This is a genomic window from Amycolatopsis mediterranei (assembly GCF_026017845.1).
Lineage (GTDB): Bacteria > Actinomycetota > Actinomycetes > Mycobacteriales > Pseudonocardiaceae > Amycolatopsis > Amycolatopsis mediterranei.
In genome coordinates this window covers 7799982-7857277 of record NZ_CP100416.1, presented here as the reverse complement: position 1 = coordinate 7857277, position 57296 = coordinate 7799982, and the positions used below count along the sequence as shown (strand labels likewise).

Below are 57296 nucleotides of genomic sequence, written 5' to 3'. Positions count from 1 at the left end.
GCCGATCGGCGACGTCCGCGACACGGCCGCCCAGCTGGCGGCGGTGCTGACGGCCCCGGGGCCGGTGGGGCCCGCGTACTTCGGGCCCGGCCACTTCGTGACCACCCGCGATTACCTGGACCTGGTCCGCACGGCGACCGGCCGCCGGCTGCCCGCGGTGTTCCTCCCGCCGGCGCTCCTGACCCCGGTCGGGCGCCTGGGCGGCCTGCTGCAGCGGGTGTGGCCGTGGCACATCCCGGCGGAGCACGGCGCGATCCACGTCTGCGCCGTCGCCCAGCCGGTCGCCGCCACGGCCCCGGACGCGGGGGTTCCGGCCCGCCCGGCGGCCGCGACGGTGACCGACACCGTTCGCTGGCTGCACGACGCCGGCTTGCTGACCGCCCGGCAGGCGGGCCGCGCGAGCTCCCGCGAGTCCGTCGCAGCGCCTGCCACCGGGCGTTCCCGCTGATTTGCCCGCCGCTCCCGGGAAGGCCGGGGGCGCCTCGACCGGAGGAGGTCTCGATATGACTGCCAGCGACGCCACCGCTGCCACCGACCACGTGCGGTGGGTGCCCGAGCCCGCCGAGGCTCCGGTGCGGCCGATGCCCCGGCTCGGGCGCGGCATCGTGTGGTCCGACATCGTCGCCGAGATCGAGCGGGACGACCTCGCGCGGGCCCGGGATGCCGCGTGAGCGGATCGCACGACAACGCCGCCCGGCAGCCGGACGACGACGCCGAGGTGGTGCCGGTTCCCAACGGGAGCCGGCGGTCCCGGCCGGTGCGCACCGGCGAGCCGGGCGAGGCGCGGGTCATCTCGCTGACCCGGCCCGCGGGCGCGGAACCGCCCACGGCGCCGGACATGCCGCTGCTGCGGCAGCGGCGCGAGGAACTGCGCGCGCACATCGCCGAGGGGCGGCTCGACGCCGTCCGCCGTCAGCACTCACTGGGCAAGCTGACCGCTCGCGAGCGGCTCGCCCTGCTCCTCGACGACGACTCCTTCCTGGAGCTGGAGCCCTACCGGCGGCACCAGGCGGCCGGACCCGGTCTGTCCGGGAACCGCCCGCACACCGACGGCGTGATCGCCGGCTCCGGCACCATCGACGGCCGGCGCGTGTTCGTCTACGCCCAGGACTTCACCGTGTTCGGCGGTTCGCTCGGCGAAGCGCACGCGGCGAAGATCCACAAGGTGCTCGACCTCGCGATCGCCAACGGCGCCCCGGTGATCGCGCTCAACGACAGCGGCGGTGCGCGGATCCAGGAGGGCGTGCTCGCGCTCAACGGGTACGGCGGGATCTTCCGCCGCCAGGTCGAGGCGTCCGGCGTGGTGCCGCAGATCAGCGTCGTCCTCGGCCCGTGCGCCGGCGGTGCGGCGTACTCGCCCGCGCTGGCCGACTTCACGTTCATGGTCCGCGACACCTCGCGGATGTACCTGACCGGCCCGGACGTGGTCGCGGCGGTCAGCGGGCACCTGGTGTCGCACGAGGAACTCGGCGGTGCCGACGTCCACGGGTCGTACTCCGGTGTCGCGACGGTGGTGCACGACGACGAGCAGAGCTGCCTCGCCGACGTCCGGTACCTCGTTTCGCTGCTGCCGGCCAACTACCTGGAGCCGGCGCCGGAAACCGCCGAGATCGGCGCCCGCGACGACTACCGGCCGCGGCTCGCGGAGATCGTGCCTGCCGAGCCGAACCGGCCCTACGACATGCGCGAGGTGTTCGCCGAGCTCGCCGACGACGGCGAGTTCTTCGAGCTGCACGAGAGCTGGGCCCGCAACGTGCTCTGCGCGCTGACCCGGATCGACGGCCGGGTCGTGGGGTTCGTCGGCAACCAGCCGTCGGTCTTCGCGGGCGTGCTGGACGGCCCGGCGTCGCAGAAGGCGGCCCGGTTCGTGCGGTTCTGCGACGCCTTCGGCATCCCGCTGGTCAGCCTGGTGGACGTGCCGGGCTTCCTGCCGGGTGTCGAGCAGGAACGCGGCGGCATCATCCGCCAGGGCGCGCAGCTGCTGCACGCCTACTGCGAGGCGACGGTCCCGCGCATCCAGGTGATCCTGCGCAAGGCGTACGGCGGCGCGTACATCGTGATGGACTCCCGGTCGATCGGCACCGACCTGTCACTGGCGTGGCCGACCAACCAGATCGCGGTGATGGGCGCGGAGGGTGCGGTGAACGTCCTGCACCGCCGCGACCTCGCGACGGCAGCCGACCCGGCGGCGTTGCGAGCGCAGCTGGTCGGCGAGTACACCCAGGAGTACCTGAACCCCCAGTACGCGGCGGAACGCGGCCTGGTGGACGACATCATCGACCCGGCGGAGACCCGCGCGGCACTGGCCAGGGGCCTGGCGATGCTCCGCGACAAGCGAAAGCCGCCCCCGGCCCGCAAGCACGGCAACCAGCCGATCTGACGGACCGCGGGAGGCCCCGGTGACAGAGGACGACGCAACCCGGATCGTGGTGCGAGGCCACCCGCAGGACGCGGAACTCGCGGCGTTGCTGGTGGCACTGGCGGCGGTGACCCGCGGTCGGGGTTCGCAGCCGGTGACGCCGCTGAGCCCTTGGGCGGACCCGTCCCGATCCCACGCGGGCCCACCACGGCGGGGCCCCGGCGCGTGGCGGTTGTCGGGCCTGCCGCGCTGAGGGAGCTGCGGCCGCGTCGCGCTCACCCGGGCCCGCGGCCGGCGTTGCTCCGGCGAGGGCGGTGGCGGGCGCCGGTTCGGCGGCGCTGACCGGGCTGCTCGATGCGGCCGCGGTACGCCGATCGGGTGGTGACTTCCCCGGGCCACCAAGCGGCCGTTGTGCAGACGGGGTCCAGCACGTGCTCCGCCGGATGGCGGAGCACGTTGTGTTGTCCGGGCATCGGTCCGCCCGCGAAATCCCGCTTCGACCATCCACTGTGGATTGTCGAATCCGGCGGAGTGTGCCCGTGGTCCGGTCGTCCGAGCGGCCGGACCGCGGGCGCGAGGCGGGTCAGGCCGCCTCGGCGGTGCGCATCCGGCGCAGCTTGCCCGCGATCGTGCTCTCGCGGGCCGCCGGGTGGGTGCTGCAGCCCTCGTGGACCGCCGCGTAGTGGACTTCGCCGTCCAGGAACGCCTCCAGGCCCGTGCGGCCGCCCGGCTCGAAGGGGCGGCCGCACGCTGCGCACGTTCGCTGCCTCTCGGCCGCGCTGAGGTGGTGGTCCGGGGGGTGGGGGGAGGTCGTCACAGTGCTCCTTCCGGGTCGTCGATGCTTCCAGTGCACTCCCGGGGGCCGTCGTGCGGCCACTTGTGCGCTGCGCACCTGGGGTGCATGACCGATTCACGGCTGTTCCTCGATCACGGAGGCGGATGCTCTACGTCACACACCGAGGGAACCGACGGAATGGAGGAGCCATGGAGACCACGACGCCCGCCGAGCGGGCCGCCGGCCCGGAAGCTCGGGGCGGCCGGCACCTGGAGACGGCCCCCGAGGCGGAAAGCGTGCTTCCCCGGGAACGCGAATACCTGCGGGAACACATCGTCCTCGGCTACAACTGAACCGGTCGCATTATCGAAGATGACCTCCGGCCTCCGGCCGCGCGATACTCGAACGGTCCGGGCCGGGGTGTCACCGGCGCCGCCGGCGGACGGGCGTGCCCGGAGCCGGTCGGACACTCGGTTGGGAGGCCGGCGGATGGCGGTGCGCCTCCAGCTCGCTGCTGGCGTCGAGGTGCTCGAACGGTGGGCCGAGTCGGCGCCGCAGGCGGAGCGGAACATTGTTTACGAAGCATTGTTCGCCGTGGGTGACGGATCTGCTTTCCTGGTATACGACATTTTCGGCGACCCCCGCGATCCGGGTAATTTCCTGGTTATGGTGAAACCGGGTCTCGTGCTGAAGATCATGGTTCAGCGTGCCCAGTCCGCGTTCGAGATCCGCTACGTCGGTGCGATCGACGACGACCTCGGCGTCCGCGCGTCGCAGCCCGAAGGTGCCGAGCCGGAGTGACCGGAGCGGCCGTGGTCACGCTGTGCGACCCGGCTGGGCCGAACGGGCTAGAAATCATCGGTCCGATCGGACATGAAATGCGTCGCGCGACCGTGCATTCCTCATCTTGACAGCGTCTTCGGCGGTGTGAAAACCTGCCATGGGGTCGCAGGTCAGACCGTTATTTCCGGGGGCTTGAATAACGAGGAGGCTGTATCGTGTCGTCACCTGAATTGCCCGGCCTTGACGTATCGAGTCGCGTGCGGGCGCGCGACATCCAGATGGTGGGAACGGCCGATCTGGCCCGGCGGGTGCTCATGGTCACCGGCGCCATCGACACGACCGACCACGACGTCTCGGTGAGCATCAGCTTGCCGGAAGCCGGCCGGTGGCAGGTGATCAAGGCCGAGACCAACCTGACCGACCAGACCTGGGTCGCGATGCAGGCCGTGATGGACGAGGAGTCGACCTTCGTCGACGACGCCATGCTCATGTCGCCGCAGTTCGCGAAGAGCTTCATGACCCCCGACCAGCGGCGCCTCACGTTCTTCGACGGCGAGGTCCGCCCCGGGGAAACGGTGCTGAAGACCTACTCGATGGAGACCGGCGGCCGCAAGCCGACCTACTTCTATTCGCGCTACAGCCCGATCGCCACCGACAGCGCCGAGAAGTCGCGCCAGACGCTCGACGAGCTGGTCGCGGACGGCATGCGGCAGCGGCCGGTGATCGAGCTCATCGTGCCGGTGACCGTGATCGGCTGAGCGCGGCCAGGACGGAACGGACCGGTGATCAAGTTCATCCCCGAGCCCCGGCTGCTCGAGTCGCCGCGCGGCCGGCACTGGCCCCGGCCGCCGGCCCCGGCGCAGCCGCCACGGGACCCGGTCCCGCCCACCACAGCGGACGTCGTCATCGTCGGCGCGGGTCCCGCCGGGCTGGCGGTGGCGTCCGCGCTCTGGCACCACGGCGTCACCGACCTGGTCGTGCTGGACCGGGAAGGCCGCTCGTGCGGCCGGTTCTTCGACCGCATCGACCGGCTGGACCAGCGGGTGCTGCGGTCGCCGTACGAACACCACCCCGGCGTCGAGGGCTTCCGCGACTGCGAGCTGCTCGACTTCGCCCGGCTGCACTGGGGCCGGCTCACCCCGGTCGAGCGCCGGGAAATCCGGATGGCGCAGGCCGGGCACCGGTCCGTCGTGCCGGTCGACGTCTTCCACGCCTACACCGACCACCTCGCGGTCACCCACCACGTCCGGGACAAGCTGTGGGGCGCCTCGGTGACCGGGGTGCGCCCGGACGGTGACGGGGTGGCCGTGCACACCACCCGCTCGACCGTCCGCGCCCGGCACGTCGTGCTGTGCCTCGGGGAGGAACGCCGGACCGCCCCCGAGCGGTGGTGGGGCGGTGGCCCCCCGCCCGCCGCCGTGTCGTACTGGGACGAGCCGCCGCCCGGCCCCGTCGAGCGGCAGATCGTGGTCGGCGCCGGGCTCACCGCGGCCCACCTCCTCGCCGCGGCGCTCGACGGCGGCCGCGAGGTCCACTGGGTGCTGCGCGAAGCCCGGGAGCACTACCAGTGCGCCGACGTGAACTCCACCTTCTTCCGGCCCGAGGGCCGGAAGCGGTTCGACGGCGTCGGCTGGTCCGAGCGCCTCGACCTCACCGCCGAGTTCCGCCGCGCCTCCGTCATGTTCGAGTTCCGGCCGCTGCTCGAACGGGCCGAGGCCGAAGGCCGCTTGGTCGTGCACCGCGGGGAAGCCGTCAAGGAAGTCTCCACCGGCATCACCGGGACGGCCGTGGTGCAGCTGGAGAGCGGCCGCCGCGTCGACGCCGACCACGCCGTGCTGGCGCTCGGCACGATCCCCTCGATCGGGACCGGACTGCTGCCCGCCGGGCTCGTCGGGGCCCGGGACGGCTGGCCGGACCTGGACGAGGCGACGCTGTCCTACCGGCAGGCGCCCGCGGTGTCGGTCGTCGGGGCCGCGGCGGGGATGGTGCTCGGCCCGGCCGCCCGCAACATCGACGGGCACCGGGTGGCGACCACGCGGGTCGCCGCGGCGGTGGCCGCCCGGCTGCGGGGCGCCGCACTCGACCTGCGGGTGACGGCCGATGTCTGACCGCGGTGACCTGCGGTTCGTGCTGCCCGACGTCGAGGCGCCCGCCGCGGTCGAAGCCGGCGTCATCCTGCTCGGCCTGGACGCCGACCGGCTGCTGGCCGGCCTGGGGCTCGCCCGGCTGGCGGACGACGCCGCGCTCGTGACCCAGGTGGTCGACCAGGCGCGCCACGAAGCGGGCGGGTTCGGGTTCGCCGCGCTGGTCGCCTCGGGCGCCGGGTGCTGGCGGGAGCTGCGTGCCTTCGCCGGTGACGGGCGCTCGACGGCTTCTCCCGGCGCGTTGCGCCGGGAGTGGGAAGTGGCCCACGCGCTGGCCACGGCGGCCGTGCCGGGCGCCGGCGCGGCCACGATCGCTCATCTGACCGCGTGCTCGCTGCGCCGGGCGGACGTGGACCCGCTCGCCGACCGGTACGCCGACGGAACGGAAGGCACCTGATGTCGTACCTGAAGTCCCTGCCGGAGGAAACCACGCTGCTGCAGGTGTTCCAGGCGCACCCGGGCCCGGCGCGGCACCTGCTGGCCTTCCACGAACTGGTGCTGCGCGGCGAATCGCCGTTCACCGAGGGTGAACGCGAGCTGATCGCGGCCTACGTGTCCGGGCTGAACGACTGCGGCTACTGCCACGGCATCCACACGGTGACCGCCGAGGCGTTCGGCGTGCCCGCCGGACTGCTCGCCGCGGCGCTCGAGGACCTCACGACGGCGCCGGTCGGCGACAAGCTCCGGCCCGTGCTGGCCTACGTCGGCAAGTTGACCCGGACGCCGTCCCGGATGACCGACGCCGACGCCGAAGCCGTGTTCGCCGCCGGCTGGGACGAGCGGGCGCTGCACGACGCGGTGCTGGTGTGCGCGCTGTTCAACTTCATGAACCGCATGGTGGAGGGGCTGGGGATCCGTGCGGATGCGGCGTACGCGACGACGTCCGGACTGCGGCTGAAGGAAGCCGGATATGAAGGCCTGGCGGGGATGCTGGCCCCGTAGGTCCGTACGGCGGCGCCCCGTTGATCTCTTGTGGACAGTGCTGAACCACGCATTCGAAGAGATGCCCGGGGTCTCCTCGGCGCGCACGATAAGGGCAAGCACCCGGTCGAGGCGCGGAGGAAAACAATGTCACAGACACCGACGAGGGACGAACTCGTACAGAGCGCGTCCAAGCTGGTGCCGCTGCTGCGGTCGCGGGCGCTCTGGATCGACGAGCACCGCAGGCTGCCTGACGACGTCGTCGAGGCCATCGAGCTCTCCGGCATCCTCAAGATGCAGGCGCCGAAGCAGTACGGTGGCTACGAAAGCGACGCGCACAGCCTCATCGACGTCCACGCGGAACTCGCGCGCGGCAACAGTTCCGCGGCCTTCTGCGTTTCGGTCTACGCGCTGCTGAACTGGATGGCCGGGCTCTGGCCCGACGAGGTGCTCGACGAGGTCTTCGCCACGGAGAACGTGCGCGTCTGCGGCACACTCGCCACCACCGGCACCGCGACGAAGGTCGACGGCGGGTACCGGATCTCGGGCACCTGGCGGTTCAACAGCGGGATCCTGCACGCGCAGTGGAAGGTCACCGCGGCGGTACCGGACGGCCCCGAAGCCGCCGAGGGCCCGATCACCACGCTGATCCCGGTTTCCGACCTGGAGATCGTCGACGATTGGTACACCCACGGCCTGCCCGGTTCCGGCAGCGTCACGGTGACCGCGCACGACGTGTTCGTCCCCTCGTCCCGGATCGTGAAGACCTACGATTTCTTCACGGACCAGTGCAAATCCGTCGTCAATTCCACGAAGCCCAATTATTACCTCACCCCGATGCTGGTGACGTCGACCGCCGCGACGGCAGGCCAGCTCATCGGCGCGGCGAAGTACGCGTTGGAGAGCTTCCTCGACCGGCTGCCCGGCCGCGGCATTTCCTACACGCACTACCCGAGCCAGGCCGAAGCGCCGATCACGCACATCCGCGTCGGCGAGGCCGGCCTGTTGATCGAGGAAGCCGAGGCCAGGGCGCACCGGTTCGCCGACCTCATCGAGGAAAAGCTCGTCAAGGGTGAGGTGTGGACGGTCACCGAGCGGGCGTCCTCGCGGGTGCAGCTCGGCCGCGTCGCGCAGCTGTGCAAGCAGGCCGTCGACCTCATCGCCACCATCAGTGGCGGGTCCTCGATCTTCCACGACGTGCCGATCACCCGGATCCAGCGCGACGTGAACGCGGTCGCCATTCACGCGCTGACCAACCCGGACACGAGCCTGGAACTGTACGGCCGGCTGCTGTGTGGTCTCGAACCGAACACTGACTACCTCTGAGTGGTGCTTTTTCCCCGCCTTCGGGCGTAGAGCATTTTCGAAGATGAAATCCGACATCTTGCCCGCGATCCTAAGACCGGTGGTCTGGCTCCGCGGGCAGGGGCCGCCACCCCGTGATTGGAGCGCCAACGAAATGGAACCTTTCCGCGTGCAAATCCCGCAGGCCCAGCTGGACGACCTGGCCAGGCGGCTGGCCGAGACCCGCTGGCCGGTCGGGCTGCCCGAAGCGGGGTGGGACCGCGGTGTGCCCGTCGGCTACCTCAAGGACCTCGCCGAGTACTGGCGCACCGAATTCGACTGGCGGAAGGTCGAGGAGCGGCTCAACGCGTTCCCGCAGTTCACCACCACGATCGACGGGGCGAACGTGCACTTCCTGCACGTGCGCTCGCCGGAGCCCGACGCCACGCCGATGATCATCACGCACGGCTGGCCCGGTTCGGTGGTCGAGTTCCTCGACGTGATCGGCCCGCTGACCGACCCGCGCGCCCACGGGGGCGACCCCGGTGACGCGTTCCACCTGGTCATCCCGTCCATGCCCGGCTTCGGCTTCTCCGGCCCGGCACCGGACGGCGGCTGGAACACCCAGCGCGTCGCCGGCGCCTGGGCGCAGCTGATGGCGGAGCTGGACTACGAGCGCTACATCGCCCAGGGCGTCGACTTCGGCTCGGGGGTGGCGCTGGTGCTCGGGCTGCAGGACGCCGAGCACGTGCTCGCCGTGCACCTCAACACCCTGGTCACCGCGCCCGGCGACGACCCGGCCGACCTGGAGGACCTCAGCGAGGCCGACCAGCACTCCTGGGGCAAGTCCGACACGTTCGCGAAAATCCTGTCCGGCTCGATGAAGCTGCAGGCGACCCGCCCGCACACGGTCGCCTACGGGCTCTCCGATTCGCCGGTCGGCCAGCTCGCCTGGGTGATCGAGAAGTACCGCGACTGGGCCGACACTCGCGGCGGGCTGCCGGAGGACGCGATCGAGCGCGACAAGGTGCTGGCCATCCCGGCCATCTACTGGTTGACCCAGACCGCCGGCTCGTCCGGGCAGTTCTACTACGAGAGCGTCGACTTCCTGCCGATCTCGCCGGGCGCGGGCCGCTACTTCGAGCTGACCGTGCCGCTCGGGGTGGCGGTGTTCCCCCACGCCCCGTTCAAGCCGGTCCGGCGCTGGGCGGAACGCGAGTTCTCCACGATCCAGCACTGGAACGAGTACGACCGCGGCGGCAACTTCCCCGCCATGGAGGTGCCCGATCTCTACGTCGCCGAACTGCAGGAGTTCGGGCGGCTGGTGAAGGAACGGTAGAACCACGCCGGCGCACCGGGTGCCGGGGGGAACGCGACGAATGGAGATTGTGATGACGGTGAGTCTTCGGGACCGGGCCACGAGGAGGTGCCGCCGTGAGTGCTGTTAGCGGGACCGAACGTCCCCTGCGGCCGGGCTGGGCGTTGGCGCTGGTGTCCGTCTGCGCGTTCCTGACCTCTTTGGACGTCATGGTCGTGGTCACCGCCATACCCACGATCAAGGTCGATCTGGGCGCGGGTCTCGCCGACCTGGAGTGGACGATCAACGCCTACAACCTGGCGTTCGCCTGCCTGATGCTCACCGGCGCCGCGCTCGGCGACCGGTTCGGGCGGCGGCGGATGTACGTGATCGGCCTGGCCGCGTTCACCATCGCGTCGATCATGGCCGCGTCCGCGGGCAGCATCGACATCCTGATCATCGCCCGGGTCATCCAGGGCGTGGCCGCCGGGGTGTCCATCCCGGTCAGCCTCGCGCTGCTGGCCGACGCCACACCGCCGGAGAAGCGTGGCGCCGCCATGGGCATCTGGGGCAGCGTCGCGGGCATCGCGATCGCGGCGGGCCCCGTCATCGGCGGCATCATCACCCAGGGCATCTCGTGGCACTGGATCTTCTGGCTGAACGTGCCGTTCGGGATCGCCGCCACCGTCGGTTCCGCGCTGCTGCTGCGCGAGAGCAAGGGCCCGCGTCCGAAGATCGACGTGCCCGGTCTGCTGCTCGCCTCGACCGGCCTGTTCGGGCTGGTCTGGGCCGCGGTCCGGGCGCCGTCCATCGGCTGGGGCTCGTTCGAGGCCTACGGCTCGGTGGTCGGCGGGGTGGTGCTGCTGGCGCTGTTCGTGGCGTGGGAGTTCAAGGCGAAGTACCCGATGCTCCCGATGGAGTACTTCCGCCACCGCGGGTTCACCGTGGCGAACATCTCCGCGTTCCTCCAGCACTTCGCCCTGATCGGTGCGCTGTTCGTGCTGGCGCAGCTGTTCCAGTTCGGGCTGGGCAGCAACGCCATGGTCAGCGGCCTGCAGTTGCTGGCGTGGACGGCGATGCCGCTGGTGGTGGCGCCGTTCGCGGGCAAGCTGGCCGACAAGCACGGCAGCAAGCCGTTCATGGTCGCCGGCCTGGCGCTGCTGGGCATCGGCCTGCTCTGGATCGGCCTGGTCACCTCGGCCGGCGTGGGTTACGGCAGCTTGGTCGTCCCGCTGATCTTCGGCGGCGCGGGGATCGCGATGTGCCTGCCGACCACGATCAACCTGGTGTTCGCGTCGGTCCCGCCGGAAGACGCCGGCGTGGCGTCGGGCGTGAACAGCGCGCTGCGCGAGCTGGGCGGCGTGTTCGGCGTCGTGGCGCTGGGTGCGGCCTTCGCGGCCAACGGCAGCTTCGAGTCGGCCGAAGCGTCGCTGTCCGGCTTCCAGGCGGCGCTGGTGCTCGGCGGCATCGTCGCGCTGGTCGGCACGGCCGTGGCGCTGTTCGCGCCCGGCAAGCCCAAGCCGGCCGGGCCGGTCGTCGACGTGCGGCCGCCTGCCGAAGAAGTGATCGAGACGCCGATCAACTGAGCCGGCGCTCGCGAGCCCCGGCGGACCCCCGTGGTCCGCCGGGGCCTTTCCCCGGGATGGAGAAGGTCCCATGAGTTACGACTACCTCGCCCTGTACGTCGACGGCGAATGGCGCAGACCCGGTCGCGGCACGGTCGCGGCGATCTCGCCCGCCGACGGGGAGCGCAACGGCAGCACGCCGCTCGCCTCGGAGTCCGATGTGGACGCCGCGGTCGCCGCGGCGCGCCGTGCGTTCGGCACCCCGTCGTGGACCGGCCTCCCGGTCGAGGAGCGAGCGGAACTGCTGGAGCGCTTCGCGATCCAGCTGGAGAAGAACGTCCCGGAGCGGGCCACGGCCACGTCCGTCCAAAATGGAACGCCGATCTCGATCGCGCTGCCCAGCGAGGGCGGCGCGCCGATCGGGCTGCTCCGCTACCACGCGGGGCTGGCCCGGCGGACCGTCGTGGAGGACCGGCGCGAACGGTTCGACGGGATGGGCGAGACCATCGTCCGGCGCGAGCCGGTCGGGGTGGTCGCGGTGGTCGTGCCGTGGAACTTCCCCCAGCCCATCACCATGTTCACCGTCGCGCCCGCGCTCGCCGCGGGGTGCACGGTGGTCCTCAAGCCCGCGCCGGAGACGGTGTTCGGCGCGCTGGAACTGGCCGCCGCGGCCGATCGGGCGGGTCTGCCGCCGGGTGTGCTGAACGTCGTCACCGGTGGCGCGGAGATCGGCGAGCACCTGGTGTCGCACCCGGGCGTCGACCGCGTCGCGTTCACCGGCTCGACCGCGGCCGGGCGCAAGGTCGGCGAGATCTGCGGCAGGCTGCTGCGGCCGGTGACCCTGGAGCTGGGCGGGAAATCGGCCGCCATCGTGCTCGACGACGCCGACCTCGTCGCCACCACGCAGGGGCTGGCATCGTGCGCGTTGCTCAACAGCGGGCAGGCCTGCTACCTCTCGACGCGGATCCTGGCGCCGCGGTCCCGCTACGACGAGGTGGTCGACGCGGTCGCCGGGTTGGCGAAGGCCTTGAAGATCGGCGACCCGCTCGACCGCACGACGCAAATCGGCCCGATGGTCAGCTCGCGGCACCGCGAGCGCGTCGAGTCCTACGTCCGGCTCGGGCAGCGCAGCGGCGCGCGGCTGGTGGCCGGCGGCGTTCCGGCGGAGCAGGAGCGGGGCTGGTACGTCCGGCCGACCGTCTTCGCCGACGTGGACAACAGCGACCCCATTGCGCGTGAAGAGATCTTCGGGCCGGTGCTCGCGGTGATCCCGTACCGTGATGTCGATGAGGCCGTCGCGATCGCCAACGACTCCGAATACGGCCTGGGCGGCACGATCTGGACGTCCGATGTGGACGAAGGGATCGCCGTGGCCAGGCGGGTGCGCTCGGGCAGCGTCGGGGTGAACTACTACGACCTCGACCTGGGCGCGCCGTTCGGCGGTGTCAAGGCCAGCGGGCTCGGCCGCGAGCTGGGACCCGAGGGCTTCGACACGTTCTTCCACTACAAATCGATCTACCTGCACAAGGCAACCTGAATTGCCTCGAGGAGAGGACAAATGAGCCTTCCCAAGATCGTGTCACCGCAAGAGTGGCAGATCGCTCACGAAAAGCTGCTGGCGCGCGAAAAGGAGGTCACGCGCATCCTCGACGCGCTGGCCGCCGAGCGCCGCCGTCAGCCGATGGTCGCCTTCGAAAAGGACTACGTGTTCGTCACGGCCGCCGGCGAGAAGGTCGGGCTGGCCGACCTGTTCGACGGGCAGCGCCAGCTGATCGTCTACCACTTCATGATGGAGGCCGGGTCGGACCACCGGTGCCCCGGCTGTTCCGCGGTGGCGGACAACCTGCCGCACCTGGAGCACCTGGAGCAGCGCGACACCCGGCTGGTGCTGGTCTCGCCCGCGCCGCAGGCGCAGCTGCAGGAGTACCGGGAGCGCATGGGCTGGCCGCTGAAGTGGCTGTCGTGCGATCAGGAGTTCAACGACGACTGCGGTGCCGGCGCCGGCTCGACGCTGAGCGTGTTCCTGCGCGACGGCGAGAAGGTGTACCGGACGTACTTCACCGGTGCTCGCGGCCTGGACAAGCTGCGGCTGGACCTCAACCTGCTGGACCTGACCCCGTACGGGCGCCAGGAGTTCTGGGAGGACTCGCCGGAGGGCTGGCCGCAGAGCGCGCCGTACCAGTGGTGGCGTCCGCGCGACGAATACTGACGTTTCTTCGCGAGGGGCCGGGACGTTTTCGTCCCGGCCCCTTTAGTTCGCAATGGAAAGGAATCTTCGTACGCCCCGGTGCGGGACAGTGATAACTGGTAACAGAAAAGGAGATCACTATGTCGGTGAGTGCTGAGGACAGGTTGTCCGACTACTACGGCCCGTTCACCAGTGAGCGGGAGAAGGAAGTCCTGGGTGTTCCGCTGCGCCTGGTCGGGGCGTGGGCGGAGAACTCGGCCGATGGTGTGGCCGAGGTGTTCACCGAGGACGGGATCCTGATCCTGCCGGGTGATGTGTACAAGGTCGGCCGGGATGAGATCCGGGCGTTCATGAAGGCCGCTTACGCGGGCCCGTTCAAGGGTTCCGGGGTGACCGGTCAGCCGGTCGACGTGCGGTTCGCGTCGGACTCGGTGGCTTTGCTGCGCACCCACGGCGGGATCCTCGCCGCCGGTGAGACGGAGATCGACCCGGAACTGGCGGTCCGGTCGACCTGGGTGTGCGTGAAGAAGGACGGCGAGTGGTTCCTCGCCGGCTACCAGAACAGCCCCCGTGGCGCCGGCGCCACCCTTCGTTGGTAAAGGAGACGATCACCATGGCTTCAGCGTGGGGCGACGCGTCGGCGATCTTGGCCGCCGCGGGCATCGAAGAGGACACCTCGTACTACCGCGAGTTCACCGGCGACGACGAGAAGGCCGTGCTGACCGTCGCGATGCGCATCCAGGAGGGCTGGGAGCGCAACGACGCCGACTTCTTCGCCGACACCTTCACCGACAACGGCAGCCTGCTGATGAAGGACGAGCAGCTCACCAGCCGCGAGCAGATCCGCGAGTACATGAAGGCGGGCTTCGAAGGCCCCTTCCGCGGCGCGCGCGTCCGCGGCTGGCCGCTGGCCGTCCGGTTCCTCGACGACACCACCGCGATGATCATCAGCCAGGGCGGCATCCTGCTGGACGGCGAGACCGAGACGGCTCCCGAGCGTCAGGTCCGCGTCACCTGGATCGTGGTGCAGACCGGCGACGGGCTCCGGCTGCTCTCGCACCAGACCAGCCCGCTCAAGGGATGAGGGAGGCTTCTCATGGCGATCGAAACCGGTTCGGCGGCGCCGGACTTCACGCTCCCCGACACCGGCCGGACCCCGGTCACGCTCAGCGAGCTGTGGCGCACCCGGCCGGTGCTGCTGGTCTTCTACCCGTTCGCGTTCAGCCACATCTGCGAGGGTGAGATCTGCCAGGTCCGCGACGAACTGGCGGGCTACACCGACGAGAACGTCCAGGTCGTCGGTGTCTCGGTGGACACGCCGTTCACCCTCAAGGCGTGGGCGGACCGGCAGGGCCTCACGTTCCCCCTCCTGTCGGACTTCTGGCCGCACGGAGCCGTCGCGCAGTCCTACGGCGTCTTCAACGACCAGGGCGGGATGGCCAACCGCGGCACCTTCCTCATCGACGGGACCGGAACCGTCCGCTTCGCCGAAGTGGTGTCCCCCCGCGAGGCCCGCGACCAAACCCGGTGGAAGAAGGCGGTCGCCGCCCTCGCCGGCTGACCCGCTTTCCTCGCTGCCGAGCGACCCCCTCGCGCTCGGCTGATTCCCGAGGTCGTCGCAACAGAAGTGATCAACTGGCTTCGGCTAGGAGTTCCGTCAAGCGCTCGGCTGGGTTGTCCCGGCCGAGCGTTTTGCGTGGGCGGCGATCGAGCCGAGCGGCCCCGGCCGGCGGCGTGCGGCGGCTCGGGCTCGGGTGGGCGCGCCGAGGCCCCCTGCTCGGGGAGCAGGGGGCCTCGGGTGGGGCGGTGGGTCAGCCGGCGACGGGGCTGGTCTGGTGGGAGAGGAGCTTCCAGTCCCCGCCGTCCTTGACGATGACCCAGGTGGCGCGGACCTCGCGCTCCGGGGCCACTTCGGTTTCGCCCGCGAGGACGATCCCGCCCTTGGTGACGGCGAAGGCGACGGTCTCGGAGAGCTTCCGGATGACGACCGGAGTCTCCACGAGACGCGAACCCGCGTAGGCGCCTTCGAAGGCCTTCTTCATGTACTCGCGGACCTCGGCCGGGGACTTGAGCTGCTCGTCGCCGACGAGCATGCTGCCGTTGTCCGTGAAGACCTCGGCGAGCAGCTCGGGGTCGTTGCGGTCCCAGGCGCCGCGGACGCGCAGGGGAATCGTGAGGATCGCGCCCTCCTCGCCGTTGGGGAAGTCGCCGTAGTTGGCGGCCCACTTCTTGGCGCCTGCCACCAGTTCGGATGCCTTGCCTGGCATGGGTTTCTCCTTAGAGTGAGGTGACTACCAACGAAGGGTGGCGCCGGCGCCACGGGGGCTGTTCTGGTAGCCGGCGAGGAACCACTCGCCGTCCTTCTTCACGCACACCCAGGTCGACCGGACCGCCAGTTCCGGGTCGATCTCCGTCTCACCGGCGGCGAGGATCCCGCCGTGGGTGCGCAGCAAAGCCACCGAGTCCGACGCGAACCGCACGTCGACCGGCTGACCGGTCACCCCGGAACCCTTGAACGGGCCCGCGTAAGCGGCCTTCATGAACGCCCGGATCTCATCCCGGCCGACCTTGTACACATCACCCGGCAGGATCAGGATCCCGTCCTCGGTGAACACCTCGGCCACACCATCGGCCGAGTTCTCCGCCCACGCACCGACCAGGCGCAGCGGAACACCCAGGACTTCCTTCTCCCGCTCACTGGTGAACGGGCCGTAGTAGTCGGACAACCTGTCCTCAGCACTCACCGACATAGTGATCTCCTAATCCGAGAGCCTTCCCACGATAATTGTCGGCGCGGCGGAATCGTCCTTTTCTCGATTCGTGCTTGCTCAAATGTGCTTGATCAGGTCGGCCGCTTTCTCGCCGATCGCGATGGCCGCCGCGTTCGGCTGGCCGCGGCCGACCTTCGGCATCACCGAGGCGTCGGCGACCCGCAGGCCGTCGACGCCGTGCACGCGCAGGGAAGCGTCGACGACGGTGCCGATGGCGCAGCTGCCCGAAGCGTGGAAGATCGAATGCGTCCAGCGGCGGACGTACGCGCGCAGGTCCTGGTCCGACTCCGATTCCGGAGCGCGGAAGAGTTCCTCCGTGTACGGCCGCATCGCGGGCTGCCGGGCGATGTGCAGGCCCATCCGCAGCGCCTCGACCGCGGTCACCATGTCCGCTTCTTCGAGCAGGTAGTTGTGCACGATCCGCGGTTTCGCCGTCGGGTCCGCCGAAGCGAGCGTCACGCTGCCCCGGCTTTCCGGGGTCAGCAGCGCCGGTCCGCAGGAGATCGCGTGCGCGGTCGGGAACGCCAGGCCGCTGTCGACGAACATGATCGGTGCCGCGAAGAACTCCACGTCCGGGGCCGGGATGCCGGACCGGGTGCGCGCGAACCCGCCCGCTTCCGGGCCGTTCGACGCGGTCGGGCCGGTGCCCTCCTCGACGAACCGCCGGATGTTCTGCGGTTCCATCGCGGTCAGCAGGCTGACCGGCTGCGAGTGCGTGAAGGTCAGCGGCACCAGCGCGTGGTCCTGCAGGTTCTGCCCGACCTCCGGCAGGTCCGCCACCACCGGGATGCCGAGCATCCCCAGCTGCGCGGCCGGCCCGACGCCGGACAGCATCAGCAGCTGCGGCGAGTTGTACGCGCCCGCCGAGAGGATGACCTCCCGGTCCGCGCGGATCGTCAGCTCTTCGTCGAGCCGCTGCCCGGCGACGCCCACCGCGCGGCCGTTCTCGATCAGCACCCGGTGCGCCTGGAAGTTCGTCTCGACGGTCAGGTTCGGCCGCCCCAGCACGGGGTGCAGGAACGCCACCGCCGTGCTGCACCGGCGCCCGTCGCGCGTGGTCACCTGGAAGAACCCGAAGCCGTCCTGGTTCTTCCCGTTGAAGTCGTCGTTGGCCGGCAGCCCCGCTTCGACGGCGGCGTCCACGAAGGCCTGGGCGCTCGGGTTGTTCGACCGTCCATTGGAGACGGTCAGTGGCCCGCCGGCCCCGTGGAACTCGTCGGCGCCGCGCTCGTTGTCTTCGGACCGCTTGAAGTACGGCAGGATTTCGTCGTACGTCCAGCCCGGCGTCTCCCATTCGTCGAAGTCGAGCCGGTTGCCGCGCGCGTAGATCATCGCGTTGAGCGAACTCGTCCCGCCGAGCACGCGCCCGCGCGGCAGGAACACCCGCCGTCCGTTCAGCGCGGGCTCGTCGTGGCTGTCGTAGTCCCAGTCGTAGCGGGTGCGGAACAGCGTGGCGAACGCCGACGGCACGTGGATGTTCTCGGCGTTGTCGGCCGGGCCCGCTTCCAGCAGGCAGACCTTGACGTCCGGATCTTCGGACAGGCGCGCGGCGAGCACGCAGCCCGCTGATCCCGCACCGACGATGACGTAGTCGTACATGGGTTTCTCCCGGCGCGGATCAGATGTAGAGCGTGTTCGGTTCGAGGCCCGCGAGCACCCGCCCGTACAGCTCGAACGCGGTGGGCGGGTACATCAGCGCGTGCAGGTTGGCGGTGGTGACGTTGCGCGCGATGCGCTGGATGGCCACCGACTCGTAGATCGACGAACCGCCGCTGGCCCCGAAGAGGAGGTCGACGGCCTCCTTGGCGAGCTGGCACACGACGCCGACCTCGGCGCGGGCGCGGGCGCGCTCCTCGATCTTCCACGGCTCGCCGGCCGCGGACTTGGCGTCGAGCAGGTCGGCGACCCGGTAGCTGTGGAACTCGGCCTGGTCGATCTTCAGCGATGCCTCGGCCAGCTGCAGGTGCGTGATCGGCGCCTCGCGCTGGTCGTCGTAGCTGGTGTAGGTGATCTTCCGGCCCGGCAGGCGCTCCATGAACGCCTCCATCGCGCCGCGCGCCATGCCGAGCACGGTGCCGACGGTGGTGGCCGCGGCGACCGCGAGCAGCGGCGCCTTGTACATCGGCAGGTCCGCGTTGAGCGCCGACGCGTACTGCTCCTGCAGGATCGCGGGCAGCGGGAGGGTCCGCTCGGCGGGGACGAACAGGTCCTTCGCGATGGTGGTGACGCTGCCGGAGCCGCGCACGCCCATGGTGTGCCAGTCGTCGACGATCTCGACGTCGGAGATCGGGACCAGGCCCATGACCGGCATCATCTGGCCGTCCGGCAACGGGGTGACCGCGATGATCTCCTGCCAGTGGCTGTGCAGCGCGCCGCTGATGAAGCCCCACTTGCCGTTGACCAGGTACCCGCCGTCGACCGGCGTCGCCATCGCGGTCGGGCTGAGCGTGCCGCAGACGCGCACGTCCGGCGTCCGGTACACCTCGTCCTGCACGGAGTCGGGGAACAGGCCGACCATCCAGCCGGGGATCCACCACACCTGCTGCGTCCAGCCGACGGCGCCGTCGCCGCGGCCGAGCTCGGCGGCGACCTCGACGACCGTGCGCGCGCTCGCCTCGTAACCGCCGTAGCGGCGCGGGACGCGCATCTTGAAGAACCCGGCCGCGCCGAGCCCTTCGATGACCTCTTCGTGCAACCGCCGGTTCTCTTCCGACCACTGGGCGTGCTTCCTGAGCAGCGGCACCAGATCGGTCGCCCTGCTGACGAGTTCTTCGTGGCTCGGCACGTCGGTCACTGGGGTCCTCCTCGGTCGATGGCCGTCCCCCAACGTTGCACCTGCCTCCGCGCGTGGGCGTCTCCAGCGTTGCGCCACGGGCGCAACCCGGAAGACGCTGCCCGCACTTGCGCGGTGTGAGGATTCCTTGAGCCCCGAGAGAGGACGCCCATGAGCAGTCATGTCGGAGACCGCGCGATCGTGCTCGGCGGCAGCATGGCGGGAATGTTCGTCGCCAGGGTGCTGTCGGACGTCTTCACCGAGGTGCTGGTCGTCGACCGCGACGCACTCGCCGGCGTGCGGGAAGGCCGCCGCGGTGTGCCGCAGGGCCGGCACGCGCACGGCCTGCTGGCGCGCGGCCAGGAGATCCTGGAGGACTTCTTCCCCGGCTTCACCGCCGAGCTGATCGCCGCGGACATCCCGGTCGGCGACCTCGGCGGGCAGGTCCGCTGGTACTTCGACGGGCACCGCATCCGCCCGTCCGACACCGGCCTGCGCCTGGTCGGTGTCGCCCGTCCGGTGTTGGAGGACCACGTGCGCGGGCGCGTCCGTGCGATCCGCAATGTGACCTTCGTGGACAACACCGACGTGATCGGCCCGGTCGCGACGGCCGGCTCGGACCGCGTCACCGGCGTCCGCGTGCAGGGCCGCGGCCCCGGCGGCGTCGAAGAGGTGCTCGACGCGGACCTCGTCGTCGACGCCACCGGCAAGGGCTCGCGCGCCCCCGGCTGGCTCGCCTCCCTCGGCTACGGGAACGTCGAAGAGGACCGCGTCAAGGTCGGGCTCGCCTACACCAGCCGCCGGTATCGCTTCGACGTCGACCCGTTCCGGGGCGACATGTCGATCAACCCCGTCGCCACCCCCGCGAACCCGCGCGGCGCGTTCCTGCACACCCTGGGCGGCGGCCTCGGGATGCTGTCGCTGACCGGCATCCTCGGCGACCACCCGCCCACCGACGAGGCGGGCTTCCTCGCCTTCGCGAAGTCGCTGCCGGTGCCCGATGTCCACGACGCCATCGTGGCTGCCGAGCCGATCGGTGCCCCGGTCACCTTCAAGTACCCGGCCAGCCAGCGCCGCCGCTTCGAGAAGCTGACCCGGCTTCCCCGGGGGTTCCTGGTCGCGGGCGACGCGGTGTGCTCGTTCAACCCGGTCTACGGCCAGGGCATGGCGTCGGCGGCGTTGCAGGCGCTGACCCTGCGCGAGCACCTCCAGGCCGGCATCCCCGACCCGCGCGCCTTCTTCAAGGACATCGCGAAGGTGGTGGACGTGCCGTGGGAGATCTCCGCCGGCGGCGATCTCGCGTTCCCGGAGGTCGAAGGCAAGCGCACGCTGAAAGTCCGGATGGCCAATGCCTTCATGGCGCGCCTGCAGACCGCCGCCACCCACGACGCCGGGCTCGGCGAGGCGTTCCTGCGCGTGGCCGGGCTGATCGACCCGCCGCAGAGCCTGATGCGCCCGAGCATGGTGCTTCGCACCCTTCGCACCCCGCGCACCCCCGCCGGGGACAGCCGGCCGGAGCCCGGCCCCCGGCTCCGCCGCGCAGCCTGATACTGGAGTTGACCATGAGCAAGGAAAAGACGCCCGGTCTGCGCGGTGTGCTGACCACGCCGAAGATCGTGCTGCTGGTGGTGGCGGCCGCCGCGCCGCTGGCCGCGGTGGTCGGCACGGTGCCGCTCGCCTTCACCCTGGGCAACGGCGCGGGCGTACCCGCGGTGTTCGTCTTCGCCGGGATCGTGCTGCTCTGCTTCTCGGTGGGGTACGCGGCGATGAGCCGCCGGGTGGTCAACGCGGGCGGCTTCTACACGTACTTCTCGCTGGGCATCGGCAAACCCCCGGCCGTCGCGGGCGGCCTGGTCGCGGTGCTGTCGTACAACGCGGCGTCGATCGGCCTGGCCGGGACCTTCGGCTACTTCACGAAGCTGACGGCGGACGCCTATGGGCTCGTTCTCCCGTGGGAAGCCTGGTCGGCGCTCGCGATAGCGGTGGTCGCCGTGCTCGGGTACCGGCAGATCGACGTCTCCGCCAAGGTGCTCGCCGTGCTGATGGTCGCCGAGATCGGCGTGCTCGCGATTCTCGACGTCTTCATCATCGGCCACAAGGGCGTGCAGGCCCTGCCGCTGACGGCGTTCCAGCCGTCCACCGTGTTCACCGGCGCCATCGGCGTGACGATGATGTTCGCCTTCATGTCGTTCATCGGCTTCGAATCCGCGTCGCTCTACGGTGAAGAGGCGAAGGACCCGCGAAAGACGGTCCCGCGGGCGACGTACGCGTCGGTCGTCGTGATCGCTGTCTTTTATGCGCTGACCAGCTGGGTGGCCGTCGGTGGCATCGGCGCGGACCAGGTGCAGCAGGTGGCGGGGGAGCAGCTCGGCGGATTGTTCCTCACGCTGGGCTCCGACTACGTCTCACCGGTGCTCGGCTCGGTGATGCAGGTCCTGCTGTGCACCAGTACGCTCGCCGCGCTCCTCGCGCTGCACAACGCCACCAACCGCTACACCTTCGTGCTGGGCCGGGAACGGGTGCTCCCCGGCTGGCTCGGCCAGGTGCACGCGAAGCACGCGTCACCGCACCGCGCCAGCATCGTCCAAACCGTCCTGACGGTCGTCGTGGTGGGCGCGTTCGCGGCCGGCGGGCTCGACCCGTACACGAACCTCGCCACCAGCCTGCTCGGTGTCGGGACGCTCGGGATCGTCGTGCTGCAGGCGTTCGCGGCCGTCTCCGTGATCGGGTTCTTCCGCAAGCGCCCGGACGGCCACTGGTGGCGGACCAAGCTCGCCCCCGCGCTCGGCGCGGTCGGGCTCGGTGCGTCGGCGGTCCTGCTGGTGCTGAACTTCCCGCTGCTGACCGGGACCGACAGCGCCGTGGTCAACTCGCTGCCGTGGCTGTTGCTCGCGGTCGCCGTCGCCGGCTTCGGTTATGCCTTGTGGCTCAAGGTGAAGCGACCGGAGCGGTACGCGCGGATCGCCGTCGCCGAGACCCGGTCCGACCACCTCGAGCTCGTCCGCGAACCCGAGCCGGAGCCCGGCGAACGGGCCGCCTGACGCGCATTCCCGGAGATGCTCCCCGTGCTTAGCCCTTCGCATACTTCAACGATGGAGGACCGGATGTACGACTACGTGATCGTCGGCGCGGGTTCGGCGGGCTGCGTGCTGGCGGCACGCCTTTCCGAGGATCCGGACGTCACGGTGTGCGTGATCGAGGCAGGCTCGTACGACACCGCGGAGAACATCCACATCCCCGCCGCTTTCGGCGAACTGTTCCGCACCCGCTACGACTGGGACTACGACACCCACGAGGAGCCGGAGCTCAACCGCCGCCGCATCTTCCACCCGCGTGGCAAGGTGCTCGGCGGCACCAGCTCCATCAACGCGATGCTGTACCTGCGCGCCAACAAGCTCGACTACGACGGCTGGGGCCAGCCGGGCTGGACCTACGACGAGATCCTGCCGTACTTCAAGCGGTCCGAGGACAACGAGCGCGGCGCCGACGAGTTCCACGGCGTGGGCGGCCCGATGTCCGTTTCGGACGGTCGTTCGAAGAACATCCAGTCGCGGGCCTTCATCGAGTCCGCGCTGCAGGCGGGGTTCGCCGAGAACGCGGACTTCAACGGCAAGACCCAGGACGGCTTCGGCTTCTTCCAGGTCACCCAGCGCAACGGCCGCCGGTGCAGCACCGCCGTCGCGTACCTGCACCCCGCGCTCGGCCGCCCGAACCTGACCCTGGAGACCAACCTCCAGGTGCACCGCGTGCTGATCGAGAACGGCCGCGCGACCGGCGTCACCGGGCACCGCGGCGACGACACGGTCACGATCCGCGCCGGGCGCGAAGTCATCCTCAGCGGCGGCGCGTACAACTCGCCGCACCTGCTGATGCATTCCGGCATCGGCCCGGCCGACCACCTGAACCTGCTGGGCATCGACGTGCAGGTCGACAACCCCGAGGTCGGCACGAACCTGCAGGACCACCCGATCGTGCCGCTGATCTACAGCCACGACCTGCCGGTCAGCTTGCTGATCGCCGAAGAACCCCAGTACATCAAGGAGTTCGAGGAGCACGGCACCGGCCCGCTCACCTCGAACGGCCCGGAGTGCGGCGGGTACGTCCGCACGGACTCCGGCCTGCCGGCGCCGGACGTCGCGTTCTTCACCGGCCCGCTGATGTTCGCCGACAGCGGCCTCGGCCTGCCGACCGGGCACGCGATCACCTACGGCCCGGTGCTGCTGACCCAGGGCAGCCGCGGTGCGGTCACCCTCGACTCCAACGACCCGACCACCAAGCCGAAGATCCAGCACAGCTACTTCAGCGCCGACGGCGACCTGGACGTGGCCGTCGCCGGGGTCCGGATCGGCATGGAGATCGCGCGCCAGCGAGCACTTTCGCCGTACACGAAGACGCACTACCGCGCGCCGGAGTCCGATTCGGACAAAGACGTCCGCGCGTACGTCCGCGCGTACACGCACTCGATCTTCCACGGCACCGGCACCTGCTCGATCGGCAAGGTCGTCGACCCCGAACTGCGCGTCAAGGGCGTCGAAGGCCTGCGCGTCGCCGACGTTTCCGTGATGCCGACCCCCGGCCGCGGCGCGCCGAACGCCACCGCGATCGCCATCGGCGAGAAGGCGGCCGACCTGCTGCTCGGCCGTCCCGCCCTGCCCAAGTCCCCGGCGTAGAACTGGAGAAGCACGTGACCATCGCACCTCAGACTCCTTCTGTCGCCGAAGCCGCAGCCGAGCTGGAGAAGCTCGACCGCCGGCACCTGTTCCGCTCGATGCAGCGCGGGGACATCCACGACCGTGTGGTGATCGTGCGCGGCGAAGGCTGCACCGTGTGGGACGCGCGCGGCAACGAGCTGCTCGACGCGGCAGGCGGCGGCGTCTGGCACTCGCCGCTCGGCCACGGCCGCAAGGAGCTGGCCGAGGTCGCCGCGAAGCAGATCACCGAGCTGGAGTACTTCACCAGCCTGCTGGAGTTCTCCAACGACAAGGCGATCCACCTCGCCGCGCGCATCGCCGGGCTGGCCCCGGAGGGGATCAACCGGGTGTTCTTCACCAGCGGCGGGTCCGAGTCGGTGGAGACCGCGATCAAGGCGGCGCGGCTGTTCCACCACCGGCGTGGCGAGCCGGACCGCACGTGGATTCTGTCGCGGCACTACTCGTTCCACGGCGCCGCTTACGGCAGTGGTACGGCGACCGGCTTCCCCCCGATGCAGGAGGGAGTCGGCCCGAACCTGCCGCACGTGGAGAAGCTGACCCCGCCCAACTCGTACCGCCCGGAGATGTTCGGCGGCCAGGACCAGACCGACTTCCTGCTCGCCGAGCTGGAGCAGACGATCGAGCGCATCGGCGCGGGCAACATCGCCGCCATGATCGGCGAGCCGATCATGGCGGGCGGCGGCGTCCTCGAACCGCCGGCCGACTACTGGCCTCGGGTGCGCGAAGTCCTTTCGCGCAACGGGATCCTGCTGATCGCGGACGAGGTCGTCACCGCGTACGGCCGGGTCGGCTCGTGGTTCGAGTCGGAGGTCCGGGGTATGCGCCCGGACATGATCACCATGGCCAAGGGCATCGCGGGCGGGTACGCCCCCCTTGGCGCCACGCTGATGACCGACGAGATCGCCGACGGCCTGCTCGAGACGGGCGGCTTCTTCCACGGCTACACCTTCCAGGGCCACCCGGTGGCCTGTGCGCTCGGTCTCGCCACCATCGACATCATCGAGCGCGAGCAGCTGGTCCCGAAGGCCCACACGATCGCGGACTGGCTGCGCACCGGCCTCGCCCCGGCCGCCGACCTGCCCGCCGTCGGCGACATCCGCATCGTCGGCTCGCTCGCCGGGCTGGAGATGGTGACCGACCTCGAGCACAAGATCCCGCAGGAGTGGGCACCGGTCGAGCGCGTCTGCTTCGAGATCCGCAAGCGCCACGGCGTCATCGCCCGGCCGTACGGGCACATGCTCGTCCTCGCACCGCCACTGGTGATCACCGAGGACGAGGCCCGCCGCGCCACCGACGCCGTCGTCGACGTCGTCTCCCGCTTCAGCGCCGACGGGAGCCTCGCCGACTGAGAGGGCCGAGCTGAGCACGCCTCCTTCGAACTCGAAGGCAGGCGGCTGGACCCGGGCGTGCTCAGCTCGGACCTGGCAGCACCTGGTGCGTAGGAATGTTGTGCGCCGTGGTCGGTGAGGACGCGCCGGCGCGTCCTCACCGAGGTGCCGCGGTTCGAGATCACGGCGCTCGACCTGCGTGAAACCCCGGAGGCACAACGCGAATCGACGTTCGCCGAAGTCCGCGAGGAGATGTCGAGCCTGGGGTAGCCCGGCCGTTGTTCGACCTTCGGGCGTCCACGGCGACGATTTCCGCCAGGTTCGCGCCCGGTCATGGCTGGTGCCGACTTGTCGACATGCGGCGCCTGGGAGCCGGTGCAGCCTTGATTGCGGGCCGGGATGCCGCTGCGGCCGCACTTGTCGGCCGGGTGCGCAGCCGGAGCCCAGCTGTGCCGCGTTGTAGTTGCGCCGCGCCGCGGTCGCGCCGCCGCGGTCACGCCGCGCCGCGCAGCCGAGTCAGTGCAGCCCAGCCGCGCCGCAGCCATGGCGGCCGCCACCTTGTCGTGTTGCAGCCGCGGCAGTAGCCGCAACCAGCCACTGCTGTCTGTGCCGGAGCCGCCGGGTATTCCGCTGCAGCCTCGAGGCTCGGTCGGGTGTGCCGCCGCGGTGCTCACCGCGGGCAGGGTATCGGGTAAGTATTCGGAGAAAATCTCGCCGACAACGTGCCGGGCGTTCGCGGCCTCCTCGCCGGGCCCTCCCAGGGTGCGGGCGAGGATGCCCGGCGCCGGGATGCTTCCGCTGCGGGAAAGGACCGAGGTCCGGTGTGTTGCTCAAGACGAAGTCCTTGCCTCACAGGAGAACTCGACGGCAGCACTCCGGACGTCGACCGCAGGCGCCACAGTGGAATCAGCGCACCCGCCGGAACCGGCTGTCGCGGGTAGGCACTCCTCGGCCGGCCAATGGCTCAGGCGGCCTCCGATGTGGACGATCCCGTGTGATCGACGGGTTGCTGCCGGCTGTCCGTCGGCAAGCGGTCGGCTGCCTCTGGCTGTGGTGCTCCCGGTGTGGCGGGATGGGCGTCGCCGGGCGCTGGGGGTTGGACAGTGATCGGCAGGGCCGTCAGGTGCCGGAGCTTCGTGAGGTGTCGTTGGACGAGCCCTGCGCGCCGTGCTTCGTCCAAGGCTGCGCGCGTGACGCTGTTGGTGCGCCGGCGCCGATGCCGTCCACTGGCTTCGCTGTGGTCCATGGTGGTGTCTCCGCCTCCTTTGTCGGGGAAAGGTGTCCCTCGATCGTGTTGTTCTGCCGCTCGATCCCGGGGTGATTGCTGGGCGTGATCGTCCGATTGCGGGGAAGCGCGAACGGTGGATTTGCCTTCGGGTAACAAGGTTGTCTCGAGACGAACTCGGCCCGGAATCGTTGGGCCACCTGGCTGCTCGCGCGATGGGTCATCCGGACCCGTGGGTGCCGCGGGGGAAATGAGCCGTCACCGTCCACAGTGGGAGCGTGACGGCGCGAAAAGCGGGCTGCGATGTGGGCCCGGTCACGTGTCCCGGGTACGTCGTGTGCGACCGCGCACGACGTCTTCCCTGGTGGCGCCCCCGGCAGGACTCGAACCTGCGACCTAGAGATTAGAAGGCTCTTGCTCTATCCAGCTGAGCTACGAGGGCCCGCGCCGACGGCTGCTGCCGATCGTGCCGGTCGCCCGGCACCGGCAGCTTAGTCGTCACCAATCTCTCGATCGTTCGACACCGGCGAATCGTTTCAGTTCTCGTTCGACGTAATTCCGGAGTTCCGTGGCGGCACCGTCACGGCGGGCGATGAGCCGAGGCCATCCCGGGTTCGGCCTGTGTGGCGCCCTTGCGCGGCCCGGGCTGCGCAAAGGGCGTGGCTCGCAAGCGTGCCACGGTGGGCGGTGGGCGAGCCAGGCTCGGCTCGTGTCTTGCACGGACCGATCCCCAGGCAAGGCACCGGCGACCCCTGGGCTTCCGGGTGGCCACAGCGGGCATCGACGCCAGCCGGAGGTGCGGCTCGCATGCGTGGAGCGCTCCAGGCATGGTGTCGCCGCTGTCGGGGTGTCCACGGCGGGGGTGAGCTGAGCCCGGCCTGGGGTTCGGCTCGTGTGGCGCCTTGTCCACGGCCGGTCTGCCCGAGGACGCCGGTGCCGTGGTGACTCACGGCTGGCCACAGCGGGTGACGCGTGCCGAACTCGGCTCGTATGGTCCCTTGCCCGGACCGGTCCGGGCAAGAGCGCCGGTGACCGTGGCGCCGGGCGGCCACGGCGGGGCCCGTGGGCGCGCCCCGCCGCTGAGGCGCGCCCACGGGGTGGGGCCGCTGTCGGGGAAGCGGCCCCGGTCGGGTCCGGCCGCCGCCGCGAGCCGGCTCCCCCCTTGGAGCGGGCGGCGGACGCGGGCCCGGGTCGGTGGTCACTCCCAGATCTGGATGCCCCGGACCAGGAAGGGGGCGTCCGGCACGAACGTGCCGCCACCCGGGTAGGTGGTGAAGTCGCCTTCGGTCGAGCACTCCTCGCTCTGGTAGACCGTGACATCCCGGCTCATCAGATTCGCGAACGACGATCCCTCGAATCCCGCCGGGAGGGGAATGCATTCCCCGGGATTCGCGGTGCGTAGGTCGAATCGCTGCGCGGTGCCGCCGTAGCCGTCGTTCTGCCACAGGCAGAATTCGCCCTTCTTGCAGGCCGGATCCGGCTGCGCGGGAGCGGCTTGGGCCACTCCGGTGCTGGTCAGCAGGCCGATGGCGGCCAGGATGAGCAGGTGCGGCAGGCGGGTGCGGAAACGACGCGAAGACATGGTGGATTCCCCTTCGGATTCGCGGCCGTGCGGGCCGCGGTGGACGTGTGATTCCAGATTGACGGGTGGGTGGGGAGTTGTCAGCCCGCGATTTTGTTTCTGTGGACAGGTCGCCGGAGCCGCGGCGGTTGTCCACAGGTCCGCAAATCGGTCTTGTGGCGGGGGCGTTCCGGTGCTACATGCCATGCCAAGGAAGGGGGCGGGATGCGGGATCGGGTCGCGGTGTTCACCGTGTTCGCCCTCAACGGTCTCGCGGTCGGCTCGTGGGCGACGCGCACGCCGGCCCTGACCGCGCAGGTGCACGCCTCACCGGGCGTTTTCGGGCTCGCGCTGTTCGGGGCCAGCGTCGGCATGCTCCTGACCGCGTCGGTGTCCGGCCGGGTCGTCGAACGCGCCGGGGCCAGGGCGGCCGTGGCGGGCAGCACGCTGGTGGCCGCCGCCGCGCTGGTGCTGATCGGCTTCGCCCCGGGCGTTGCCGTGCTGGCCGCCGCGTTGTTCGTGATCGGCGGGAGCATCGGGATCCTCGATGTCGCGATGAACGTCGCCGCGGTGGCCGTCGAACGCCGGTCCCGCCGTCCGGTCCTGCCGGTGTTCCACGCCGGGTTCAGCTTCGGCGCGCTGGCCGGCTCGCTGGCCGCCGGCCTCGCCGCCGGGCACGGCTGGTCTCCCGCGCGCCACCTCGCCGTGGCGGCCGTGGTGGCGGTCGTCGTGCTGCTCTCGGTGATCCGCGCGGTCCCGGGCAGCCGGCCCGAGCCCACCGCCGAACCCGTCGTGACGCCGTGGCGCGCGGCCCCGGTCCGCCGTCCGGTGCTGTGGCTGCTCGCTGCGGTCGCGCTGTGCTCGGCCATCGCCGAAGGCGCGGCGGGGGACTGGTCCGCGCTGCTCATGACGGCCGAACGCGGCGTCGGCCCGGGCGCCGCGGCGCTGGCCTTCGCGGGGTTCCAGCTGGCCATGACGCTGACCCGGCTGGCCGGTCCGTGGGTGCAACGGCGGTTCGGGCCGACGCGCTGCCTCGTCGCGGGCGCGGCGCTGGCCGCGGCCGGGTTGCTCGCGACCGCCGTGACGCCGGTCGCCGCGGTCGGCTACGCCGGCTTCGCGCTCGCCGGCGCGGGGCTCGCCGCGTCGTTCCCGCTCACGCTCAGCCTCGCCGGGGACGCCGGGAAGCGTGCCGACGGCACCGGCGGCGAGCGCGAAATCGGCTTCGTCACGGCCATCGCCTACGCCGGGTACCTCGGTGGGCCGCCGGTCATCGGCGGCATCGCGCAAGCGGCGGGCTACGGCGTGGCGTTCCTGTTCGTCACGCTGGTGGCCGCGCTGATCCCGCCCGCGGCGGTCGCCGCCCGGCGCGCACGCCTGCGCGAAGAGGCGCGCCAGGCGGCCGGCTGAGCGACGGCGGGGCAAGCATCCCGGCGGGGAGGCGCATCACGGACTCATGAAGAAACCCGGACGTCTCTTCGATTGCCGCCCGCCGCGCACCGTTGACAGTGCCGAACCGGTCGGGGCAAGCTGGCCACGTCGTAAACTGAAATGAATACGGCGACGTTTCCATTTCAGGTCGGCTGATCAGGGTAGGGGCCTTGGTCCGGGGAGGACGTCGTGAGGGTTGTGCTACTCGGCGGAGCGGGGGCGCTCGCCGGCGGGAGCGGGCGGTGGGGCGGCCTTTCGCTCGTGCGGGACGCCGTGCCGCGGCTGGTGCTGGTACCGGTCGCATTCCGGCTGGCGCTGTTCCTGCAGGCGATCTGGTCCGCCGGGACGCCCACCGCTCCGGCGCTCTGGCTCACCGTGGCCTTCTTCGTCGTGCCCAACCTCCTCGAGGTGGCCTGGGTCTTCCGTCGCGCCACCGGCATCCGGCCGGTCCTGGCCGGCGACACCGCGTACACGCTCGTCACGAGCCTGGCCACGGCGGCGTTCGCGCCCGGCCTGCTCGCCCTGACCTGGCCGAACATCATGGGCACGGTCATGGTCTGGACCCTGCTGCGCGGCGCGCCCGCCGGGGCGGTCGCGATCGCCGGCGCGCTGCTCCTGCGCTACGGCATGGCCGCGGTCTCGGGCACGTCGGCGCCCGCGACGTGGATCCTGCTCGCCCTGGTCGCGGCGGCCGTGACGGCGCTGGCCATCGTGCTGCTCGTCGCCGGGTCGATGCGGTTCGCGCTCGGGCTGGGCGAGCAGCGCGGCCGGGCCGCCGAACGGGAACGGCACCGCCGCGACGTCCACGACACCGTCCTGCAGGTGATGGAGTCCCTCGCGCTGCCCGCGCCCGGGGACCGGCTCGACCCGCAAGGCAGCCTCGACCAGGTCCGCCGCACCGCCCGCGCGCACGCCCTGCGGCTGCGGCTGAGCCTCGACGGCGACGCGCCCGCCGAGCCCGGCGGGCTCGAACACCGCCTCGGCGCGCTGGCGGTCGAGATGACGGCCGACGGTCTCCGCGTCGACCTCGTGCTGCTCGCGAAGCCCACTGACGTCCCCGAAGCCGTCGTCAACGCTCTTCACGACGCAACCCGCGAGGCGCTCCGAAACACCTTGAAGCACGCGAGAACGGCGAAGGCCGTGGTGTGCCTCGAAGAGCGCGAAGACGTCGTCACGGTGTCCGTGCGCGATCACGGCACCGGCTTCGACCTCGGCGCGCGCCGCGCCGGGTTCGGCATCGAGAACTCGATCCACGCGCGGATGGCCGAGATCGACGGTGCTGCGCGCATCGATTCGGCGCCCGGTCACGGCACCCGCGTCGTGCTGACCGCGCCGCTAAAGCTGGGTTTCCCCGTCGGGTGAGTCCCGCCACTGGGCGAACGGGCGGTCCAGCGCCCACTTGCCGTCCTGCTCTTCGAGGACGCGGTATTCGCAGGTCGCGGGGTTGGACAGGGACTCGAACAGCTCGATGCTCCAGCCGAAGAGGCGACGGCACAGCAGCCGCAGCGTGAGCCCGTGGGAGACGATCAGGACCGTCTCCGGGTGACTTTCCTCGCGCATCCGCAGGTCCGAGAGGAACGCCGCGACGCGGTCGTCGACGTCCGCGCCCGACTCGCCGAAGGGCAGCCGGTAGAAGAAGTGCCCGAACTCGTGGCGCCGCGCCTTCTGGATCTCCTGCTCGGCCGGGTCCTGCAGGTTGCCCCAGTCCTGCTCGCGCAGCCGCGGCTCCTGGACCAGCCGTTCGCACGAGGTTTGGATGTCCAGCAGCCGCAACGTCTCCCGGGTGCGCAGGTACGGGCTGACGTACACCGCGGGCCGCGAGCCGTCGAGCAGCCGCGCGATCTCCGGCGCCACCGCGCGGGCTTCCCGCTCGCCCTTGGCGGTCAGCGGCAGCGCGTGGTCGGGGATCCGCGTGTAGGCGAGCTCGTCGACGTTGCCGAGCGACTCGGCGTGCCGCAGCAGGATCATCTTCACGCTCCTCATCCTGCCCGTCACACGGGCCTGACCGGGGCTGGGCATACCCTCAGGGGCGTGTCCGCGACGAAATCCGACGTCCCCACCCAGCGCCGGGCCAGCGTGCTGCCCCTGCTCGTGGTCGGGGTCCTGCTGGCCGCCGTGGTCGCGATCGGTTTGATCGCGCTCACCGGCGGGGCCGGCTACGCCATCGCCGGCCTGCCGGACCCGGGGCTGGTCACCAAGTACGGCATCACCGTCATGCGCGTGGTGTCCGAATCCGCGTCGGTGATCTGCGTCGGGTCGCTGCTGCTGGCCGCCTTCCTGGTGCCGCCGCAGAAGTCCGGGACGCTCGGGCCCGAGGGCTACGGCGCCCTGCGCGTGGCCGGGATCGCCGCCTGGGTGTGGTTCGCCGCGGCCCTGCTCTCGGTCGCCTTCACCGCCGCCGACACCGCCGGCAAGCCCTTCGGCGACGTCCTGGACCCGCAGACGCTGCTCGACCTCGTCGGCGCCATCGAACAGCCGAAGGCGTGGCTGTGGACGGCGCTGATCGCCGTCCTCATCGCGCTCGGCTGCCGGCTCGCGCTGTCCTGGGGCTGGACGGCGGTGCTGTTCTTCGCCGCCGTCGGCGGGCTGATCCCGGTCGCCGTCACCGGGCACTCCGCCAGCGGCGGCTCGCACGACGTCGCCACCAACAGCCTGCTGTTCCACCTGGTCGCGGCGGCGCTGTGGGTCGGCGGCCTGGTCGCCCTGCTGGCGCTGGGGTACCGGCGCGGGCGCCACCTGAGCCTGGCCGCGCAGCGGTTCTCCAAGCTGGCCCTGGTCTGCTGGATCGTGATGGCGCTCTCCGGGGCGGTCAACGCGCTGGTCCGGATCGGCCTGAACGACCTGTTCACCACCGACTACGGCCTGCTCGTCGTGGCCAAGACGGTGGCACTGCTGCTGCTCGGGGTGTTCGGCCACCAGCAGCGCGAAAAGGGCGTCGCGAACCTCGTCGACGGCAAGGGCGGCGCCCAGCTGCTGCGCCTGGCCTCGGTCGAGATCCTGATCATGTTCGTCACCATCGGCATCGCTTCCGGGCTGGCCAGGACGCCGCCGCCGGCGGACGCGATCACCCAGCCGTCCACCACCGAGCTGCTGATCGGCTACGACCTCGACGGCGCGCCGACGGTGTGGCGGCTGCTCTTCGACACCCGCTTCGACCTCGTGTACGGCACCTTCGCGCTCGTCCTCGGCGGCCTGTACCTCGCCGGGGTCCGCCGGCTGCTGCGCCGCGGCGACACCTGGCCGGTGGGCCGCACGGTCGCCTGGATCGCCGGCTGCGTGGTGCTGCTGATCGCGACGTCGTCGGGTGTCGGCCGGTACGCGCCCGCCATGTTCAGCGTGCACATGGGCAACCACATGCTGCTGTCGATGGTGGCGCCGGTGCTGTTCGTGCTCGGCGGCCCGGTGACGCTCGCGCTGCGCGCCCTGCCGGCCGCGGGCAGGGACGCCCCGCCCGGGCCGCGCGAGTGGCTCGTCGCCTTCGTGCATTCGCCGGTGTCGCGGTTCCTGACCCACCCGGTGGTCGCGCTGCTGCTGTTCGTCGGCTCGTTCTACGCGCTGTACTTCTCCGGCCTGTTCGACACCGCCCTGAACTACCACTGGGCGCACCTGGCGATGAACGGGCACTTCCTGCTCGCCGGGTACGTCTTCTACTGGCCGGTGATCGGCGTCGACCCGGCGCCGCGGCGGATCCCGTACCTCGGGCGGCTCGGCATGATGTTCGCCGCGATGCCGTTCCACGCGTTCTTCGGCGTGATCCTGATGAGCAAGCAGACCGTGATCGGCCAGGCCTTCTACAGCCAGCTGCACCTGCCGTGGGTCACCGACCTGCTCGCCGACCAGCGGCTCGGCGGCGGCATCGCCTGGGCCGCCGGCGAGGTCCCGGTGCTGCTCGTGCTGATCGCGTTGCTGGTGCAGTGGTCGCGTCAGGACGAGCGCGAGGCGAAGCGGCGTGACCGGCGCGAAGCGGCGACGGGCGACGAAGAGCTGAACGCCTACAACGCGATGCTGAAGAACCTCGCCGAGGGCAAGCGGGCCGACTGAGTCTCGACTTCTGGTTGAGCTTGAGCCGTGTCCGGATCCCGGGAAAACGGCGGTTTCGGTACTCTCGGCGTGATCTCGGGCTGACTTTCGGTAGTCCGACGGTGACCGGCGTCGAGCCGCGATCAAGCGCGCTCTACGATCGTAGGTATGGCCGAGTTCATCTACACCATGAAGAAGGTGCGCAAGACCGTCGGGGACAAGGTCATCCTCGACGACGTCAGCACCGCGTTCTACCCCGGCGCCAAGATCGGCGTGGTGGGGCCGAACGGTGCCGGTAAGTCCACCGTTCTCAAGATCATGGCGGGGATCGAGCAGGCCAGCAACGGCGAAGCGTTCCTCCAGCCCGGCGCCTCCGTCGGCATCCTCATGCAGGAGCCGGAGCTCAACGAGGAGAAGACGGTCCGGCAGAACGTCGAGGAAGGTCTCGGCGAAGTCAAGGTCAAGCTCGACCGGTACAACGAGGTCCTCAAGCTCATGGAGACCGAGTACACCGAAGAGCTGATGGAGGAGATGGGCCAGCTCCAGGAGGAGCTGGACCACGCCGACGCCTGGGAGCTCGACTCGACCGTCGAGCAGGCGATGGACGCGCTGCGCTGCCCGCCGCCGGACGAAGGCGTCTCCCACCTCTCCGGTGGTGAGCGCCGCCGGGTCGCGCTGTGCAAACTGCTGCTGTCGGCGCCCGACCTGCTGCTGCTCGACGAGCCCACCAACCACCTGGACGCCGAAAGTGTCCTGTGGCTGGAGCAGTTCCTCTCCCGCTACGCCGGCGCCGTCCTCGCCGTCACCCACGACCGGTACTTCCTGGACAACGTGGCCCAGTGGATCATGGAGATCGACCGCGGCCGCGTCGTCGGCTACGAGGGCAACTACTCGACGTACCTGGAGAAGAAGCGCGAGCGCCTCGAGGTCCAGGGCAAGAAGGACCAGAAGCTCGCGAAGCGCCTGAAGACCGAACTCGAGTGGGTGCGGTCCAACGCGAAGGCGCGGCAGACGAAGTCCCGCTCGCGCCTCGACCGCTACGAGGAGATGGCGGCCGAGGCGGACAAACACCGCAAGCTCGACTTCGAAGAGATCCAGATCCCGCCGGGCCCGCGGCTGGGCAACGTCGTGGTCGAGGTCGAGAAGCTGCGCAAGGGCTTCGACGAGCGCGTCCTCATCGACGGCCTGTCGTTCGACCTGCCGCGCAACGGCATCGTCGGCGTGATCGGCCCGAACGGCGTCGGCAAGACCACGCTGTTCAAGACCATCGTCGGGCTCGAGGAGCCGGACGGCGGCGAGGTCAAGATCGGCGAGACGGTCAAACTGTCCTATGTGGACCAGAACCGCGGCGGGATCGACCCGAAGAAGACCGTCTGGCAGGTCGTCTCCGACGAGCTGGACTACATCCACGTCGGGCAGACCGAAATGCCGTCGCGCGCGTACGTCAGCGCGTTCGGCTTCAAGGGCCCGGACCAGCAGAAGCCGGCGGGCGTGCTCTCCGGTGGTGAGCGCAACCGGCTCAACCTCGCGCTGACGCTCAAGCAGGGCGGGAACCTGATCCTGCTCGACGAGCCGACGAACGACCTGGACGTCGAGACGCTGGGCTCGCTGGAGAACGCGCTGGAGCAGTTCCCCGGCTGCGCCGTCGTGATCTCCCACGACCGGTGGTTCCTCGACCGGGTCGCGACGCACATCCTGGCCTGGGAAGGCACCGACGAGAACCCCGCGCAGTGGTTCTGGTTCGAGGGCAACTTCGAAGGGTACGAGAAGAACAAGGTGGAGCGGATGGGCGCCGAGGCTGCCCGCCCGCACCGTGTCACCCATCGCAAGCTGACCCGCGACTGAGGGGGCGGGTTTCCCCGTGGAAGCCAGCAAACAGCACCGGACGGCCCCGTTCTCGCGCTCGGAGAGCGGGCGCTCCGTCAATGCCGGGGGAACCCTCTCCGCAGTCGGACGGCTGATCGAGCGGGCGGACGCCCTGCACTTGCGGGCGCCCGAGCTCGCGCTGGTCCTCGGCGAGCGCGCGGCCGCGCTGGCCGAGGCCGCGAGTGCCGACGAGCAGTGGATCCGGGCCGAGAGCCTGGTCGTGTCCGCGCGCGTCCGGGTCGGCGATCGGCCGGGCACTGTCGGGCGCGCGGTCGCGGCCCTGCGCGCGGCCGAGCACGCGGGCTACGGCGACATCGCCGCGCGGCTGCGCATCGACCTCGCCGTCTGCGCCCGCAGCCTGGGCGTGCCGCTGACCGGCCTCGCCGCGTTGCGGCCCGTGCTCACGGATCCGGTGGTCTCGCCGGTGCACCGCGCGGCCGCGTTGTGCCACCTGGTCGGCTGCCTGGGCCAGCTCGGGCGCAAGGCGGAACTCGACCGGGTGCTCGTCGAGGCGGACAAGCTCGTCGTCGGCGACGACTCGCTGAGTGCGGACACCCAGCTGCTGGTGCGGGCGCTGCTGCGCGTCGGCACGGCCGCCCACCGGCGGCGCCACGGCGACTTGACGGCCGCGGCCGACGCCGCCCGGACCGGGCTCGGCTTTCTGGAGAAGCTCGACAACCCGGCCGACGACGGCGGCCTGGTCCGCATCCGGCTGGTACTGCTTCTGGTCAGCACCCTGCTCGACCGCGGCGACGCCGAAATGGCGTACGAAATCGCGGAGCCGGTGCTGGCCGAGCCGGTGCGGGCGGCGGGCGTCGCACCGATGGGCTGGCTGCGGCTGGCCGTCGCGACGCGCGTCCATTTGCCCGCGGGCGCCGGTGAAGCGGCGATCGAGCTGGTCCGCGAAGCCGTGGCGAGCACGGACCGGCACGGGCTGTCGGCGATCACCGCGCGGTTGTGGCTGGAGCTGGCGCAGCTGCAGGAGCGGTTCGGGCAGGCGGAGGAGGCCATCGCGTGCCTGTACCGCTCGCGGGCGGCGGAGCAGCTACACGCCCGGGCCCGGCGGCAGGCGTGCGGCGTGCTGGCCGGCGAGTTCGGCACGGGGCAGCCGGCCTCGGTGGATCTGGACGAGGTGCTGAAGGCGGTGCCGTCGCGGCCGGTCCCGGTCGTCGCGGCCGAGCCGGTTCCCGAGCCTGAGCCTGAGCCGCGGACGCCGGCGTGGTCGTTCGGGCGGCCGCGGGCGACCGCTGATGTGGCCGAGACGACGTTGATGCCGGCGGTGCGGGACGAGCCTGCGCCGCAGCCGGGGTCTCGGATGCGCCCGGAGCCGATCGAGGTGCGGGCGCCGGAAGGCCGGTCTGGGCTTGGTGCGCCGCTCGCCTCCCGGCCTGGGCGAGGAGCGGAGCAGCCTGAGTCCGGCGAGGCGCGGCCGGTGTTTCGGCCGGGGGCCGTCGAGACGCGGTCGGCGCGGGGACCTGAGCTTGCCGAGCCGCGGTCTGCGGGGCGTGGGGCTGGGCTGGGGCCGGAGTATCGGCCGGAGTCTGGTGAGTCGGCTGGGCGGGGGCCGGGGTACCGGCCGGAGGTAGGTGAGTCTGCGGGGCGTGGAGCTGCGCGGGGGCCGGAGTCTGGTGAGTCGGCCGGGCGTGGCGCTGGACAGAGGCCGGAGTATCGGCCGGAGCTTGCCGAGCCGCGGTCAGCTGAGCGTGGCGTTGGGCCGGAGTCGGAGCACCGGCGGGAGTTCGGTGAGTCCGCGGGGCGTGGAGCTGCGCCGGAGCTTGGTGGGTCGGCGGAGCGTGAAGCCGGGCTGGGGTCGGAGCACCGGCCGGAGCCGGTCGAGTCGGCTGGGCGTAGGCGGCGGCCCGAGCCTGTTGAGCCGCCGTTGGCGGAGCGTGGGCGGGAACCGGACTTCGGGTCGGAACCTCGCGGGCAGCGGCCGGAGGTTCGGCTGGAGCCTGGTGCGGAGTACCGGGCTGAGCTAGGCGCGCGGCCGGCGGAGCCTGGCGTGGTGCGGGGGGCTGAGCCGGTGGAGCGTGGGCCGGAGGTGCGGTCGGAGCCTGTTGAGCCGCGGCCGGCTGAGCGGGACCGGGAGCCGGACTTCCGGTCGGAGCCGGTCGAGGTGCGGTCCGCAACGGAGGCCGTCGAGACGTCACCCGAGGCGGCGCCCGCCGAACCCGGCAAGACCAAGTTCTCCTGGGCCGCGCTGGCCGAAGCACGGCTGCGGGAGACCGCGGCCGAACGGGAATCGGCGCCCACGCGGATCACGCCGGCGTTGCCGCTCGCGCCCGAGCCCGCCGCCGAGCGGGAGCCGTGGGCGTCGGAGGGGCGGCGGCCGGAGCCGCAGCCGTCGACGCGCCACGATTCCGAGCACGGCTCGGAGGCCGCACGTTCGGTGCTGGACCGCCTGGGCATCTCGGCCTCCGGGGGCGCTGGGGGCCGTCGCCGGGCGGAGGACGCCGACCGGCCACGCGCCGAGGAACCGGCGCGTCCGGAGCCGGAGCTCGCCCCGCCGCCGCGGCCGGAAGACGAACCGCCGTCGGTGCCGGACTACCGCGACGAAGTCGAGCCGTGGTTGCCGCGGCTGCGGATGCCACCGTCGCTGGAACCGATGGAGGACTTCGGTCATTGGACCCCGGCGACGGCCCCGTTCCCGGAGAGCTACGCCCGCGCGATCGCGGAGGACGAGCCCCCACCGGACGCCGGCCTCGCCGACCTGCTCGCCCGCGCCCTGGCCGAGCACCAGGCGGGCACGGCCAGCGCGGCGGCGCTGGTCAAGCAGCTCGACTCCCAGAACGCCGGCCGCCGCAACGGCCACGGTCGCAACGGCCACGGCGCCGAGGTGCCGGACTCCCGCGGCCACACCTCACGCGACTGAACCGACACATCCGGCCGCGCCGCTGGACGACACCGCCGAGCCTCGGGCGGCCGGCTCGCGAGGCTCGACGCCCTCGGCCGCGCCGCTGGACTACATCGCCGTGCTCGACTGGACCGGGGCCTCGGGCGGCTGGCTCGCGGAGCTGGGTGGGCTCGGCCGCGCTGCTGGACGACACTGTCGTGCTCGACTGGACCCCGGCTCGAGCGGCCAGCTCACGAAGCTCGGCGGAACGGCCGTGAGCCCGCGGCCTGAGCCGTTTGACGCAGCCCCCGATTTCACGCTACCGGCAGGCACCGACACTTTGCCGCAGCCTATGAGGCCGAAGCCTGACCCGCGCGGGGGCGCCCCCCGTTTTCCACGCTACCGGAGACCACCGACAGTTTTGCCGCGGTCCGCGACGGAGGGACCCACCGCAGCGCCGAGTTCACCCCGGCCGGGGTCCCGTCGGTGAGACACCCCCATTCGTCGCCGACCTGCCCGGGCGCGGACGCAGTGGGATCCGTCGCACCCCGGCGTCGCCGACCGGCCGACAGCGTTCGCCGAACGGCAGCGGCGCCGATCAACTGAACCGATCACGTTGGCCCCACGTCGGGTAACGTCCGGCGAGCGCGGCTGGTCAGCGCTGCGCAGGAGCGCCGAAGACAACCCGTCAGTAGCTTGACCGATCACGGGAATCCCAAGCCCCGGAAGGGTTTTTGCGGCTCCGGGAACCCCCGGGTCTTCATGTGATCCGGGATCGCGGCGCATTAGTGTGGGGTGGCCGGCTCAACGCCGAACCGGCACGGTGCCACCTCACGCAAACTGGAGAGTTGCCTCAAATGAGCTCGACCGGAGTCTCGTCCCTACCCGGAACCGGAGCCGACGCCGAACCCGAATTCGGCCGGCGCTCCCCGGCCAGCCCGGAGCAGATCAGGGACGACCTGATCGACGCCGCCGCCGGGCTGGCGCCGGAGATCGGTGAGCTCGTCCGGCTCTACTACCGGCACCTCCCGCCCGAAGAGATCGTCGGCGACGAGCCGGTCAACCTGGTCGGCGCCGTGCGGTCGCACCTGCAGCTGGCCAAGCACCGGATGCCCGGCCGCCCGGCCGTGCGGCTGCTGAACCCGACCGTCGCCGAAGACGGGTGGGCGCGGGAAGCCACCGTGGTGCAGGTCGTCACCGATGACATGCCCTACCTGGTCGACTCGATCGCCGCGGAGTTCGCCCGGGACGGCGTCCAGGTGCAGCGGATCGTTCACCCGATCGTGGTGGTCACCCGGGACCTCACCGGTGAGCTGCAGGAGGTCCACCCCGAAGCGGACCCGGCCGAGCCGCCCGCGAACTCGGCCGCCGAGTCGTGGATGTACATCGAGATCGACTTCGTCACCGATCGCAACCGGGCCCGCGAGCTCGACAACCGGCTCTCCAGCGTGCTGGGCGACGTCCGCGAGGTCGTCGAGGACGCCGAGAAGATGGGCCAGACGGCCTGCCAGCTGGCGAGCGAGCTGGAGACGGCCCCACCGCAGCTGCCCGCGGACGAGGTCGCCGAGGGCGCCCGCCTGCTGCGCTGGCTGGCCGACGGCCACTTCACCTTCCTCGGCTACCGCCGCTACGAGCTGATCGAGAACCCGGCTTCCGATGAGCACGCCGCGCCGGCCCTGCGCGCGGTCCTGGCCTCGGGCCTGGGCGTGCTGCGCCAGGACAGCCTGGCCGCCCGCGGCCTGACCGCCGGCCCGGACACCGCCGCCACCGCCCTAGCGCCCACGTTGCTGGTGCTGACCCAGGCGAGCGCGCCCTCGACCGTGCACCGGCCGGTCTACCCGTACTACGTCGGCGTGAAGACCTTCGACGCCGAGGGCACCGTCACCGGCGAGCACCGCTTCCTCGGCATGTTCACCACCACCGCGCTGCACGAGAACGTCCTCGACATCCCCGTCGTCGGCAAGCGGGTCCGCGAGGTCATCCACCGCGCCGGCTTCCCGATCGAGTCGTTCTCCGGCCAGCGGATGCTCGAGATCCTGCAGAACTGGCCGCGCGCCGACCTGTTCTCCGCCGACAGCGACTCGCTGTACTCGACGACGACCGGCGCGATCACCCTCTCCGATCGCCGCCGGCTGCGGCTGTTCCTGCGCCGCGACCCGTACGGCCGCTTCTACTCCTGCCTCGTCTACCTCCCGCGCGACCGCTACACGACGCGCTCGCGGCTGGCGATGCAGGAAGTCCTGCTCGAAGAGCTCGAAGGCACCCAGCTCGAGTACAGCGCGCGGATCGGCGAGACCGTCCTGGCGCAGGTGCACTTCGTCGTGCACACCGACCCGGCGCGCCGGCTCGAGCCGGACACGCTCAAGATCCAGGACCGGCTGAACGACGCCGTGCGCACCTGGGACGACCGGATGGTCGAGGCGGTGCTGGACGAACGCCGTGAGCGCGCCGATGGCGGGGTCGCGGTCGGGATCGTCGGCGAGGAATCGGCCACCGAGCAGGGCCAGCGCTTCGCGATGGTCTTCCCCGAGGGCTACAAGGAGGACTTCACCGCCGAAGAGGCGCTGGCCGACCTCCGCTCACTCGACTCGCTCACCGACGAAGGCGACCTGGCGCTGTCGTTCTACCAGCCCGCCGACGCCGGGCCGGGCGAACGGCGCTTCAAGCTCTACCTGCGCGGTGAGGGCGTGACGCTCTCGAAGGTGCTCCCGGTGCTGCAGGCCATGGGCGTCGAGGTGGTTGACGAGCGGCCGTACGAGCTGCATCGCGAGGACGGCGGCGCGTGCTGGATCTACGACTTCGGCCTGCACGTCGACCAGAAGATGCTCGACGAGTCCGACGGCGAAGCCGTCGCCGAGCTGCGCGGCCGCTTCCAGGACGCCTTCGAGGCCGCCTGGCGGGGTGACGCCGAGGTCGACGGCCTCAACGGCCTCGTCCTGCGCGCCGGGCTCACCTGGCGCCAGGCCGCCGTGCTGCGCGCGTACTCGCGGTACCTGCGCCAGGTCGGCAGCGCGTTCTCCCAGGACTACATCCAGAACACGCTGCTGAACCACACCCAGGTCGCGACCAAGCTCCTGCGGCTGTTCGAGGCCCGGTTCGACCCGCAGCTGTCCGACGCCGACCGCGAGGCCGCGACCGACGCGCTGACGAGCGAGCTCAACGCGATGATCGACGAGGTCACCAGCCTCGACGAGGACCGGATCCTGCGGCGCCTGATGGCCGTCATCCGGGCCACCCTGCGGACGAATTACCACGTCACCGGCGCCGACGGGAAGACGCGGCCGTACCTGGCCATCAAGCTCGACCCGGCCGGCGTGCCCGACCTGCCCGAGCCGCGGCCGAAGTTCGAGATCTTCGTGTACTCGCCGCGCGTCGAGGGCGTGCACCTGCGTTTCGGCGAGGTCGCGCGCGGTGGCCTGCGCTGGTCGGACCGGCGCGAGGACTTCCGCACCGAGATCCTCGGCCTGGTCAAGGCGCAGGCGGTGAAGAACGCGGTGATCGTGCCCGTGGGCGCGAAGGGCGGCTTCGTCGTCAAGCGGCCGCCGGCCCCGAGCGGCGACGCGAGCATCGACCGCGACGCCCAGCTCACCGAGGGCATCGCCTGCTACCGCATGTTCATCTCCGGCCTGCTCGACCTGACCGACAACCGGATCGAGGGCAAGACCGTGCCCGCCCCGGGGGTCGTCCGGCACGACGCCGACGACTCCTACCTGGTCGTCGCCGCCGACAAGGGCACCGCGAAGTTCTCCGACATCGCCAACGAGGTCTCCGCGCAGTACGGCTTCTGGCTCGGCGACGCCTTCGCCTCCGGCGGCTCGGTCGGCTACGACCACAAGGCCATGGGCATCACGGCGAAGGGCGCTTGGGAGAGCGTCAAGCGGCACTTCCGCGAGCTGGGCAAAAACACCCAGACCGAGGACTTCACCGTGGTCGGCATCGGCGACATGATGGGGGACGTCTTCGGCAACGGCATGCTGCTGTCCGAGCACATCCGCCTGGTCGCGGCGTTCAACCACATGCACGTCTTCCTCGACCCGGATCCGGACGCGGCAGCGTCGTACGCCGAGCGCCGCCGGCTGTTCGACCTGCCGCGCAGCTCGTGGGACGACTACGACCGTTCGCTGATCAGCGAAGGCGGCGGGATCTACCCGCGCACGGCGAAGTCGATCCCGATCAGCCCGCAGGTCCGCGTGGCCCTCGGGCTCGAGGAGGGCGTCACCGCGCTGGCGCCGATGGACCTGATCCAGGCGATCCTGCTGGCCCCGGTCGAGCTGCTGTGGAACGGCGGCATCGGCACCTACGTCAAGGCGGAGACCGAAAGCCACCAGGCAGCCGGTGACAAGGCCAACGACGCCATCCGCGTCGACGGCCACCAGCTGCGCGTCAAGGTGTTCGGCGAAGGCGGCAACCTCGGCCTCACGCAGCTCGGCCGGATCGAGTTCGCCCGCCGCGGCGGCCCGGGCGGCGCCGGCGGCAAGATCAACACCGACGCACTCGACAACTCGGCCGGGGTCGACTGCTCCGACCACGAGGTCAACATCAAGATCCTGCTCGACCACCTCGTCCAGACCGGCAAGCTGGAGCGCGAACAGCGCAACGAGCTGCTGGAGGAGATGACCGACGAGGTCGGCGCGCTGGTCCTCAAGGACAACTACCGGCAGAACGCCGTGCTCGGCGTCAGCCGGGCGCACGCCGCGCCGATGCTGTCGGTGCACGCGCGCCAGGTGCAGGCGCTGGTGTCGGCGGGCGCGTTCGACCGCAAGCTCGAGGCACTGCCGAGCAACTCGGAGTTCCGCGAGCTGGAGAAGGCGGGCAAGGGCCTCACCTCGCCGGAGCTGGCGACCCTGCTCGCGCACGTCAAGCTGGAGCTGAAGGACGAGCTGCTGGCCAGCGACCTGCCCGACTCGAAGGTGTTCGCGGCCCGGCTGCCCGAGTACTTCCCGAAGCCGTTGCGCGAGCGGTTCGGCTCCGCGATCGGCGAACACCCGCTGCGCCGCCAGATCATCACCACGCTGATCGCCAACGAAGTGGTCGACGGCGGTGGCATCTCGTTCGTCTACCGGCTGATGGAGGAGATGAACGCGACGGCGACGGACGCGGTGCGCGCGTACGCCGTGGTGACGCAGGTGTTCGACCTGCCCGCGCTGTGGCAGGAGATCGACGCGCTCGACAACGTCGTGCACACCGACGTCGCCGACGAGATGGTGCTGGAGACGCGGCGGCTGCTCGACCGGGCCGCGCGCTGGTTCCTCACCAACCGGCCGCAGCCGCTGGCCCCGCTCTCGGAGATCAAGCGCTTCGGCCGCGTGCTGGGCAAGCTGGTGCCGAAGATCGGCGACCTGCTGCGCGGCCGCGAGGCCGAGTCGGTGGAAAAGCACGTGAACGAGCTGATCGCCGCGAACGTGCCGGAGGGGCTGGCCCGCCGGGTTTCGCTGCTGCTGCACACCTACGGCCTGCTCGACGTCACCGAGGTGGCCGAGCTCGCCGAGCAGCAGATCGGCGTGGACGCCACGCACAGCCCGGCCGAGACGGCGGAGCTGTACTACGCGCTCTCGGCGCACCTGGACATCGACCAGATGCTCACCGAGATCAGCAAGCTCGAACGCGGCAACCGCTGGCACGCGCTCGCCCGGCTTTCGCTGCGCGACGACGTCTACAGCTCGCTGCGCGCGATCACGCTGGATGCGTTGCGGCACAGCGATCCCGGCTCGTCCGGGGACGCCAAGATCGCGCAGTGGGAGAAGACGAACGCGTCCCGGCTGCAGCGGGCGCGCGTCGCGCTCGACGAGATCACCAAGTCCGGCCGGCTCGACCTGGCGACGCTTTCGGTGGCGGCCCGCCAGATCCGGAGCACAGTACGGTGACCTACGTTGCGCACGTCCGCCCGCGCTGGACGGACATGGACGTCTACGGCCACATCAACCACGCGAAGATGGTGACGCTGCTCGAAGAGGCGCGGATCCCGCTGCTGTTCGAAAAGGCCGTCGAGGCCGGGCTCGAGCAGCTGCCGAAGGGCATCGTCGTGGTGCGGCTGGAAGTGGCCTACAAGGCGCCGATCGTGGTGTCCGGGCAGCAGCTGCGGATCGACATCGACCTGACCGAGCTGCGCGCGGCGAGCTTCGCGCTGGCCTACCGCGTCCGCGGCGGGCCGTCCGCGGACGACCCGGTGGCGGTCACGGCCGAGACCGTGCTGGCGCCGTACGACACGGTCGCGCTGCGGCCGCGTAGGCTCACCCCGGCCGAGTCGGAGTTTCTGAAGCAGGGGTTCGCGGATGCCTGAGTTGTTCGTGCCGGACGCGGCCGACCGGGAGACCCTCGGGGCGTTCGTCGCCCGCGCGGTCCGGCTGGACGGCCAGACGGCGGTCCGGCTGCGGCAGCGCGGCGACGGCGTGGTCGAGGCCTGGACGGCGACGCCGTTCGAGTGCCTGGCCACCCGCGCGGTGGCCGGTGACGTCACCCCCGGCGACGTCACGGTGTCCGGCAACGAGCTGCTCGCGGCGCTGACCGTGGCGGGCGGCCCCCGGATGGACCCGGGCCCGGCCCGTGACCTGCTGTGGCACGGCGAGCTGCCACCGTCGGGCCGCTGGCCGCTGATCGACGAGCTCCCGGCGCGGGTGGTGTCCGAGCTGGCGGACCGCGGCGTGACCCTGGCCAGGGACAACGCCGGCCCGCACGGCACGCCGCCGGCGTCCCTGATGGACCAGGCGGTCCTGACCGTGAGCGGCGGTTCGGTCGAGGTCAAGGTGCAGATGCGCTGCCTGTTCGCGATGTCCGGCATGGGTTTCGTGGATTCGGACGTGGACGGGGACGTCGTCCGCGTGTCGGCGACGGACTCGTGGCTGCGCCTGGACGCGCGTTATGGCGCGATCGTGCGGCGCCGGCACGCCCTGCTGCCGCTGCTGTTCTGACGGAGTTCTTACAACGGCCACCGTTCCTCCCGGGGCGGTGGCACGCTGGAGGCATGGCTGTGACATCCGGGGCTTCGCCCGGGCCGGGGGCTCCGCCACCCGGACCCCCGAAACGATGAAGGACGAAGATCCGACGGCGGACTTCCTCGACGCGGTGCGCGCCGACGAGGAAACGCCGTGGCGGCGCGACCGTCCGGCGGGCGAGCGGGCGCCGGAGCGCGCCGAAAGACCTGAGAGGTGGGGCCGCACGCGTGCGGCGGGCCGGGCGGCTGCCCAGGCGGCGCCCTACCTCCAGGCCGCGGCCCTGGTGGCGTGGCTGGCCAGTGGCGCCTTCGACGACGGTTCGGGCAACCAGTCCGGCTGAAATCCCGAGCCGGGCACGGCCCGCCCTCCCTGGGGGCTGCCCCCGCTTCCAGCGTATCGGCGGCTACCGACGAAAGAGCGGCCCGAAGAGGCGTTCAGCCGAAGTTGTCCACATCCGGCGTGGGTTGTGGAAGCGGCCTCAAACCAGCCAGACGGCCGAATCCGCGGGCAGCTTGCCGGCCACCAGCGGGCTGCTCGACAGCAGCACCTCACCCGGTGGCAACGCGATCGGCGAGGCCGAGGTGTTCAGCGCGCACACCAGCCCACCCCCGCGCCGCCGGAAGGCGAAACACCCGGCCGGCGCGCCGTACCACTCCAGCTCGTCACCGCCGAACGCCGGATGCGTCTTGCGGAGCTCGATCGCCTGGCGGTACAGCGAAAGCGTCGAGTCCGCGTCCTCGATCTGCTTCTCCACCGTCAGCCCGGCCCACTCGGCCGGCATCGGCAGCCACGTGCGCGGGTTGCGCGAGAACCCGAACGGCGGCAGGTCGCCCTCCCACGGCAGCGGCACCCGCGAAACGTCCCGCCCGAACTCGGCCCCGCTGGTCTTCGCGCGCGGGTCGGCCATGTCCGAAAGGGACAGCTCGACGTTCGCCAGCCCCAGCTCTTCGCCGTTGTACAGGTACACCGCGCCCGGCAGCGCCAGCTCCACCAGCGCCATCGCCCGCGCTCGCCGGACGCCCGCCGCACCGCCGCCGTAGCGGCTGACCTGCCGCCAGACGTCGTGGTTGCCCAGCGTCCAGGTCGCCGGGGCGCCCGTGCGGGCCGGGACCGTCAGGGAGCGCTCGATGGCCGTGCGCATGGCGTCGGCGTCGAAGTGGGTCAGCACCAGCCGGAAGTTGAACGCCAGGTGCAGCTCGTCGGGCCGCAGGTAGCGCGACAGGCGTTCCTCGTCGGTCACCCAGATCTCGCCGACCGCCATCGCGTCCGGGAATTCGTCGAGCACCTTGCGGATCATCTGGTGGATCTCGTGGACGCCGTCGTGGTCCCAGCGCGGGTCGTAGTAGTGGCTCGGCCCCTGCCCGCCGGCGCGCGGGTCCATGTCCGGCAGGCCGGGCGGCTTGGCCATGCCGTGCGCGACGTCGATGCGGAAGCCGTCGACGCCGCGTTCGAGCCAGAACCGCAGGGTGCGCTCGAGGTCGGCGGCGACCTCCGGGTTGGCCCAGTTCAGGTCCGGCTGCTGCGGCGCGAACAGGTGCAGGTACCACTGCCCGTCCGGCACCCGGGTCCAGGCCGGGCCGCCGAACGCGCTGACCCAGTTGTTCGGCGGGTCCTCGCCCTTCGGCCCGACGCCGTCGCGGAAGATGTAGCGGTCACGCTCCGGGCTGCCCGGCGCGGCGGCCATCGCCGACTTGAACCAGGCGTGCTGGTTGCTGGTGTGGTTGGGGACCACGTCGACGGTGACCTTGATGTTCCGCTTGTGCGCCTCGGTGAGCAGCACGTCGAAGTCGCCGAGGGTGCCGAACATCGGGTCGACGTCCCGCGGGTCGGCGATGTCGTAGCCGTGGTCGGCCATGGGGGAGCGGTAGAACGGCGTCAGCCACAGCGCGTCGACGCCCAGCAGCTCCAGGTAACCGAGCCGGGAGTGGATGCCTTCCAGGTCCCCGACGCCGTCGCCGTCCGAGTCGGCGAACGAGCGAACGTAGACCTGGTAGAAGACGGCATCGCGCCACCAGGCTTCCTGGGTCATACGAAGCTGTTCATCATGCTGTGCGCGGCCATCTCCAGGTAGGCCCAGAGCTGGCCGCGGTACGGCTCTGCCAGGTTCTCCTCGTCGACGGCGATCCGGATGCACCGCAGCCAGGCGTCCCGCTCCAGCGGCCCGATCTTGAACGGCGCGTGCCGCATCCGCAGCCGCGGGTGCCCGCGCTGGTCGGAATAGGTGTGCGGGCCGCCCCAGTACTGGATGAGGAACAGCCGGAACCGCTCTTCGGCGGGTCCGAGGTCCTCTTCGGGGTAGAGGGGGCGGAGGATCTCGTCGCGCGCGACCTCCTCGTAGAACCGCCCGACGATCCGGCGGAACGTCGGTTCGCCGCCGACCGCTTCGTAGAGGTTCGCCGGTTCGCTCACTGCAGACACGCCTTCCATTTTGCCCTTGGGGTGCGGGTTCCCGACGCCCGGTCCGCTCAATACCGGTTCGTCGCGAACCCGCTCCCCAGCGTAACGGCGCTCGGGGCCGCTACTTCCCGGCTGTCGGGGCCGCCGGCGGGAACAACCGGCCGAGGGGCGGGTCGAAACCGGCCTCCTCCAGGGCCGCCAGCAGCTGGGCGCGCAACGCCCGCTGCACCGCCCACTGCTTGCCCGGCCGGACCTTCACCGTCAGGCGCAACTGGAGGCCTTCCGGTGTGACGCTTTCCACACCCAGCATCTCCGGCGGCTCGAGGATGTTGTCCTTCAGCGCGTCGCTCTCGGTGGCCGTGGAGGCCGCGGCCGCGAGCACGGTCGCCGCGCGCTCGACGTCGGCGGTGTAGCCGAGGGGGACGTCGACGAGCGCCACCGCGAAGCCCTGGCTCGAGTTGCCGACGCGCAGCACTTCGCCGTTGCGGACGTACCAGACCGTGCCCTTGACGTCACGCAGCGTCGTGATCCGGAGGCCGACGGACTCGACCGTGCCGGACGCCTCGCCGACGTCCACGACGTCGCCGACGCCGTACTGGTCCTCGACCATCATGAAGATCCCGGACAGGAAGTCCTTGACCAGGTTCTGCGCGCCGAACCCGATCGCGACGCCGATGATGCCCGCCGACGCGATGATCGGGCCGAGGTCGATGCCGAGCTCGCCCAGCACGAGGATGAACGCCAGGCCGTAGACCAGGAACGTCGCCATCGACTTCAGCACCGAGCCGATGGTCATCGCGCGCTGGCGACGCCGTTCGATGACGGCCGAGCCGAGCACCTCCGGGGCGCGCTCGCGCAGGGGACGCAGCATCGACGGGAGCTTGCCGCCCGTCTTCGGCAGGGTCGTGACGCGGTTGATCAGCCTTCTCAGGATCAGGCGCACCAGGAACGCGATCACGATGATCATCAGGATCTTGACCGGCTTGGTGATCAGCCAGTTCGCCGAGCCCGCCAGCCACAGGTTGTTCGTGACGTCATACACCGTGTAACAGAACGTGCTGGGGTCCTTCACACAAGGCGGATCGGCGGAGGGAAGCAGGGAGAGCACGGCGGTTCGTTCATCCTTCCGATCGGGTCGGCCGCCCCAACGCCGAGTGGATGTTGGGTCGCGCGGATGTGACACGTCTTGTAACACACGTGCGCTGGGGGCCTGTTCTGTGGTCGACTATGCCTACGCCCCTGGAGGTGGTCGAGTGCCAGACCGACAACCCAGCCCCCGCGGCGTCTCCGGCCAAGCCACGGCCGACGAGACGCCAGAGGTGGTTCTGCGTGCCTATCCGGGGGGTTCCGCATCCGGCGGAACCGTTCCGGCCGGGCCGGGGACCCGCCCAGGGGGAGTTACCCGCCCGCCCGGACAGCGTAGTAGAGGCCGGGATCCGGCTGCTCCGGCCTGGGGCCGGCGCCGGGTGCTCCTGCTCAACGCCACGTTCGAGCCGCTGACCGCGTTGCCGCTGCGGCGCGCGGTCGTGCTCGTGATGTGCGGCAAGGCCGAAGTGGTCCACGGTGATCCCGGCGGGATCGAGCTGCATTCGGCGAAGGTTTCGCTGCCGGTGCCCTCGGTGATCCGCCTCAGCACGTACGTGCGCGTGCCGTATCGCGCGCAGGTACCGCTGACCCGAGCCGGGCTCATGCACCGCGACCGGTACCGCTGCGCCTACTGCGGAGGGCGGGCCGAGACGATCGACCACGTCATCCCGCGCAGCCGGGGCGGCCCCCACAGCTGGACAAACTGCGTCGCCTGCTGCGCCAAGTGCAACCACCGCAAGGCGGACCGGCTGCTCTCGGAGATCGGCTGGCGGCTGCGCATCGTCCCGCGGGCGCCCCACGGCCCGCACTGGCGGCTGCTCGCGCACTCCAAGGAGGCCGACCCGCTCTGGCGGCCGTATCTCGGCTCCGCCGCTTAGACCTCCAGGCGAGCGGAGCCCGGACCAGCCGGGCCGGATGACACGGCCCGGGCAACACGGGCCCGGACAAGCCGGCGCCCCGGCTGCCTTGCGGCGGCCGGGGCGAGCCGGGTGCTTGCGCGAGGTGCTCAGTGGTGCGCGCGGCCCTGGAGGACGGGTCAGGCAGCGAGGGCGAAGTCGCTCTGGCAGGTGACGCGGGTGCCCATGGTGACGCGCGTGCCGCGGGTGACCCGAGTGCCTCGCGTGACGCGGGTGCCGCAGGTGACTCGCGTGCCGGCCGTCACACGCGTGCCCATCGTGACGCGAGTGCCGCGCGTGACCCGGGTCCCTCGGGTGACTCGCGTGCCCGCCGTCACCCGGGTGCCCATGGTGACGCGGGTTCCGGCCGTCACCCGTGTACCGCGAGTGACGCGTGTACCCCGGGTAACCCTTGTGCCCGCCGTCACACGTGTTCCGGACGCGAATTCGATGTCGCTCAGTGACGGGGTGATCTCGGTGATCGCCTGTGCGGGCGTCTGGACGCTGTTCATGGCAGGGCCTCCTGGGACCGGTGCGTTACCTGCTGGGGCTGGAGAGCGGGGCGCAAGGCCCGTACAGGTGAAAAAGCTACGAGGATTTCAAGGTCCGGACAAGACGACAGCGGCGGGTGCGGCCGCCTGTACGTTGAGTTGCAACCTTTCGGCCCGACGGTCTTCGCCCCAACGTTCCAGTGGCCGCGCGCCAAGCGGCGGACGGCACTCGACTTACGACGAACGGTCGAATGCGCCGCGTGCGGTGGGCGCGGAGGTCATCCGATACGCTCAGCGCCGTGAACGTTGTCGAGACGATCGTGGTCTTCGCCGTGATCCCGCTGGCCATCTACGGCCTCGCCGGGGTGCTGACGCTCCGGCGCAGGTCCGGCGGTGCCCCGCGGCACCGGACCGGCCAGGCCTGGGAGTACCCGGCCATGTGGTGGAGCGCCAACCCCGACGGGGCGGGACACCGGCACGCCGCCCTTGAGAACAGCGCGCCCGAGGGCGCCCCGACCGCGGCCGGAGGCGCTCGTGGCAACTGGTGAGCTGACGAAGCGCGTCGACGAGTCCGAGCTGGGTTACGGCGAGGCTCTGACGGCCACCGGGCGGGTGTCCGCGGCCAAGATGTACGAGCCGGCGGCGCCGTCCGGGCCGTTCAACACCCGTCAGCTGGCCCGCCTGGACGAGGCACTGACGTTCGCGAGCCGCGAGACCGGCCTGGACTTCAGCCTGTACCTGGGTGAGCTGGGCGAGGACAGCCGCTCGGCGGCGGAGAAGCTGCACGCGACGACGGCGGACCCGTCGAACGCGGTGCTGATCGCGGTCTCCCCGGGCGAGCGCAAGATCGAGATCGTCACGGGCAAGGTGGCGCACGTGCGCCTCCCGGACCGCGGCGCCAAGCTGGCGGTGGCGAGCATGGTGGCGTCCTTCAAGGAGGGCGACCTGGTTCGCGGACTGATCAACGGCCTGGCGAACGCGCTGCGGATGCTTTCGGACCAAGCTGGTCCTGCACCTCGCTGATTTTGTGACAGAGCCCCGTGCCTCGGCTTGAGGTGCGGGGCTCTTTCGCGTCCAGGTCCAGTCTCAAGCGCCCCAATGTGGCCTTGGTTGCGTTCAACGCACCGAAGGCCACATTGGGTGCGTTCAACGCACCGAAGGCCACATTGGGGCGCTGGTGCGCTGGTGCGGCGCGGCGCGGCGCGAACGGAGGATTCCGGCCGGAATGGGAGCGAACGGGCCGTTGGTGCCTTCGTGCGCCTCGGGTTTGTCAGACCGGGTGGGCATTATCGGCGCATGTTGCGCGGAAGCTGGAGTAAGCACCCACTCGTCGCCGGTCACCGGGACAACCCGGACGTCGTCCGCGTGTCCGAACTCGAAGAGATCGGCATGCCCAGAAGCAGTGTCTATCGAAGATGCCTGCCCGGTGGTCCATGGCGCCGGCTGCTGCCCGGAGTGATCTTGATGCATCCCGGAGAAGCCACCGCCGAGCAACGGCTGAGAGCCGGGCTCTTGCGGGGCGGCCCCGGCGCGATCATCACCGGCCTTTGGGCTCTGCGGCGCCACGGATTGCGTCAGTTGCCGGAGCCCGGCGACGTCCATCTCCTGATACCTCACCAACGCGAGGTCACGAGCGCGGGCTTTGTTCTCGTCGAGCGCACCACCCGGATGCCGGGTGCCTTGACGAAGGAGGGTTTGCCGGTCGCGCCCGTGGATCGGGCCGTGCTGGACGGAGCTCGGCGCATTCGCGATTTCGACGTCGTCCAGGGGATGCTCGCGGAGGCCGTTCAACGCAGGCGGTGTTCCGCCGAGCAATTGGATCGTGAACTGCGGCTGGGGAGTCAGCGCGGTTCCGCGATCCCCCGTCGAGCCCTGCAAGCGCTCCTGAACGGCCCCGAATCGGTCGCCGAGGCAGACGCGTGGGAGGTCTGGAAGCTGTCCGGTCTGCCCGCCGCGGAATGGAATGTCCCGGTTTTCGGCCGCGGCGGCGAGTTCATCGCGAAACCCGACGCCTGGTGCGAAGACGTCGCCTTCGCCTGGGAGATCGACTCTCGCACGTATCACGAAAGCGGCGACTTCTACGCGGCGACCTTGGCGCGCAATGCGCGCTACTCGGCTGCCGGGATCAGCTGTCTGCAAACCTTGCCCAGCCGTCTCCGGACGGAGCAGGCCAAGGTGATCACCGAACTCCGCGACGCCTATACCGCAGCGTGTGCTCGCCCGAGACCGCCGGTTACCTGCCGTCCCTGACGATCCAACCGCCCCAAGGTGGCCTTGGGTGCGTTGAACGCACCCAATGTGGCCTTCGGTGCGTTCGACGCACCGAAGGCCACATTGGGGTGCTTGGGATCAGGCCTGGGCGTCGAAGTCCCGGGCCGCCAATGCGCGCACGATGCCCGCCCGGCCCTCCGACACCAGCCTGCGCAGCGCCTGCGGGTGGTCGCCCGTCAGCCACTCGTCCGAGGCCGTCACCGTCTCCGTGGCCACCGCCCAGGATGGGTACAGCCCGATGGCGATCGGCTGGGCCCGCTCGCTCGAGCGCCGCTGCCACACCTCGTCGATCACCTCGAAGTAGCGCGGCACGTACGACCCCAGCAGCGCCTTCTGGCCCGGGTGGGAGAAGCCCGAGATCAACGAGTCGCTGACCGCGTTCGGCAGTTCGTCGTCGTACACCGCTCGCTGCCACGCGTCGGCCTTGGCCTCCGTTGTCGGGCGCAATGCCCGGGCGCGCTCCGCCTGGCGGCGGCCCGTTGCCGTGTTGTCGCGGGCCAGCTCCGCGTCGATCTCCGGCGCGGCCGCCCTTCCGTGGGCCACCAGTGCGTGCAACAGGCGCCAGCGCAGGTCCGTGTCCACCGTGAGGCCCGGCAGCGGGGCCGACTCGTCCAGCCAGCCCCCCAGCACATCCAGCGTGGCGGCGTCCAGCACCGAGCCGGCCAGCGAGTTGACGAACGCCAGCTGGTGGTCCGAACCCGGCTCGGCGCCGCGGACCAGCTCCAGCAGCCGCGCGGTGAAGGCCGGCCAGCCCGTCGAGGCCGCCCACTCCTGCTCCGCGTAGGAGTTCAGCGCCGTCTGGGCCTGCAGCAGCAGCCGCTGGACCACGCCGACCTCGGTCTCCGTGTGGATGCCGCGCTGCACCAGCGTGACGAAGTCGCGGGCCTTCAGCTCGGCTTCGCGGGTCATCTCCCACGCCGCCGACCAGCACAGCGTGCGGGGGAGCGGCTCGGTGATGTCGGCGACGCGGTCGATCAGCGTGGTCAGCGACGCCGGGTCGAGGCGCATCGTGCAGTACGTCAGGTCGTCGTCGTTGACCAGGACCAGCTTGCCCGCGGGCAGGCCGACCAGGTCCGGCACCTCGGTGCGCTCGCCGTCGACGTCCAGCTCCACCCGCTGGGTCCGGACGATCTTCCCGGACGAGTCCTCGTCGTAGACGCCGACCGCGACGCGGTGCGTGCGCAGCTCACCGGCGCCCGGCTTCGCGCCCGACTGCACGACGGCGAACGAGGTGAACTTGCCGTCCGCGCCGACCTCGTAGCGCGGGCTCAGCGAGTTCAGCCCGGTGGTCTCCAGCCACTGGGCGCTCCACCAAGACAGGTCGCGCCCGGACGCCTCCTCCAGCGCACCCAGCAGGTCGGCCAGCGTGGCGTTGCCCCAGGCGTGCTTGCCGAAGTAGACCTTCAGGCCGTCGAGGAAGTGGTCCAGGCCGACGTAGGCGACGAGCTGCTTGAGCACGCTCGCGCCCTTGGCGTAGGTGATGCCGTCGAAGTTGACCTCGACCGCGTGCAGGTCGACGATGTCGGCCGCGATCGGGTGCGTCGAGGGCAGCTGGTCCTGCCGGTAGGCCCACGACTTCTCGATGTTCGCGAAGCTGGTCCACGCGTTCTTGTACTCGGTCGCCTCGGCCTGCGCCAGCACGCTCGCGAAGGTCGCGAACGACTCGTTCAGCCACAGGTCGTCCCACCAGCGCATGGTGACCAGGTCGCCGAACCACATGTGCGCCATCTCGTGCAGCAGCGTCTCGGCGCGCCGCTCGTAGGCGTAGCGGGTGACGCGGCTGCGGAAGACGTAGTCCTCCAGGAACGTCACCGCGCCGGCGTTCTCCATCGCGCCCGCGTTGAACTCCGGTACGAAGAGCTGGTCGTACTTGGAGAACGGGTAGGGCGTGCCGAACTTCTCGTGGTAGAAGCCGAACCCCTGCTTGGTCTCGGTGAACAGCCGGTCGGCGTCCATGTGCTCGGCCAGCGACGCGCGGCAGTAGACGCCGAGCGGGATGGTCTTGTGGTCGTCGGTGTACTCGTCGTGCCATTCGGCGTACGGGCCGGCCACCAGCGCGACGAGGTAGGTGGAGATCCGCTCGGACTCCTTGAACACCGTGCGGACGGCGCCTTCCGGCGTCTCCTCGGCGGAGTCCACGATCGCGTTCGAGACGACCTTCCAGTCCTTCGGCGCGATCACCGTGAGCCGGTAGACCGACTTCAGGTCGGGCTGGTCGAAGCAGGCGAACATGCGCTTGGCGTCCGCCGTCTCGAACTGCGTGTACAGGTAGACGCCGTCGTCGACCGGGTCGACGAACCGGTGCACGCCTTCGCCGGTGTTCATGTACCGGCAGTCGGCGGTCACCGTGAGCTCGTTGGACCCGGCCAGCCCGGCCAGCGCGATGCCCTTGTCTTCGACGTACGCGCTGACGTCGACGTCCGCGCCGTTCAGGGTGGCCGAGTGCACGCGGTCGGCGACGATGTCGACCCACGTCGATTCGCCGGCCCGGGCACTGGAGAACCGGACGGTCGTCTTCGACGCGAAGGTCTTCTCCCCGGGTCCGCCGTGGCCGTCGGTCAGATCGAGCTCGATGTCGTAACCGGTGACGTCGAGCAGATCCGCGCGCAGCTTGGCTTGGTCGCGGGTCAGGTTGGGGGCGGGCACAGGCACCTCTGGTCGTTGGTATCGGTTTTCAACTCCCCGCATCCAATCATGGGGACGGGGTGGCGGGCGATAAGGGAACAACCCCGCGTTTCCCGGTGTTGGCCCGTCGTGTGGGGGTCCGCCCACATCAAGACGTGACACAGGAGTACCCCGATGACCGCTGCCGAGCAGCCCACGAAGGTCGATTTCTACTTCGACCCGATCTGCCCGTTCGCGTGGATCACCTCCCGCTGGATCCTGGAGGTGGAGAAGCACCGCAACCTCGACCTGCACTTCCGGATCATGAGCCTGTCGGTGCTCAACGAGGGCCGGGACGAGCTGCCCGAGCAGTACAAGGAGCTGCTGTCGAGGGGCTGGGGCCCGGTGCGCGTGGCCGTGGCGCTGTCGCAGCTCAAGGGCGAAGAGGTGCTGCGCGAGTACTACACCGAATTCGGCACCCGCTTCCACAACCAGGGCAACAAGGACCAGGAAGCGGTCATCAAGGAGGCACTGGCCGCCATCGGCGCGCCCGCCGAGCTGGCCGACGCGGCGCACTCGACCGAGTACGACGAGGCACTGAAGAAGAGCCACCACGAGGGTATGGACCCGGTCGGCATGGACGTCGGCACCCCGACGATTCACATCGACGGCGTGGCGTTCTTCGGCCCGGTGCTGACCTCGATCCCGCGCGGCGAAGACGCGCTGAAGGTGTTCGACGGCGCGGTGGCGCTGTCGAGCTACCCGGACTTCTACGAGCTCAAGCGCACCCGGTCGGGCGAGCTCAACTTCGACTGAGCCGGCTTCAGGGGGTCGCGAGGGCGGCCAGGGTGACGTCGCCGGGGTAGCGGGACGCGGCCACGGCGGCCACCTCGGTCGTCTCGCCGCGGCCCACACCCGCCTTCAGCGTGATCAGCTCGTGCAGGCCGTCGCGGTGGTAGCGGAGGAACTCCGCGTCGACCGGATCGCCGTGGCCGGGGACGACGACGCGGGGTTCCAGCGCGAGGATCGCGTCGAACGCGGCCGGCCAGGCGGTCAGGTCGGTTTCGGAGCTGAACGAGTACTCGCTGAACCCCGCTTCGGCGTGCTCGACGACGTCGCCGGCGAAGACGACCGCCGCGTCCGGGACGTGCACGACGACGTCGTGGTCGGTGTGCGCCCGGCCGGGGTGCAGCAGGACCGCCGTCCGGCCGCCGAGGTCCAGCTCGACGCGGCCGGTGAACGTGTGGTCCGGCGCCGTGACGGTGGTGCGGGAGATCGCGTCGGCGATGTCCGGCTTGCCCTCTTCGCGGTAGTGGGCCACCCATTTCGCGCGAGTGGCCTCGAGGTCCGCGCTCAGCTCGGCGGCGCAGCGCTCGTGCGCCCAGACCTCGCACGGCAGGAATGCTTCGGTGCCCCAGGCGTGGTCGAAGTGCGCGTGCGTGTAGACCACGGCCCACGGCAGCGGCGTGCGCTCCCGGACCGCGGCGGCCAGCTCGGCGCCTTGCTCGAGGTCGCCGCGGGTGTCGACGACCAGGCAGCGCTCGGCGCCGACGACCAGCCCGACGGTCAGGTCCAGCTCCTCGTAGCGGCGGGCGTGGACGCCGTCGGCGACCTCGATCCAGCGGCCGGTCATGCCAGTACTCCTCCGGTCAGGACGGGAGCGGCGTCGCTCACGTCGGATTCGATCAGCTTGCGCCCGACATGCAGCTTGCCAGGGGCATCTGGTCCTCGACGCAGTGCCGCAGCGGCCCGGACGTTTCGCTGGAGACGAAATTGTTCCCCGCCCCGGCCGCGATCAGGCCGATAGGGCTGCCCAGCTAGCGCGTCTCGCGGCGCCGCGGAGGCGTTGCGCTGGTACCGGCGAGCACGCGCGCGGCGGCGTCGCACACGGTCGCGCCGTGCGGTGAGGTCAGCGCGAGCAGCGTTCTCGGAGGGATTTCCGTCACAGAAGGCGCCGCAGGACGCTCGACGACGACCAGCACCGCGCATTCCCGGCCCAGCGCCGCGACGCCCTCGGTGCCCCAGTCGAGCCGCACGTCGCTGCCGGTCTGCTCCCAGATGCCCACCCCCGGAGCATGCCCGAGATCGGCCCGGGTGGCAGACTCCTGACCGTGCGTGTCTACTTGGGATCCGACCATGCCGGTTTCGAGCTGAAGAACCACCTGGTGGCTCACCTGGAGAAACAGGGCCACGAAGTCACGGACATCGGTCCGCGCGTCTACGACGCGGACGACGACTACCCGGCGTACTGCGTCGAGACGGCGCTGCGCGTGGTGGCCGACGAGGGCAGCCGCGGCATCGTCGTCGGCGGCTCGGGCAACGGCGAGCAGATCGCGGCCAACAAGGTCCCCGGCGCCCGCGCCGGCCTGGCCTGGAGCGTCGAGACCGCGAAGCTGTGCCGGGAGCACAACCACGCCCAGCTGATCGGCGTCGGCGCCCGGATGCACACCGCCGAAGAGGCCGTCGAGATCGTCGAGGCGTTCCTGGCGACGGAGGTCTCGCCGGAGGAGCGGCACGCCCGCCGCGTGCAGCAGCTGCTCGACTACGAGCGCACCGGGACCCCGCCGGCGTTGCCGGAGGCCTGATGCCCGAGGGGCACACGCTCCACCGGCTCGCCCGGCTGCACAAGCGCCGGTTCGCCGGCGCACCGGTCGCGGTGAGCAGCCCGCAGGGCCGGTTCGCCGCCGAAGCGTCCCGTTTGGACGGTCAGGTGTTCGCCGGCGCCGAGGCGTACGGCAAGCACCTGTTCCACGACTACGGCTCGCACGGCATCGTGCACATCCACC

General features: G+C 71.0%; 53 protein-coding genes and 1 tRNA gene (2 of these 54 cut by a window edge). 39 read left to right on the top strand and 15 right to left on the bottom strand.

From position 1 onward, the window contains the following. The 4 genes in view from ISP_RS35235 to ISP_RS35220 are tightly spaced (at most 55 nt apart) and all read left to right on the top strand, a layout consistent with a single transcriptional unit that may run on beyond the window. Positions 1-448: the end of an SDR family NAD(P)-dependent oxidoreductase gene (locus ISP_RS35235; RefSeq protein WP_013228627.1), read on the top strand. It extends 584 nt beyond the left edge of the window; the window shows 448 of its 1032 coding nt (coding positions 585-1032); its start codon lies beyond the left edge, outside the window; it ends in the stop codon at positions 446-448. A 55-nt stretch (positions 449-503) separates the two neighbouring features. Then, a complete protein-coding gene (locus tag ISP_RS35230; RefSeq protein ID WP_014467534.1) occupies positions 504-671 on the top strand; it encodes a DUF6222 family protein in 168 nt (55 codons plus the stop codon). Beyond that, positions 668-2380 (top strand): acyl-CoA carboxylase subunit beta, encoded by a 1713-nt coding sequence (locus ISP_RS35225; RefSeq protein ID WP_013228626.1) that lies wholly within the window; start codon positions 668-670, stop codon positions 2378-2380. The genes ISP_RS35230 and ISP_RS35225 overlap by 4 nt, the downstream gene beginning before the upstream one ends. A 19-nt stretch (positions 2381-2399) precedes the next feature. Beyond that, positions 2400-2612 (top strand): acyl-CoA carboxylase epsilon subunit, encoded by a 213-nt coding sequence (locus ISP_RS35220; RefSeq protein WP_071831513.1) that lies wholly within the window; start codon positions 2400-2402, stop codon positions 2610-2612. Between the two features lie 330 nt (positions 2613-2942). Here ISP_RS35220 and ISP_RS35215 read toward each other — a convergent pair whose 3' ends face one another. Further along, on the bottom strand, positions 2943-3176 hold the full coding sequence (locus tag ISP_RS35215) for a hypothetical protein (protein ID WP_013228625.1): 234 nt from the start codon (positions 3174-3176) through the stop codon (positions 2943-2945). A gap of 167 nt (positions 3177-3343) precedes the next feature. Between ISP_RS35215 and ISP_RS35210 the strand changes: the two genes are divergently transcribed. The 14 genes from ISP_RS35210 (at position 3344) to ISP_RS35145 (ending at position 14877) form a co-directional block, all read left to right on the top strand. After that, the gene (locus ISP_RS35210; RefSeq protein WP_014467533.1) at positions 3344-3487 is read left to right on the top strand and encodes a hypothetical protein; all 144 of its coding nucleotides are present in this window, start codon (positions 3344-3346) and stop codon (positions 3485-3487) included. A 136-nt stretch (positions 3488-3623) separates the two neighbouring features. Next, positions 3624-3935, top strand: a complete 312-nt coding sequence (locus ISP_RS35205; RefSeq protein WP_013228624.1) for a DUF6235 family protein — start codon at positions 3624-3626, stop codon at positions 3933-3935. 260 nt (positions 3936-4195) lie between these two features. Continuing rightward, positions 4196-4675: a DUF6423 family protein gene (locus ISP_RS35200; protein ID WP_034286104.1), complete on the top strand. Its 480-nt coding sequence runs from the start codon at positions 4196-4198 to the stop codon at positions 4673-4675. Between the two features lie 24 nt (positions 4676-4699). Next, positions 4700-6025, top strand: coding sequence for an FAD/NAD(P)-binding protein (locus tag ISP_RS35195; RefSeq protein WP_013228622.1), 1326 nt, complete (start codon positions 4700-4702; stop codon positions 6023-6025). After that, on the top strand, positions 6018-6458 hold the full coding sequence (locus ISP_RS35190) for a DUF6187 family protein (protein ID WP_013228621.1): 441 nt from the start codon (positions 6018-6020) through the stop codon (positions 6456-6458). Before ISP_RS35195 ends, ISP_RS35190 begins: the two co-directional genes overlap by 8 nt. After that, positions 6458-7003 carry a carboxymuconolactone decarboxylase family protein gene (locus ISP_RS35185; protein WP_013228620.1) on the top strand — a complete coding sequence of 182 codons (546 nt, stop codon included), beginning with the start codon at positions 6458-6460 and terminating at the stop codon, positions 7001-7003. The genes ISP_RS35190 and ISP_RS35185 overlap by 1 nt, the downstream gene beginning before the upstream one ends. A gap of 126 nt (positions 7004-7129) precedes the next feature. Then, positions 7130-8308 (top strand): acyl-CoA dehydrogenase family protein, encoded by a 1179-nt coding sequence (locus ISP_RS35180; protein WP_013228619.1) that lies wholly within the window; start codon positions 7130-7132, stop codon positions 8306-8308. A 133-nt stretch (positions 8309-8441) separates the two neighbouring features. Then, positions 8442-9605: an epoxide hydrolase family protein gene (locus tag ISP_RS35175; RefSeq protein WP_013228618.1), complete on the top strand. Its 1164-nt coding sequence runs from the start codon at positions 8442-8444 to the stop codon at positions 9603-9605. A 95-nt stretch (positions 9606-9700) separates the two neighbouring features. Then, positions 9701-11149, top strand: coding sequence for an MFS transporter (locus ISP_RS35170; protein WP_013228617.1), 1449 nt, complete (start codon positions 9701-9703; stop codon positions 11147-11149). Between the two features lie 70 nt (positions 11150-11219). Then, positions 11220-12665, top strand: a complete 1446-nt coding sequence (locus ISP_RS35165; protein WP_013228616.1) for an aldehyde dehydrogenase — start codon at positions 11220-11222, stop codon at positions 12663-12665. Positions 12666-12686: 21 nt separating this feature from the next. Beyond that, the gene (locus tag ISP_RS35160; protein ID WP_013228615.1) at positions 12687-13337 is read left to right on the top strand and encodes a DUF899 domain-containing protein; all 651 of its coding nucleotides are present in this window, start codon (positions 12687-12689) and stop codon (positions 13335-13337) included. Positions 13338-13456: 119 nt separating this feature from the next. Further along, positions 13457-13915, top strand: a complete 459-nt coding sequence (locus ISP_RS35155; protein WP_013228611.1) for an SgcJ/EcaC family oxidoreductase — start codon at positions 13457-13459, stop codon at positions 13913-13915. A 14-nt stretch (positions 13916-13929) separates the two neighbouring features. Further along, entirely contained in the window at positions 13930-14400 is a 471-nt protein-coding gene (locus ISP_RS35150) for an SgcJ/EcaC family oxidoreductase (protein ID WP_013228614.1), read from the top strand. Between the two features lie 12 nt (positions 14401-14412). Further along, positions 14413-14877: a peroxiredoxin gene (locus tag ISP_RS35145; protein WP_013228613.1), complete on the top strand. Its 465-nt coding sequence runs from the start codon at positions 14413-14415 to the stop codon at positions 14875-14877. Between the two features lie 250 nt (positions 14878-15127). Here ISP_RS35145 and ISP_RS35140 read toward each other — a convergent pair whose 3' ends face one another. The 4 genes from ISP_RS35140 to ISP_RS35125 all read right to left on the bottom strand — a co-directional run bounded on the left by ISP_RS35140 (position 15128) and on the right by ISP_RS35125 (position 18881). After that, positions 15128-15583 carry an SgcJ/EcaC family oxidoreductase gene (locus ISP_RS35140; RefSeq protein ID WP_013228612.1) on the bottom strand — a complete coding sequence of 152 codons (456 nt, stop codon included), beginning with the start codon at positions 15581-15583 and terminating at the stop codon, positions 15128-15130. 24 nt (positions 15584-15607) lie between these two features. Further along, complete coding sequence (locus tag ISP_RS35135) at positions 15608-16066, bottom strand: SgcJ/EcaC family oxidoreductase (RefSeq protein WP_013228611.1); 459 nt, start codon at positions 16064-16066, stop codon at positions 15608-15610. Between the two features lie 78 nt (positions 16067-16144). Continuing rightward, on the bottom strand, positions 16145-17686 hold the full coding sequence (locus tag ISP_RS35130; protein ID WP_013228610.1) for a GMC family oxidoreductase: 1542 nt from the start codon (positions 17684-17686) through the stop codon (positions 16145-16147). A gap of 19 nt (positions 17687-17705) precedes the next feature. Further along, positions 17706-18881: an acyl-CoA dehydrogenase family protein gene (locus ISP_RS35125; protein ID WP_013228609.1), complete on the bottom strand. Its 1176-nt coding sequence runs from the start codon at positions 18879-18881 to the stop codon at positions 17706-17708. 150 nt (positions 18882-19031) lie between these two features. Here ISP_RS35125 and ISP_RS35120 point away from each other — a divergent pair, with 150 nt between their 5' ends. The 5 genes from ISP_RS35120 (at position 19032) to ISP_RS35100 (ending at position 25170) form a co-directional block, all read left to right on the top strand. Then, on the top strand, positions 19032-20408 hold the full coding sequence (locus ISP_RS35120) for an FAD-dependent oxidoreductase (RefSeq protein ID WP_013228608.1): 1377 nt from the start codon (positions 19032-19034) through the stop codon (positions 20406-20408). A gap of 14 nt (positions 20409-20422) precedes the next feature. Next, the gene (locus tag ISP_RS35115) at positions 20423-21901 is read left to right on the top strand and encodes an APC family permease (RefSeq protein WP_013228607.1); all 1479 of its coding nucleotides are present in this window, start codon (positions 20423-20425) and stop codon (positions 21899-21901) included. 63 nt (positions 21902-21964) lie between these two features. Next, positions 21965-23530 (top strand): GMC family oxidoreductase, encoded by a 1566-nt coding sequence (locus ISP_RS35110; RefSeq protein ID WP_013228606.1) that lies wholly within the window; start codon positions 21965-21967, stop codon positions 23528-23530. A gap of 14 nt (positions 23531-23544) precedes the next feature. Continuing rightward, positions 23545-24921, top strand: a complete 1377-nt coding sequence (locus tag ISP_RS35105) for an aminotransferase family protein (RefSeq protein ID WP_013228605.1) — start codon at positions 23545-23547, stop codon at positions 24919-24921. Positions 24922-25035: 114 nt separating this feature from the next. Next, entirely contained in the window at positions 25036-25170 is a 135-nt protein-coding gene (locus ISP_RS35100) for a hypothetical protein (RefSeq protein ID WP_014467530.1), read from the top strand. Between the two features lie 1320 nt (positions 25171-26490). On the opposite strand, the gene ISP_RS35095 is transcribed toward ISP_RS35100, so the two are convergent. Continuing rightward, positions 26491-26567: transfer RNA gene (locus ISP_RS35095), tRNA-Arg, on the bottom strand. 756 nt (positions 26568-27323) lie between these two features. Further along, positions 27324-27707 carry a peptidase inhibitor family I36 protein gene (locus ISP_RS35090; RefSeq protein ID WP_013228604.1) on the bottom strand — a complete coding sequence of 128 codons (384 nt, stop codon included), beginning with the start codon at positions 27705-27707 and terminating at the stop codon, positions 27324-27326. A 204-nt stretch (positions 27708-27911) separates the two neighbouring features. Between ISP_RS35090 and ISP_RS35085 the strand changes: the two genes are divergently transcribed. Beyond that, complete coding sequence (locus ISP_RS35085; RefSeq protein WP_013228603.1) at positions 27912-29093, top strand: MFS transporter; 1182 nt, start codon at positions 27912-27914, stop codon at positions 29091-29093. A 219-nt stretch (positions 29094-29312) separates the two neighbouring features. Continuing rightward, a complete protein-coding gene (locus ISP_RS35080; RefSeq protein ID WP_014467529.1) occupies positions 29313-30476 on the top strand; it encodes a sensor histidine kinase in 1164 nt (387 codons plus the stop codon). Here the strand turns inward: ISP_RS35080 and ISP_RS35075 are convergent. Further along, on the bottom strand, positions 30450-31088 hold the full coding sequence (locus tag ISP_RS35075) for a histidine phosphatase family protein (protein ID WP_013228601.1): 639 nt from the start codon (positions 31086-31088) through the stop codon (positions 30450-30452). The genes ISP_RS35080 and ISP_RS35075 overlap by 27 nt on opposite strands. Before the next feature lie 57 nt (positions 31089-31145). Here ISP_RS35075 and ISP_RS35070 point away from each other — a divergent pair, with 57 nt between their 5' ends. The 7 genes from ISP_RS35070 to ISP_RS35040 all read left to right on the top strand — a co-directional run bounded on the left by ISP_RS35070 (position 31146) and on the right by ISP_RS35040 (position 45105). Further along, positions 31146-33155 carry a cytochrome c oxidase assembly protein gene (locus ISP_RS35070; RefSeq protein WP_013228600.1) on the top strand — a complete coding sequence of 670 codons (2010 nt, stop codon included), beginning with the start codon at positions 31146-31148 and terminating at the stop codon, positions 33153-33155. A gap of 147 nt (positions 33156-33302) precedes the next feature. Next, complete coding sequence (ettA, locus tag ISP_RS35065; RefSeq protein WP_013228599.1) at positions 33303-34979, top strand: energy-dependent translational throttle protein EttA; 1677 nt, start codon at positions 33303-33305, stop codon at positions 34977-34979. 16 nt (positions 34980-34995) lie between these two features. Continuing rightward, the gene (locus ISP_RS35060) at positions 34996-37872 is read left to right on the top strand and encodes a hypothetical protein (protein ID WP_013228598.1); all 2877 of its coding nucleotides are present in this window, start codon (positions 34996-34998) and stop codon (positions 37870-37872) included. An 818-nt stretch (positions 37873-38690) separates the two neighbouring features. Further along, a complete protein-coding gene (locus tag ISP_RS35055) occupies positions 38691-43697 on the top strand; it encodes an NAD-glutamate dehydrogenase (RefSeq protein ID WP_013228597.1) in 5007 nt (1668 codons plus the stop codon). After that, complete coding sequence (locus ISP_RS35050; protein ID WP_013228596.1) at positions 43694-44113, top strand: acyl-CoA thioesterase; 420 nt, start codon at positions 43694-43696, stop codon at positions 44111-44113. Before ISP_RS35055 ends, ISP_RS35050 begins: the two co-directional genes overlap by 4 nt. Continuing rightward, positions 44106-44741 (top strand): hypothetical protein, encoded by a 636-nt coding sequence (locus ISP_RS35045; RefSeq protein WP_013228595.1) that lies wholly within the window; start codon positions 44106-44108, stop codon positions 44739-44741. The genes ISP_RS35050 and ISP_RS35045 overlap by 8 nt, the downstream gene beginning before the upstream one ends. A 115-nt stretch (positions 44742-44856) precedes the next feature. Further along, a complete protein-coding gene (locus ISP_RS35040) occupies positions 44857-45105 on the top strand; it encodes a hypothetical protein (protein WP_013228594.1) in 249 nt (82 codons plus the stop codon). Positions 45106-45243: 138 nt separating this feature from the next. Here ISP_RS35040 and ISP_RS35035 read toward each other — a convergent pair whose 3' ends face one another. The 3 genes from ISP_RS35035 to ISP_RS35025 form a co-directional block, all read right to left on the bottom strand. Beyond that, positions 45244-46794 carry a glycoside hydrolase family 13 protein gene (locus ISP_RS35035; protein WP_013228593.1) on the bottom strand — a complete coding sequence of 517 codons (1551 nt, stop codon included), beginning with the start codon at positions 46792-46794 and terminating at the stop codon, positions 45244-45246. After that, positions 46791-47174 (bottom strand): globin, encoded by a 384-nt coding sequence (locus ISP_RS35030; RefSeq protein WP_013228592.1) that lies wholly within the window; start codon positions 47172-47174, stop codon positions 46791-46793. The genes ISP_RS35035 and ISP_RS35030 overlap by 4 nt, the downstream gene beginning before the upstream one ends. 109 nt (positions 47175-47283) lie before the next feature. Then, entirely contained in the window at positions 47284-48234 is a 951-nt protein-coding gene (locus ISP_RS35025) for a mechanosensitive ion channel family protein (protein WP_013228591.1), read from the bottom strand. Between the two features lie 394 nt (positions 48235-48628). Between ISP_RS35025 and ISP_RS35020 the strand changes: the two genes are divergently transcribed. Then, complete coding sequence (locus ISP_RS35020) at positions 48629-49126, top strand: HNH endonuclease (RefSeq protein ID WP_013228590.1); 498 nt, start codon at positions 48629-48631, stop codon at positions 49124-49126. 158 nt (positions 49127-49284) lie between these two features. Here the strand turns inward: ISP_RS35020 and ISP_RS35015 are convergent, their stop codons facing one another. Beyond that, positions 49285-49656: a hypothetical protein gene (locus ISP_RS35015; protein WP_013228589.1), complete on the bottom strand. Its 372-nt coding sequence runs from the start codon at positions 49654-49656 to the stop codon at positions 49285-49287. 278 nt (positions 49657-49934) lie between these two features. Between ISP_RS35015 and ctaJ the strand changes: the two genes are divergently transcribed. From ctaJ to ISP_RS35000, 3 genes are all read left to right on the top strand, one after another. After that, positions 49935-50183 carry an aa3-type cytochrome oxidase subunit CtaJ gene (gene ctaJ / locus ISP_RS35010; RefSeq protein ID WP_013228588.1) on the top strand — a complete coding sequence of 83 codons (249 nt, stop codon included), beginning with the start codon at positions 49935-49937 and terminating at the stop codon, positions 50181-50183. Further along, on the top strand, positions 50170-50658 hold the full coding sequence (locus ISP_RS35005; RefSeq protein WP_013228587.1) for a DUF5130 family protein: 489 nt from the start codon (positions 50170-50172) through the stop codon (positions 50656-50658). Before ctaJ ends, ISP_RS35005 begins: the two co-directional genes overlap by 14 nt. Positions 50659-51099: 441 nt before the next feature. Then, positions 51100-51885, top strand: a complete 786-nt coding sequence (locus ISP_RS35000) for a hypothetical protein (RefSeq protein WP_013228586.1) — start codon at positions 51100-51102, stop codon at positions 51883-51885. 99 nt (positions 51886-51984) lie between these two features. On the opposite strand, the gene pepN is transcribed toward ISP_RS35000, so the two are convergent. Beyond that, complete coding sequence (gene pepN / locus ISP_RS34995; protein ID WP_013228585.1) at positions 51985-54552, bottom strand: aminopeptidase N; 2568 nt, start codon at positions 54550-54552, stop codon at positions 51985-51987. A 153-nt stretch (positions 54553-54705) separates the two neighbouring features. Here pepN and ISP_RS34990 point away from each other — a divergent pair, with 153 nt between their 5' ends. Further along, positions 54706-55326, top strand: coding sequence for a mycothiol-dependent nitroreductase Rv2466c family protein (locus tag ISP_RS34990; RefSeq protein WP_013228584.1), 621 nt, complete (start codon positions 54706-54708; stop codon positions 55324-55326). Between the two features lie 7 nt (positions 55327-55333). Here ISP_RS34990 and ISP_RS34985 read toward each other — a convergent pair whose 3' ends face one another. After that, positions 55334-56143 carry an MBL fold metallo-hydrolase gene (locus ISP_RS34985; protein ID WP_013228583.1) on the bottom strand — a complete coding sequence of 270 codons (810 nt, stop codon included), beginning with the start codon at positions 56141-56143 and terminating at the stop codon, positions 55334-55336. A gap of 184 nt (positions 56144-56327) precedes the next feature. Beyond that, positions 56328-56576 (bottom strand): hypothetical protein, encoded by a 249-nt coding sequence (locus ISP_RS34980; protein ID WP_013228582.1) that lies wholly within the window; start codon positions 56574-56576, stop codon positions 56328-56330. 45 nt (positions 56577-56621) lie between these two features. Here ISP_RS34980 and ISP_RS34975 point away from each other — a divergent pair, with 45 nt between their 5' ends. Beyond that, the gene (locus tag ISP_RS34975; RefSeq protein ID WP_014467526.1) at positions 56622-57095 is read left to right on the top strand and encodes a ribose-5-phosphate isomerase; all 474 of its coding nucleotides are present in this window, start codon (positions 56622-56624) and stop codon (positions 57093-57095) included. Then, positions 57095-57296, top strand: the 5' end (the start) of a protein-coding gene (locus ISP_RS34970; RefSeq protein WP_013228580.1) for an Fpg/Nei family DNA glycosylase. The gene runs 605 nt beyond the window's last position; only the first 202 of its 807 coding nucleotides appear in the window; its start codon is at positions 57095-57097; its stop codon lies off the right edge, out of view. The genes ISP_RS34975 and ISP_RS34970 overlap by 1 nt, the downstream gene beginning before the upstream one ends.

Excerpts from the sequence above, each read along its gene's own strand:
- ISP_RS35230 (WP_014467534.1), top strand. The coding sequence starts at position 504 with ATGACTGCCAGCGACGCCACCGCTGCCACCGACCACGTGCGGTGGGTG.
- ISP_RS35210 (WP_014467533.1), top strand. The coding sequence starts at position 3,344 with ATGGAGACCACGACGCCCGCCGAGCGGGCCGCCGGCCCGGAAGCTCGG.
- ISP_RS35205 (WP_013228624.1), top strand. The coding sequence starts at position 3,624 with ATGGCGGTGCGCCTCCAGCTCGCTGCTGGCGTCGAGGTGCTCGAACGG.
- ISP_RS35200 (WP_034286104.1), top strand. The coding sequence starts at position 4,196 with ATGGTGGGAACGGCCGATCTGGCCCGGCGGGTGCTCATGGTCACCGGC.
- ISP_RS35190 (WP_013228621.1), top strand. The coding sequence starts at position 6,018 with ATGTCTGACCGCGGTGACCTGCGGTTCGTGCTGCCCGACGTCGAGGCG.
- ISP_RS35185 (WP_013228620.1), top strand. The coding sequence starts at position 6,458 with ATGTCGTACCTGAAGTCCCTGCCGGAGGAAACCACGCTGCTGCAGGTG.
- ISP_RS35180 (WP_013228619.1), top strand. The coding sequence starts at position 7,130 with ATGTCACAGACACCGACGAGGGACGAACTCGTACAGAGCGCGTCCAAG.
- ISP_RS35175 (WP_013228618.1), top strand. The coding sequence starts at position 8,442 with ATGGAACCTTTCCGCGTGCAAATCCCGCAGGCCCAGCTGGACGACCTG.
- ISP_RS35165 (WP_013228616.1), top strand. The coding sequence starts at position 11,220 with ATGAGTTACGACTACCTCGCCCTGTACGTCGACGGCGAATGGCGCAGA.
- ISP_RS35160 (WP_013228615.1), top strand. The coding sequence starts at position 12,687 with ATGAGCCTTCCCAAGATCGTGTCACCGCAAGAGTGGCAGATCGCTCAC.
- ISP_RS35155 (WP_013228611.1), top strand. The coding sequence starts at position 13,457 with ATGTCGGTGAGTGCTGAGGACAGGTTGTCCGACTACTACGGCCCGTTC.
- ISP_RS35150 (WP_013228614.1), top strand. The coding sequence starts at position 13,930 with ATGGCTTCAGCGTGGGGCGACGCGTCGGCGATCTTGGCCGCCGCGGGC.
- ISP_RS35145 (WP_013228613.1), top strand. The coding sequence starts at position 14,413 with ATGGCGATCGAAACCGGTTCGGCGGCGCCGGACTTCACGCTCCCCGAC.
- ISP_RS35140 (WP_013228612.1), bottom strand. The coding sequence starts at position 15,583 with ATGCCAGGCAAGGCATCCGAACTGGTGGCAGGCGCCAAGAAGTGGGCC.
- ISP_RS35135 (WP_013228611.1), bottom strand. The coding sequence starts at position 16,066 with ATGTCGGTGAGTGCTGAGGACAGGTTGTCCGACTACTACGGCCCGTTC.
- ISP_RS35130 (WP_013228610.1), bottom strand. The coding sequence starts at position 17,686 with ATGTACGACTACGTCATCGTCGGTGCGGGATCAGCGGGCTGCGTGCTC.
- ISP_RS35120 (WP_013228608.1), top strand. The coding sequence starts at position 19,032 with ATGAGCAGTCATGTCGGAGACCGCGCGATCGTGCTCGGCGGCAGCATG.
- ISP_RS35115 (WP_013228607.1), top strand. The coding sequence starts at position 20,423 with ATGAGCAAGGAAAAGACGCCCGGTCTGCGCGGTGTGCTGACCACGCCG.
- ISP_RS35110 (WP_013228606.1), top strand. The coding sequence starts at position 21,965 with ATGTACGACTACGTGATCGTCGGCGCGGGTTCGGCGGGCTGCGTGCTG.
- ISP_RS35090 (WP_013228604.1), bottom strand. The coding sequence starts at position 27,707 with ATGTCTTCGCGTCGTTTCCGCACCCGCCTGCCGCACCTGCTCATCCTG.
- ISP_RS35085 (WP_013228603.1), top strand. The coding sequence starts at position 27,912 with ATGCGGGATCGGGTCGCGGTGTTCACCGTGTTCGCCCTCAACGGTCTC.
- ettA (WP_013228599.1), top strand. The coding sequence starts at position 33,303 with ATGGCCGAGTTCATCTACACCATGAAGAAGGTGCGCAAGACCGTCGGG.
- ISP_RS35055 (WP_013228597.1), top strand. The coding sequence starts at position 38,691 with ATGAGCTCGACCGGAGTCTCGTCCCTACCCGGAACCGGAGCCGACGCC.
- ISP_RS35045 (WP_013228595.1), top strand. The coding sequence starts at position 44,106 with ATGCCTGAGTTGTTCGTGCCGGACGCGGCCGACCGGGAGACCCTCGGG.
- ISP_RS35040 (WP_013228594.1), top strand. The coding sequence starts at position 44,857 with ATGAAGGACGAAGATCCGACGGCGGACTTCCTCGACGCGGTGCGCGCC.
- ISP_RS35035 (WP_013228593.1), bottom strand. The coding sequence starts at position 46,794 with ATGACCCAGGAAGCCTGGTGGCGCGATGCCGTCTTCTACCAGGTCTAC.
- ISP_RS35015 (WP_013228589.1), bottom strand. The coding sequence starts at position 49,656 with ATGAACAGCGTCCAGACGCCCGCACAGGCGATCACCGAGATCACCCCG.
- ISP_RS35000 (WP_013228586.1), top strand. The coding sequence starts at position 51,100 with ATGCATCCCGGAGAAGCCACCGCCGAGCAACGGCTGAGAGCCGGGCTC.
- ISP_RS34990 (WP_013228584.1), top strand. The coding sequence starts at position 54,706 with ATGACCGCTGCCGAGCAGCCCACGAAGGTCGATTTCTACTTCGACCCG.
- ISP_RS34985 (WP_013228583.1), bottom strand. The coding sequence starts at position 56,143 with ATGACCGGCCGCTGGATCGAGGTCGCCGACGGCGTCCACGCCCGCCGC.